Annotated in this window: 48 protein-coding genes, 1 tRNA gene and 2 pseudogenes (2 of these 51 only partly in view); 20 read left to right on the forward strand and 31 right to left on the reverse strand. The window is 55.4% G+C overall.

Annotated features, from left to right (window positions below):
* From SGR01S_RS18135 to SGR01S_RS18150, 5 genes and pseudogenes are all read right to left on the reverse strand, one after another.
* On the reverse strand, positions 1 to 1,019 hold the 5' portion of the coding sequence (locus SGR01S_RS18135) for an HlyD family secretion protein (RefSeq protein WP_061808195.1). Its footprint begins 118 nt before the window's first position; only the first 1,019 of its 1,137 coding nucleotides appear in the window; it begins with the start codon at positions 1,017 to 1,019; the stop codon falls past the left edge of the window.
* Between the two features lie 5 nt (positions 1,020 to 1,024).
* The gene (locus tag SGR01S_RS18140) at positions 1,025 to 1,348 is read right to left on the reverse strand and encodes a DUF3302 domain-containing protein (RefSeq protein ID WP_037426114.1); all 324 of its coding nucleotides are present in this window, start codon (positions 1,346 to 1,348) and stop codon (positions 1,025 to 1,027) included.
* 237 nt (positions 1,349 to 1,585) lie between these two features.
* Positions 1,586 to 1,822 (reverse strand): annotated as a pseudogene (locus tag SGR01S_RS18145) (DUF4942 domain-containing protein); the annotation flags it as partial.
* 112 nt (positions 1,823 to 1,934) lie between these two features.
* Positions 1,935 to 2,024 (reverse strand): annotated as a pseudogene (locus SGR01S_RS24665) (type IV toxin-antitoxin system YeeU family antitoxin); the annotation flags it as partial.
* Between the two features lie 72 nt (positions 2,025 to 2,096).
* On the reverse strand, positions 2,097 to 3,530 hold the full coding sequence (locus SGR01S_RS18150; protein ID WP_061808197.1) for an aminotransferase-like domain-containing protein: 1,434 nt from the start codon (positions 3,528 to 3,530) through the stop codon (positions 2,097 to 2,099).
* A 315-nt stretch (positions 3,531 to 3,845) separates the two neighbouring features.
* Here SGR01S_RS18150 and SGR01S_RS18155 point away from each other — a divergent pair, with 315 nt between their 5' ends.
* Complete coding sequence (locus SGR01S_RS18155; RefSeq protein WP_061808198.1) at positions 3,846 to 4,580, forward strand: transporter substrate-binding domain-containing protein; 735 nt, start codon at positions 3,846 to 3,848, stop codon at positions 4,578 to 4,580.
* A gap of 194 nt (positions 4,581 to 4,774) precedes the next feature.
* Here SGR01S_RS18155 and SGR01S_RS24260 read toward each other — a convergent pair.
* The 3 genes from SGR01S_RS24260 to SGR01S_RS18170 form a co-directional block, all read right to left on the reverse strand.
* Positions 4,775 to 4,869, reverse strand: a tRNA-Sec gene (locus tag SGR01S_RS24260).
* A gap of 101 nt (positions 4,870 to 4,970) precedes the next feature.
* Entirely contained in the window at positions 4,971 to 6,317 is a 1,347-nt protein-coding gene (locus tag SGR01S_RS18165; protein WP_061808200.1) for an esterase-like activity of phytase family protein, read from the reverse strand.
* Between the two features lie 76 nt (positions 6,318 to 6,393).
* Positions 6,394 to 7,593 (reverse strand): CynX/NimT family MFS transporter, encoded by a 1,200-nt coding sequence (locus SGR01S_RS18170; RefSeq protein WP_061808201.1) that lies wholly within the window; start codon positions 7,591 to 7,593, stop codon positions 6,394 to 6,396.
* A gap of 126 nt (positions 7,594 to 7,719) precedes the next feature.
* Here SGR01S_RS18170 and SGR01S_RS18175 point away from each other — a divergent pair, with 126 nt between their 5' ends.
* Positions 7,720 to 8,574 carry a LysR family transcriptional regulator gene (locus tag SGR01S_RS18175; protein ID WP_061808202.1) on the forward strand — a complete coding sequence of 285 codons (855 nt, stop codon included), beginning with the start codon at positions 7,720 to 7,722 and terminating at the stop codon, positions 8,572 to 8,574.
* 33 nt (positions 8,575 to 8,607) lie between these two features.
* On the opposite strand, the gene xylR is transcribed toward SGR01S_RS18175, so the two are convergent.
* From xylR to xylF, 4 genes are all read right to left on the reverse strand, one after another.
* A complete protein-coding gene (gene xylR, locus SGR01S_RS18180) occupies positions 8,608 to 9,786 on the reverse strand; it encodes a D-xylose utilization transcriptional activator XylR (RefSeq protein WP_061808203.1) in 1,179 nt (392 codons plus the stop codon).
* A gap of 194 nt (positions 9,787 to 9,980) precedes the next feature.
* Complete coding sequence (xylH, locus tag SGR01S_RS18185; protein ID WP_061808204.1) at positions 9,981 to 11,165, reverse strand: xylose ABC transporter permease XylH; 1,185 nt, start codon at positions 11,163 to 11,165, stop codon at positions 9,981 to 9,983.
* Positions 11,143 to 12,684, reverse strand: coding sequence for a xylose ABC transporter ATP-binding protein (locus SGR01S_RS18190; protein WP_061808205.1), 1,542 nt, complete (start codon positions 12,682 to 12,684; stop codon positions 11,143 to 11,145). The genes xylH and SGR01S_RS18190 overlap by 23 nt, the downstream gene beginning before the upstream one ends.
* A gap of 28 nt (positions 12,685 to 12,712) precedes the next feature.
* A complete protein-coding gene (xylF, locus tag SGR01S_RS18195) occupies positions 12,713 to 13,708 on the reverse strand; it encodes a D-xylose ABC transporter substrate-binding protein (RefSeq protein WP_061808206.1) in 996 nt (331 codons plus the stop codon).
* A gap of 366 nt (positions 13,709 to 14,074) precedes the next feature.
* On the opposite strand from xylF, the gene xylA reads away from it, so the two are divergent.
* From xylA to SGR01S_RS18220, 5 genes are all read left to right on the forward strand, one after another.
* Entirely contained in the window at positions 14,075 to 15,394 is a 1,320-nt protein-coding gene (xylA, locus tag SGR01S_RS18200; RefSeq protein WP_017891188.1) for a xylose isomerase, read from the forward strand.
* 43 nt (positions 15,395 to 15,437) lie between these two features.
* A complete protein-coding gene (gene xylB, locus SGR01S_RS18205; protein ID WP_061808207.1) occupies positions 15,438 to 16,889 on the forward strand; it encodes a xylulokinase in 1,452 nt (483 codons plus the stop codon).
* A gap of 268 nt (positions 16,890 to 17,157) precedes the next feature.
* On the forward strand, positions 17,158 to 18,552 hold the full coding sequence (locus SGR01S_RS18210; protein WP_061808208.1) for an amidohydrolase family protein: 1,395 nt from the start codon (positions 17,158 to 17,160) through the stop codon (positions 18,550 to 18,552).
* 100 nt (positions 18,553 to 18,652) lie between these two features.
* On the forward strand, positions 18,653 to 19,204 hold the full coding sequence (locus SGR01S_RS18215; RefSeq protein ID WP_061808209.1) for a cysteine hydrolase family protein: 552 nt from the start codon (positions 18,653 to 18,655) through the stop codon (positions 19,202 to 19,204).
* Between the two features lie 2 nt (positions 19,205 to 19,206).
* Positions 19,207 to 20,130, forward strand: a complete 924-nt coding sequence (locus SGR01S_RS18220; protein ID WP_037426992.1) for a GlxA family transcriptional regulator — start codon at positions 19,207 to 19,209, stop codon at positions 20,128 to 20,130.
* On the opposite strand, the gene SGR01S_RS18225 is transcribed toward SGR01S_RS18220, so the two are convergent.
* The gene (locus SGR01S_RS18225) at positions 20,125 to 21,117 is read right to left on the reverse strand and encodes an acyltransferase (protein WP_061808210.1); all 993 of its coding nucleotides are present in this window, start codon (positions 21,115 to 21,117) and stop codon (positions 20,125 to 20,127) included. The genes SGR01S_RS18220 and SGR01S_RS18225 overlap by 6 nt on opposite strands.
* A 219-nt stretch (positions 21,118 to 21,336) precedes the next feature.
* Between SGR01S_RS18225 and SGR01S_RS18230 the strand changes: the two genes are divergently transcribed.
* A complete protein-coding gene (locus tag SGR01S_RS18230; protein WP_061808211.1) occupies positions 21,337 to 22,584 on the forward strand; it encodes an MFS transporter in 1,248 nt (415 codons plus the stop codon).
* A 23-nt stretch (positions 22,585 to 22,607) separates the two neighbouring features.
* On the opposite strand, the gene selB is transcribed toward SGR01S_RS18230, so the two are convergent.
* The 8 genes from selB to fdnG form a co-directional block, all read right to left on the reverse strand.
* The gene (gene selB / locus SGR01S_RS18235; protein WP_061808212.1) at positions 22,608 to 24,449 is read right to left on the reverse strand and encodes a selenocysteine-specific translation elongation factor; all 1,842 of its coding nucleotides are present in this window, start codon (positions 24,447 to 24,449) and stop codon (positions 22,608 to 22,610) included.
* Positions 24,446 to 25,837 (reverse strand): L-seryl-tRNA(Sec) selenium transferase, encoded by a 1,392-nt coding sequence (gene selA, locus SGR01S_RS18240; RefSeq protein ID WP_061808213.1) that lies wholly within the window; start codon positions 25,835 to 25,837, stop codon positions 24,446 to 24,448. The genes selB and selA overlap by 4 nt, the downstream gene beginning before the upstream one ends.
* Before the next feature lie 68 nt (positions 25,838 to 25,905).
* Positions 25,906 to 26,511, reverse strand: a complete 606-nt coding sequence (locus SGR01S_RS18245; protein ID WP_061808214.1) for a glutathione S-transferase — start codon at positions 26,509 to 26,511, stop codon at positions 25,906 to 25,908.
* Positions 26,512 to 26,545: 34 nt separating this feature from the next.
* Positions 26,546 to 27,193: a DcrB-related protein gene (locus SGR01S_RS18250; RefSeq protein ID WP_037421092.1), complete on the reverse strand. Its 648-nt coding sequence runs from the start codon at positions 27,191 to 27,193 to the stop codon at positions 26,546 to 26,548.
* A gap of 139 nt (positions 27,194 to 27,332) precedes the next feature.
* Entirely contained in the window at positions 27,333 to 28,262 is a 930-nt protein-coding gene (fdhE, locus tag SGR01S_RS18255; protein ID WP_061808215.1) for a formate dehydrogenase accessory protein FdhE, read from the reverse strand.
* Positions 28,262 to 28,897, reverse strand: coding sequence for a formate dehydrogenase cytochrome b556 subunit (gene fdoI / locus SGR01S_RS18260; protein ID WP_012004559.1), 636 nt, complete (start codon positions 28,895 to 28,897; stop codon positions 28,262 to 28,264). The genes fdhE and fdoI overlap by 1 nt, the downstream gene beginning before the upstream one ends.
* Positions 28,894 to 29,793, reverse strand: a complete 900-nt coding sequence (fdxH, locus tag SGR01S_RS18265) for a formate dehydrogenase subunit beta (RefSeq protein WP_037421096.1) — start codon at positions 29,791 to 29,793, stop codon at positions 28,894 to 28,896. The genes fdoI and fdxH overlap by 4 nt, the downstream gene beginning before the upstream one ends.
* A 12-nt stretch (positions 29,794 to 29,805) precedes the next feature.
* Positions 29,806 to 32,853, reverse strand: coding sequence for a formate dehydrogenase-N subunit alpha (gene fdnG, locus SGR01S_RS18270; RefSeq protein WP_130382808.1), 3,048 nt, complete (start codon positions 32,851 to 32,853; stop codon positions 29,806 to 29,808).
* Between the two features lie 222 nt (positions 32,854 to 33,075).
* Between fdnG and fdhD the strand changes: the two genes are divergently transcribed.
* From fdhD to SGR01S_RS18290, 3 genes are all read left to right on the forward strand, one after another.
* On the forward strand, positions 33,076 to 33,894 hold the full coding sequence (gene fdhD / locus SGR01S_RS18280; protein WP_370452804.1) for a formate dehydrogenase accessory sulfurtransferase FdhD: 819 nt from the start codon (positions 33,076 to 33,078) through the stop codon (positions 33,892 to 33,894).
* Positions 33,895 to 34,021: 127 nt separating this feature from the next.
* Positions 34,022 to 34,642 carry a superoxide dismutase [Mn] gene (gene sodA, locus SGR01S_RS18285; RefSeq protein WP_037421110.1) on the forward strand — a complete coding sequence of 207 codons (621 nt, stop codon included), beginning with the start codon at positions 34,022 to 34,024 and terminating at the stop codon, positions 34,640 to 34,642.
* 124 nt (positions 34,643 to 34,766) lie between these two features.
* On the forward strand, positions 34,767 to 36,692 hold the full coding sequence (locus SGR01S_RS18290; RefSeq protein WP_061808217.1) for a methyl-accepting chemotaxis protein: 1,926 nt from the start codon (positions 34,767 to 34,769) through the stop codon (positions 36,690 to 36,692).
* A 34-nt stretch (positions 36,693 to 36,726) separates the two neighbouring features.
* Here SGR01S_RS18290 and SGR01S_RS18295 read toward each other — a convergent pair whose 3' ends face one another.
* Positions 36,727 to 37,341 carry a histidine phosphatase family protein gene (locus SGR01S_RS18295; protein WP_061808218.1) on the reverse strand — a complete coding sequence of 205 codons (615 nt, stop codon included), beginning with the start codon at positions 37,339 to 37,341 and terminating at the stop codon, positions 36,727 to 36,729.
* A 130-nt stretch (positions 37,342 to 37,471) separates the two neighbouring features.
* On the opposite strand from SGR01S_RS18295, the gene yiiM reads away from it, so the two are divergent.
* Both yiiM and SGR01S_RS18305 read left to right on the forward strand, forming a co-directional pair.
* A complete protein-coding gene (gene yiiM, locus SGR01S_RS18300; RefSeq protein WP_061808219.1) occupies positions 37,472 to 38,143 on the forward strand; it encodes a 6-hydroxyaminopurine reductase in 672 nt (223 codons plus the stop codon).
* A 113-nt stretch (positions 38,144 to 38,256) separates the two neighbouring features.
* Positions 38,257 to 39,036, forward strand: coding sequence for a class I SAM-dependent methyltransferase (locus tag SGR01S_RS18305; protein WP_061808220.1), 780 nt, complete (start codon positions 38,257 to 38,259; stop codon positions 39,034 to 39,036).
* A 145-nt stretch (positions 39,037 to 39,181) separates the two neighbouring features.
* Here SGR01S_RS18305 and SGR01S_RS18310 read toward each other — a convergent pair whose 3' ends face one another.
* Together SGR01S_RS18310 and SGR01S_RS18315 are read right to left on the reverse strand one after the other, a co-directional pair.
* Positions 39,182 to 39,544: a YibL family ribosome-associated protein gene (locus SGR01S_RS18310; RefSeq protein ID WP_037421118.1), complete on the reverse strand. Its 363-nt coding sequence runs from the start codon at positions 39,542 to 39,544 to the stop codon at positions 39,182 to 39,184.
* Positions 39,545 to 39,616: 72 nt separating this feature from the next.
* Positions 39,617 to 41,083 carry an aminotransferase-like domain-containing protein gene (locus tag SGR01S_RS18315; RefSeq protein WP_061808221.1) on the reverse strand — a complete coding sequence of 489 codons (1,467 nt, stop codon included), beginning with the start codon at positions 41,081 to 41,083 and terminating at the stop codon, positions 39,617 to 39,619.
* 139 nt (positions 41,084 to 41,222) lie between these two features.
* Here SGR01S_RS18315 and SGR01S_RS18320 point away from each other — a divergent pair, with 139 nt between their 5' ends.
* Positions 41,223 to 41,831: a LysE family translocator gene (locus tag SGR01S_RS18320; protein WP_061808222.1), complete on the forward strand. Its 609-nt coding sequence runs from the start codon at positions 41,223 to 41,225 to the stop codon at positions 41,829 to 41,831.
* Here SGR01S_RS18320 and SGR01S_RS18325 read toward each other — a convergent pair.
* From SGR01S_RS18325 to glyQ, 6 genes are all read right to left on the reverse strand, one after another.
* A complete protein-coding gene (locus tag SGR01S_RS18325; RefSeq protein WP_037421127.1) occupies positions 41,828 to 42,379 on the reverse strand; it encodes an MltR family transcriptional regulator in 552 nt (183 codons plus the stop codon). The genes SGR01S_RS18320 and SGR01S_RS18325 overlap by 4 nt on opposite strands.
* A 180-nt stretch (positions 42,380 to 42,559) precedes the next feature.
* A complete protein-coding gene (locus tag SGR01S_RS18330; RefSeq protein ID WP_037421130.1) occupies positions 42,560 to 43,714 on the reverse strand; it encodes a mannitol-1-phosphate 5-dehydrogenase in 1,155 nt (384 codons plus the stop codon).
* Between the two features lie 61 nt (positions 43,715 to 43,775).
* Positions 43,776 to 45,692, reverse strand: coding sequence for a PTS mannitol transporter subunit IICBA (locus SGR01S_RS18335; protein ID WP_061808223.1), 1,917 nt, complete (start codon positions 45,690 to 45,692; stop codon positions 43,776 to 43,778).
* Between the two features lie 548 nt (positions 45,693 to 46,240).
* The gene (locus tag SGR01S_RS18340) at positions 46,241 to 46,960 is read right to left on the reverse strand and encodes a DUF3053 domain-containing protein (protein WP_037421136.1); all 720 of its coding nucleotides are present in this window, start codon (positions 46,958 to 46,960) and stop codon (positions 46,241 to 46,243) included.
* Between the two features lie 273 nt (positions 46,961 to 47,233).
* Entirely contained in the window at positions 47,234 to 49,303 is a 2,070-nt protein-coding gene (gene glyS, locus SGR01S_RS18345; RefSeq protein ID WP_037421139.1) for a glycine--tRNA ligase subunit beta, read from the reverse strand.
* Positions 49,304 to 49,312: 9 nt separating this feature from the next.
* Positions 49,313 to 50,227: a glycine--tRNA ligase subunit alpha gene (gene glyQ, locus SGR01S_RS18350; protein WP_037421295.1), complete on the reverse strand. Its 915-nt coding sequence runs from the start codon at positions 50,225 to 50,227 to the stop codon at positions 49,313 to 49,315.
* A 261-nt stretch (positions 50,228 to 50,488) separates the two neighbouring features.
* Here glyQ and SGR01S_RS18355 point away from each other — a divergent pair, with 261 nt between their 5' ends.
* On the forward strand, positions 50,489 to 51,832 hold the full coding sequence (locus SGR01S_RS18355) for an MFS transporter (protein WP_061808224.1): 1,344 nt from the start codon (positions 50,489 to 50,491) through the stop codon (positions 51,830 to 51,832).
* Between the two features lie 4 nt (positions 51,833 to 51,836).
* Here the strand turns inward: SGR01S_RS18355 and SGR01S_RS18360 are convergent, their stop codons facing one another.
* Positions 51,837 to 53,828, reverse strand: coding sequence for an autotransporter outer membrane beta-barrel domain-containing protein (locus tag SGR01S_RS18360; RefSeq protein ID WP_061808225.1), 1,992 nt, complete (start codon positions 53,826 to 53,828; stop codon positions 51,837 to 51,839).
* 197 nt (positions 53,829 to 54,025) lie between these two features.
* Here SGR01S_RS18360 and SGR01S_RS18365 point away from each other — a divergent pair, with 197 nt between their 5' ends.
* From SGR01S_RS18365 to SGR01S_RS18385, 5 genes are all read left to right on the forward strand, one after another.
* A complete protein-coding gene (locus SGR01S_RS18365; RefSeq protein WP_061808226.1) occupies positions 54,026 to 54,592 on the forward strand; it encodes a DNA-3-methyladenine glycosylase I in 567 nt (188 codons plus the stop codon).
* Positions 54,565 to 55,023 carry an N-acetyltransferase gene (locus SGR01S_RS18370; protein ID WP_061808227.1) on the forward strand — a complete coding sequence of 153 codons (459 nt, stop codon included), beginning with the start codon at positions 54,565 to 54,567 and terminating at the stop codon, positions 55,021 to 55,023. Before SGR01S_RS18365 ends, SGR01S_RS18370 begins: the two co-directional genes overlap by 28 nt.
* A 268-nt stretch (positions 55,024 to 55,291) precedes the next feature.
* Positions 55,292 to 55,954, forward strand: coding sequence for an OmpA family lipoprotein (locus tag SGR01S_RS18375; protein WP_037421151.1), 663 nt, complete (start codon positions 55,292 to 55,294; stop codon positions 55,952 to 55,954).
* 128 nt (positions 55,955 to 56,082) lie between these two features.
* Positions 56,083 to 57,117: a LacI family DNA-binding transcriptional regulator gene (locus SGR01S_RS18380; protein WP_082797640.1), complete on the forward strand. Its 1,035-nt coding sequence runs from the start codon at positions 56,083 to 56,085 to the stop codon at positions 57,115 to 57,117.
* A gap of 187 nt (positions 57,118 to 57,304) precedes the next feature.
* Positions 57,305 to 57,671, forward strand: the start of a protein-coding gene (locus SGR01S_RS18385) for a sugar phosphate isomerase/epimerase family protein (protein WP_061808228.1). Its footprint extends 386 nt past the window's final position; the window shows 367 of its 753 coding nt (coding positions 1-367); the start codon lies at positions 57,305 to 57,307; the stop codon falls past the right edge of the window.

Here is a 57,671-nt window from a genome sequence, read left to right on the forward strand (position 1 = left end):
GGCAACTCATCGATTTCACTGTTGGGTGCCAGCTCAATCACCGCCAGTACACCGTCACTGCCAGTGGCCATACTCAGCGATTGTAGCGTCCCCTGAGCCTGGTATGATCCACCGGGGACTACCGGAAGAATTCTAATCAATTTACCGGGGAATACCTGGCCGGGAAATGCATCGAACACCACCTCGGCCTCGTCGCCTGCCTTAAGACGCAGCAAGGAATTTTGGCGGAACTGAGCAATGATTTGCCGTTTTTGCTCAGGAATAAATACCATCACCGGCCGCAGCGGAATAGCCGCTGCGTAAGTACCTGGGCGGATGAGCACCTGGGTTATATACCCGTTGCTCGGAGCGCGAATCACCGTTTGATCAAGATTATATTTGGCCTCCGCCAACTGTGCTCTGAGGCTGACAATTTGAGATTGCTCCCCGTTCACCACACTGTCTAACTGGCTTTTTATTTGTGCTTGTTCAGCCACCGACCCCTTTACTAGCGCATCTTGCGCCAGATAGTTCTGCCGGGCGTTATCAATATCGCTTTCAGAGAAAGGGTTTACCTTTGCCTGACTGCCTTTAATATAGCGTTGGTAGTCTTTATATAATCTATCGCGTTCGGCACTGACCCGAGACGTATTGGCAATGGCTTCATCAAGCTGACCTTTTAAAACCTGGGTGTTATTAATCGCGGTGACCAAATCTGCCTGCAGTCGATTGACGCGAGCATGATACCGCACAGGGTCCAATTTAAATAGCACCTCACCTTTCTTTATTAATACATTTTGTTTATCGGTTACTTCGCTAACTATGCCAGTCACCTGAGGCGTAATAGGGATAGAAACAACCGCTTTCTGTGCCAGAGCAGTATATGGATGGTTATAATTCATTAATAGAATTAACGCACCAATTAAAAATACACCCCCTAAAGCTGCTGTGGGCACAGTCCATTTATTTACCGGTATTTTAAAAATTTTAAATATAGACCAGGCAAAAGCGACATACGTCAAGATAATGAGCAGATCCATGGTGGCTACTCCGCAGGAGGCGTTTTAATATCAACTAACTTCAACTCTAGCTCCGCCACACGTTGCTGCAACTGTGCGAGCGATGCCTCCTGATTTTGCATACCCCAACCACGCTCTGGGCGGTATAAAGTAGCCCATATCCATAAAAACGGCCAGATCACATGCAGAGTGAATAAACTCACCCAGCCTGCGACATGGATCGCATCGGCATGCGGATGGTTACGTGCCTTGGCAATAAGATAGGGAATATCATGCAGGATAATAATCCCATAAAAAATAATGAGAAAAACCAGAATAAGTACACCCAACGCGAAGTAATTAAGAAACATAACTGCCTCTCATTTGCGGAGCCCGTGCTCATTGGTAAAGATAGTCGCGTTTTTAGCTCTTTGTGCTAAAACTGGGTAAGTTTATTTAATAGGAAATTTATTATCAGGTGTTTACTGACGTGGCAGTCGTTCTGCATTGGTTTATTGTGGCGTATGGAATTTACGAAAACGGCATCACAGAAGTCACATTTGATATTTAACAAATTGATTTTATACTAATATTTTGTGTTGGATAAATTAGTAACCTCCATAAGCATCCCAAATGGTTTTTCTTGCAGGTACCGCTCCCAGAAAATTCTTCGCTACGATATCGTTCATCTTTTCTACCAATTCCAACCGTTTGAACGTGATATGCCCACGACCTTTCTGGAAATAGCGGATAGAGAATGAATCCACCTCAAATACCTGTTGATGTGGGTTATCTCGAATGGAGTCCATAAACCGGGAGGGAACGTCATGTCGTTCAGCGTCAGGCCATGGTCCTGTTCCAGCAGGCTGGAAGTAGCATTTACCGATAGTTACCGGGGGTCCACATCGATTCCATCTGGCTGATAAATTGTGGGAATACTTCTTTCAGTTTAAGTCATTCTCCGTCACTGAACTTGCCCTGGATATCAACACGGTCAGCCAGATAATGCAGCAGGTTTCCCTCCTGTACCAAACGAGTGCAAGACACGGAGTCACACTTCGATTTTCAGCCGCCTGGTTGCTTAGTTCCTGTAGCTTATATTGGTGAAGCGTAAACAAATCAGCGCATGAGTAGCGCTTGTGTCAGTTGACCCAAACGGTGCACACCTTCTTCGATTTGCTTGTTCCAGGCATGACCGGCGCTCAGGCGCAGGCAGTTGCGAAAGCGCCGGCTGGCCGAGAACACGTCGCCGGGCGCGAAACAGATTCTATGTTCCAGAGCTTCATCGAACAGCGCGCGCGAATCGAAGTGCTTCGGCAATTCGAGCCAGAGTACGAATCCGCCTTCTGGCTGGCTCATCCGCGTTTCTGCAGGGAAGCTGGCCTCGACCGCCCCGGCCATGCGCGCCAAGTTATCCTGGAACAGCTTGCGCAAGCCGCGCAAGTGCCGGTCGTAGGCGCCGCTGGCCAGGAATTCTGCCACCGCAACCTGCGGCAGCACGGTTCCGCAGAGGCTGAAGGCGAGCTTAAGATCCATCACCTGTTTCTTGTAGGCACTTGTCGCCACCCAACCCACACGGTATCCGGGGGCGAGGCTCTTGGAGAAGGAACTGCAATAGATTGTATGTACACCACCATCCAGCGCGATGAACGGTGTTGGGCGCTCTCGCCCAAAATAGATGTCGCCATAGACGTCGTCTTCGATCAGCGGCACATTGTGTCGGGCCAACACAGCAAGAAGTGCTCGCTTGTCGGCTTCGGCCATGGACGAACCGAGGGGATTGTTGAAACTTGACGACAGCACACAAGCCGCGACCGGCTGGGTCGCCAGCAGATAGGCGAGCGCATCGACGCTGATGCCGCGTACAGGATCGACCGGCAGCTCGACAGCCTTGAGACCCAACATTTCCAGCGTGTGCAGCAAGCCCATGTAGGTGGGCGATTCGACAGCAATGGTGTCGCCGGGTCGGGACACGGCCGACAACGCGAGTGCCAATGCCTCAGTACAACCATTCGTGAGAACCACGTCGTCGGGCGACAGCGCGTGCCCGTAGCGTACTGCCCGCTTGGCGATTTCGCAGCGCAGGCTCAATTCGCCCTGCGGAGCACCATAGACGTTTAGGCGTGCACCGTCACGGCGTGCCACACGTGCGAGCGCGAGATCGAGGCCCTTGGACTGCAGCAGCATCGCATCGGGCACCGCGCAGCCGAAAGGCAGGAGTTCGCTCCTGGACGCATGCTCCAGAAGCACCGAAACCGCCCCGCTGATCGACACAGTAGAGGCCTTTGCACGTCGGCGCGAGGTGGTAGGCAGCGCGAGCGCGCCGCGACGCTGCGGGGCCACGTAGAAGCCCGACTGTGGCCGCGCGACGAGCATACCCCGGTCTTCCAGCAGTCGGTACGTTTGCAGGATAGTCGAGATGCTGACATGGTGCTGCTTGCTCATGGAACGCACCGACGGCAAGCGAGCCCCCGGCACGAACGCGCCGTTGCCAATCATATTGGCAATGAGATCAGCCAACTGTTCATAGAGGTAGGAAACGGGTGTGTCCACGGGGAGCCATCATCAGAAAGTTGCATCCATTGTCACTGCCACGGCTTGTTATTGCAATTAAATTGTGCTGGTACAAATACTGATAATTGTGTCTGTACCGGTTCAGCTGTACTCACTAAGATGACTGAATTCCGACGAAAATAAGGATGCCATGCCCTTGCTCCCAAACCTCTCAGGGAAGCCTCCTTCACGCCTTTGACGCGGACGCTTCTCTTACAATGAGATCATCACACTGATGGATGTGAAGCACCCAACCTTGTCCGCCGTGAAGGGTGACGTCACTGAATGAATCCAATCCACTACAGGAGAAACACCATGAAAGTACGTATTGCCTACGTCGAAGAGCCGCCGTTCTATTGGACAGGCGACGACCAGGCTGTCGTCGGTGCCGATGTCGAACTGGCCGAAGTGGTACTGCGCGCCATCGGTGTCACCTCCATCGAATATCAGTTGACCACGTTCGCGGAACTGCTTCCCGGCGTGAGTGAAGGCCGCTGGGACATGAATGTGCCCATCTTCGTCACCGAGGAACGTACCCAGCAGGTGGCCTTCAGCCGACCTGTTTGGGCACTCGGAGATGGCTTCGTAGTACAACAGGGTAATCCGAAACTGCTGACGAGCTACGAAGCCGTGGCGGCGCGCGGCGATGCGCGTCTGGGCCTCATTCCTGGGCAGGTGCAGGTTGATTCAGCCAAAGCTGCGGGCGTAGAAGATGGCCAGATCATCCTGTTCAAAGATCAGTCAGAAGTTATTGCCGCCTTGCAGGCAGGAACGATAGACGCTTTCGCCGCCACGGCGCTTGGCAACAGCGCTATCGCGGGTGCCCATGCGGGGCTGGAATCTGTCGCACACGCAATGGACAAGAACGGTAAGACACCCGTCGGTGCATTCTCTTTCAGCAAGACTAACCAGCGTTTATTGCAAGCAGTCAATAAACAGCTTCGCGTGTATCTCGGCTCGGCGGACCACCGTGCCCGCGTGGCGAAGTACGGTATCACTGCCACAGAGATCGACGGCGTGGTGGCCCATGAGGTAGCGCAATCGCAATAACGAGGAGAGTGCACAGTCAAAGAGGGGAGCGCCATTACATCGTCCGGCTTTTGTTGAATTCATCCTCCAGGAGATTTCCGTCGGTGATTAACCTGATCCCCAAAAAGGGCTTGATGCCGTTTACCTTCAGGCGACAATGGTGGGGTTATTTACCTTGTTTTATCAGGTACTACAGGGGGTCGGTAGAGGCTGATTGGCGGAAGATCACAGGAGTCGAACCTGCCCAGGACCGCTGGCGGCCCCAACCGGATTTGAAGTCCGGCCGCCCCACCGGGGACGAGGATCTTCCTTCGGGAACAGGAAGCAAGGGGCTGATTATAGCGCAGTTTACCCTTAGCGCTAAGAGGGAAATAGCGGTAGCCTCCGGCAATATGCCGGAGGCAGGCAGGGTTAAGGCTTCAACAGTTCTTTCACGTCCAGCAGGATAAACTCGTTGTCATCCGCCACATTTGGCTGGCGGCTGGAGGAGAACGGGAAGTTATTATCGTTGCCGACGATGATATGACTGCCATCCACCACGTCCACATTTTCAATGGTGAAGAACGGGAAAGTCAGCACGCCGTTATTCAGCGGTTTGCGCGCCAGTTTATTTGGGTCCTGAATGTTCATCAGATCAATATAAGCCAATTTATCGACCGGTTTGCCGACGTTATTGTCAGAAAAAGCGATTTTGTACACTCGCTTGAACTTCGCCACCTGACTGAAGCAGTTGTCTGTGGGGGCGCCAGCAGCGCAGGCTTTGTCCGCCGTGCCTTCGTTATTATCGCGCTCGATCACCAAACCATGGGTGGCGTCGATCATGTTGAAATCACCAATCGCGTTCTGGTTATCTTCCAACACATATTGCCAACTGCGACCGGTCCAGGTCTGTTGTTTCACGTCAAACTCCAGCACCCGCAGGTAGCGTTTGCCATCGATGTTCTCGAATTTTTCACCGTCCCACAGCGCGCCTTCCAGCAACGGGTACAACTTGCTGCCGTCCGGTGAGGCCGCCATGCCTTCAAAACCTTTAGAACGCGCCACCTGGAAGTTCTGTTTGCCATCCGGTGCACCCGGCAAGGTCAGCGTCGGGTTATCCGGCGACTTCACCACCTTGCCGTCGACCTTGGTATCGAACACCGCCAATACCTTACCGTTCAGATCGGCCTTAATCAGGTAGGGGCCGAACTCGTCGCCGATCCACAGGGCATTGTCAGCAAACTGGAAGCTTTCCGGGTCAAAATCGCTACCGGTCAGGTAACGCTTATCGGTGCTCTCATTGATGATATGGAAGGGGACATTTTTGTCCGGATCGTGCAGGAATACCGTTTCCAACGGGGTCACCGTGCCGTTGCTGAAGTCAATTTCATAGTGATTGAGGTACAGCATGGCATCCGGCGAATTGGCTTTACTGCCGAAGCCGTTGTCGGTTAGTACCCAGTAGGTGCCGTCAGGCATATGTTTGATGCCGGAATGCCCCTGTAGCGGCTGGCCACTGATCGGCAGACCAATACCGGTCATGCGATCGGCGGATTTGCCCGCCACGCTACCCAGTTCAGTCACACGTTTGCCACTGGTGTATTTACCACTTTGCTGCAAATCGTTAGGGGCATCCTGCGGTGCGGCAACGTTGGATTTAACGGCTAATAGCGCGTGCCCGGCCAAGGTTGCTGGCACCGGTTGAGCGTCTGCCCATAGATTACTGCTCAGCGCCATACAGCCAGCCAATAGCGCCAGACGGGTTTTGGTGATGTGCATGTCATGGTTCCCTTTTTGTTGTTATTGCCCAGAGGTAAAAGCAACGTCACTATAGGGAGCCGCAATGACAGTAATATTATTCGGCGAACGCCCGCCGGTAGCTGTGCGGATGGAAGCACCAGGTGATCGCAATCAATACCACCACCAGCAACGCATGGATTTGCCAATCCAGTACAAAACCGCCGCTGTAATCACGCAGCACCCCGGAAATATAAGGCGTAGCACCCGCCAGCAGGAAGCCAATGCCCTGCATAAAGGCCACCAACCGCCCCGCGGCCGCCGGGTGTGGGATATGATCGAGCGCCAATACCAGACACAACGGGAAGGCGCCGCCCAGCCCCAAACCGGACAGTAGCACCCAGACCCACGGCAACGTCTGCGGTAAATAAATCAGGCCAACGAAGCCGATCAACTGCATGGCTAATGCCAGTAATAACAATGGGCGGCGATCCGCCGAGCGCGCCAGCGCCGGCAACAACAAAGCCCCCACCACCTGCCCAAAGGTCATCAATGCCAACAAAGATCCGCTGGCTTGCGGCTGCCAGCCAAGCTGCATGTAATAGGGCGGTAGCCAGGCGATCAGGCTGGTATAGCCGCCATTGATCAAACCAAAATAAGCGCCGAGCAACCAGGCACGACGGCTGAACCACAGGCTCGGCCCGGAGGAGGTTCCGGACGGTGTCAGACGCGCAAGGCCACGGCTGACCGGCCACCAGGCGATTAACGCCACCAGTGCAGGTACGGCCCACCAGGCCAATGCACTGTGCCAGTCATGGCCGACACTCATCAGCCAGGGAGTGATCGCCGCCCCCAAGCCACCACCGCCCATCAGGGCCGCCGACCACAGCCCGGCCACCAATGCCATCTGTTTGAGAAAGTGATGTTTGATAATGCCGGGCATCACCGCCTGGATCACCCCAATCCCCAGCCCACCCAATACCGCGCTCAGCAGCAATTGCGTGCTGCCCGGTGCCAGTTCCCTCCAGGCAGCACCCACACCAATCGCCAGTAAGCTCAACACTACGCTGGTACGCTCGTCGAACAGGCGGTTGATCGCCCCGCCAGCCAGCGCCATCAACCCCATCATCAATACTGGCAAGGTGGTCAGCAGTGCTGCCCCGCCAAAACTCAGGCCGGTGGCCTGTCGCAACGTCGGCAACAACGGGCCGATCGAGGTCAGCAACGGTCGCATATTCAAACCAATGAGCACCAGTGCCCACAGCAGGGGGTTGAACCAACGGCGTAAAAGGGGGGGAACTGCAAAATGATTTAACACGGTCTATTCCTGAACTTCCGGGATGAAGAGTGCGGGGTCACAGAGTCACCGCCACAACGTTGCCTTACTCTAGGCTCCACCGTTAGTATTGGGAAATTAAATAATAAAATAGCTAACAGTGGGAAAATGAATCGCTACCCGATGTTTAATCCGCAGTTACTGCTCAGCTTTGTCGCAGTGTGTGACAGCAACAGTTTTACCCGCGCCGCAGAACGGGTGTTTTTGTCGCAGTCCACTGTTAGTCAACAGGTACGCCGGCTGGAGGAGATGCTGGGCAAGCCACTGTTTGAACGCTCGTCTCATCAGGTACTCCTCACCGAAGAAGGGGTGAAACTGTTGAGCTATGCGCGGCGGATCATCGCACTGAATGAAGAAGCGCACGACGCCTTAACCGGTATTTGGCGTGACGGCGTACTGCGGTTGGGGATGCCGGAGGATTTTGCCGCCCCCACCACCGAACTGCTGGCGGAGTTCAGCCGGGCGCATCCGCATCTGCGGCTGGACGTCACCAGCGGCCTAAGCGCTGACCTGCACAACGCCTACGCTCGTGAAGAGCTGGACCTGATTTTGGTTAAACAGCGCCGTAACCAACCACCGCGCGCAGCCAGGCCGGAACCGCTACTGTGGCTGGATAGCCTGGCCTTCCCGGCTATCGAACAATCACCTGTGCCGTTGGCAGTGTTCCCGCTCAATGGGTTATACCGCGATGATCTGTGCCAGGCGCTGGATAACCTCGGCAAGCGGTGGCGTATCGGCTACAGCAGCGCCAGTCTGGCCGCACTCACCGCCGCATCTGCCGCCGGGCTGGGCGTAACGCTGTTACCGGCCGGTTGTCGTTTGCCAAGCCATCGGGTACTGGGCAGCGCCGAAGGGTTACCGCCAATCGACAACATTGAGCTAGCGCTGTATTACCGCGACGGCGCCCCCGCCGCAACGCCCGCGCTGGCCGAACGGCTGAAGGCGTTTTGTGGGTTGGTATAAAAAAACAGTGTAGCCGTCACTGCGGCACCCAGTCTAATACCCGACCTCGCCGTAGCGTTCGCGATAGTCTTTGGGTGTCATGTCATAGCCTTTCTTGAATACCGAATAAAAATATTGCAGCGATGGGTAGCCACACATCTGTGAAATCTCGTTGATGGTCAACGAGGTAGCCGTCAACAGGTTGCGGGCGCGATCCAGCTTTTCCTGATGGATCACATGGTGAATAGTTTCGCCGGTCTCATCCCTGAAGCGTTTTTCCAGGTTGGAGCGCGACAGGCCGATCGCATCCAACACCTGCTCGACCTTGATGCCCTTGCAGGCGTGATGGCGGATGTAATGCATCGCCTGAATCACAGCCGGATCGCGCAGCGAGCGGAAATCGGTAGAACGGCGTTCAATCACCTTCACCGGCGGTACCAGAATGCGCTGCAGCGGCAGTTCACGGCGATCGAGCAGTTGGTGCAGCAGCTTGGCGGCGCGATACCCCATCTGGCGGGTGCCCTGCGCCACCGAAGACAGCGCCACCCGCGACAGGTAACGCGTCAGTTCTTCATTGTCGATGCCGATCACGCACAGCTTTTCCGGCACCGCGATGTCCAGATGTTCGCACACCTGCAGCAAATGGCGCGCCCGCGCATCGGTCACCGCGATGATGCCGGTCTGCTGCGGCAGGGTCTGTACCCAGTCCGCCAACCGGTTCTGCGCGTATTGCCAGTTATCCGGCGCGGTGGCCATGCCCTGATACACCACGCCCTGATACTGCTCCAGCGCGACCCGCTGGCGGAAAGCATGCTCACGCTCCTGCGCCCAGCGTTTACCGCCTTCACTGGGCAAACCGTAGAAGGCAAAACGATTAATACCTTTTTCTTTCAGGTGGCTAAATGCCGCCTCCACCAGCGCCTGATTGTCGGTGGCAATGTAGTGCACCGGCGGATAGTCCTCGTCACGGTGATAAGAACCGCCCACCCCGACAATCGGCACCCGGACGTTATGCAGCAGTTGCTCGATGGCACCATCGTCGAAATCGGCGATCACCCCATCGCCCAGCCAGTCCTTGATGTTGTCGATACGGCAGCGAAAATCCTCTTCGATAAAGATGTCCCAGTCACATTGCGAAGCCTGTAAATACTCGCCTACGCCCTCGACCACCTGACGGTCGTACACTTTATTGGCGTTGAACAGCAAGGTAATGCGAAAGCGCTTTTCGAACATGGGCATCCCCGGTAACCCCCCGTGACTGTGGGGGGCGAATAAATTCGCCCCGATTAAAGCGGGCGCAGCATGCAGCGCCCCTACAATGTCTGGGATAGGCGAGTGAGTCGCCTGGCTGCTACCTGAAAGCTACAGGTATTAACTGCGAGAGCAGCAGGCATCACCTCATAACTGTGAGCTCAGACGCTATTCTTTTATGCCCGGCGCTTGGTGGCGGAGTCCATCCATACCGCCAGCAGCAAAATGGCGCCCTTGACGATGTACTGCCAGAAAGTCGGCACGTCCAGCATGCTCATGCCGTTATCCAGCGACGCCATAATGAATGCGCCCATCACCGCGCCGGCCACGCTACCGATCCCCCCGGCCAGGCTGGTGCCGCCAATCACGCAGGCGGCGATGGCGTCCAGCTCGGCAATATTGCCCGCCGAAGGCGAACCGGCCCCCAGACGCGAACTGAGGATCAACCCGGCAATCGCTACCATCAGGCCGTTGATGGCGAACACCGCCAGCTTGGTGCGCTCGACGTTAACGCCCGACAGCCGCGCGGCGTCAATATTGCCGCCGATGGCGTAGATCCGACGGCCAAAAGCGGTGCGGGTGGCCATAAATATCCCCGCCAACATCAGTGCGGTGAGGATCAGCACCGGCGTCGGTACCCCGCGGTAATCATTGAGCAAATAGATGGCGCCAAGCACCAGCAGCGCCAAAATGCTTTGTCGGGTGACATCACCGCCGGCTGTCGCCACCGGCAAACCCAGTTGGGCACGCCGACTGCGCCGCCACCACTGCCAGGCGACAAACAGCATCAACCCAACGGCACCGATGCCAAAACCCAGGCCGTTCGGCAAATAGCTCTGGCCAATTTGCGACATCGCCCCGCTGGTCGGCGCGACTGTGGTGCCATTGGTGATGCCGATCAGGATGCCGCGAAAGGCCAGCATCCCGGCCAGGGTGACGATAAACGACGGAACCTTACGATAAGCAACCCACCAACCGTTCCAGGCCCCTAACAGCAGGCCGGCCAGCAGCGTCACCACGATGGTCAGCGGCAATGGCCAACCCAGCCAGACGTCAAAAATCGCCGCTGCCCCACCCAGCAGGCCCATCATTGAACCGACCGACAGATCGATTTCTGCCGAAACAATCACGAACACCATACCGACCGCCAAAATGCCGGTGATCGCCGTTTGGCGCAGCAGGTTGGAAATATTACGCGCGCTGAGATAGGCCCCTTCGGTGGTAAAGGTAAAGAACAGCATAATGACGACTATCGCCGCCAACATCACAAACACCTGCAAATTGATGGATTTTAGTTTCACTATGGGTTTTTTCTCCACCATTGCCGGCACGATCTCTTCAGACTGCGTGTTTTTCGACATCTGTTTCACTCCTCAATGCGGCTTCCATCACCTGTTCCTGGGTCAGACCCTGGTTGACCAACGAAGCCTTGATACGCCCCTGGTGCATCACCAATACCCGATCGCTTAATCCCAATACTTCTGGCAGCTCCGAAGACACCACGATCACCGAAATACCCTGCTGCACCAGCTGATTGATTAACTTATAGATTTCGTGTTTGGCACCGATATCGATACCGCGCGTCGGCTCATCCAGAATGAGAATTTTCGGTTTCAGCAGCAGGCACTTGGCAAGTATGGCCTTCTGCTGGTTACCGCCACTCAGCCGAGCTATCGCCAAGTCGGGCGAGGAAGTCTTCACTTTTAACTGCGCCAGCGATTGGCGAATGGTCGCCTGTTCCCGGGCATCATCAATCACCGTCAGCACGCCGCTAAAATCGCTCAGCGCCGCCAACGTCATGTTGGCCCCTACCCCCATCACCGGCACGATGCCATCACGCTTGCGATCTTCCGGCACCATGGCAATGCCATATCGCATCGCCTGGCGGCAATTGTTGATGACGGCCGGCTGGCCATTGAGGCTAATACTCCCCTGCCAGCGGCCAGGGTAGACGCCGAACAGGCACTGCATGGTTTCGGTGCGCCCGGAGCCGACCAGCCCGGCGACACCGAGGATTTCGCCGCGCCGCAGGCTGAATGAGACATCGTCCACCCGACGAACGTGACGGTTCACCGGGTGCCAGGCGGTGAGATTGTCCACCTGCAGGATCACCTCGCCGATATCATGTTGTTCCTGCGGATAGAGCTCGGTTAATTCGCGCCCAACCATCATGGCGATAATGTCGTCCTCGCTCATTTCCGCTGCCTGGCGCGTACCTATATGCTTGCCATCGCGGATCACGCAGATCAGATCCGAGATCGCCTTCACCTCATTCAACTTGTGCGAAATGTAAATGCAGGCGATGCCGTGATCGCGTAGATCCTCGATGATCGCCAGCAGCGTAGCGGTTTCACTTTCGGTCAGCGACGCCGTCGGCTCATCGAGCACCAGCAGCCGCACCTGCTTGTTCAGCGCCTTGGCGATCTCCACCAGCTGTTGCTGCCCCAGGCCCAGTTCGCCGATGGGGGTATTGGGATCCACCTCCAGCTTGACCTGCGCCAGCATTCGTCGGCAGCGCAGATACATGGCGTCATAATCCATTACGCCGTATCGACGCCACTCATTGCCGAGAAACATGTTTTCCAGCACCGTCATCTGCTTCACCAGCGCCAGCTCCTGATGAATGATGGCGATGCCTTTCTGCTCGGTATCGCGAATATTTTTCGCCGCTAATAAATCATCAGAGAAATAAATATCGCCCTGATAACTGCCGTGCGGATATATACCGCACAGCACTTTCATCAGGGTGGATTTTCCCGAACCGTTTTCACCACACAGCGATAATACCTGGCCTGCCTCTAACTTCAGGCTGACATTATCTACCGCCTTGACCACACCAAACTGCATGGTGATATTTTTCATTTCTAATAGGCTGGGCATTATTCCCCCGTATTACCGGTTAGCGGAATTAATTAATCTCGGATTTTTTGTGGAAACCGTCGGCAACAATGGTGCTGTCGATATTCGATTTATCGACCGGAATAGGGGTTAATAACCAGGACGGCACGTCTTTGCTGCCGTTATTTAATGTGGCATTGGCCTTCGGCTGTTCACCCTTGCCCAGTTGCACCGCGATGCCCGCCGCCTCGTCAGCCAGCTTGCTGATCGGCTTATACACCGTCATGGTCTGGGTACCGGCGACAATACGCTTCACCGCAGCCAAATCGGCATCCTGACCGGAAATAGCCACCTTGCCCGCCAGGCCCTGCGCGGCCAGCGCCTGGATCGCGCCGCCGGCGGTGGCATCGTTGGACGCCACTACCGCGTCAATCTTGTTATTGTTGGCGGTCAGCGCATTTTCCATGATTTTTAATGCGTTTTCCGGCAACCATCCGTCGACCCACTGATCGCCCACCACCTTGATTTTCCCACCGTCAATCAGCGGTTGCAGCACCTTCATCTGCCCCTGGCGGAACAGCTTGGCGTTGTTATCCACCGGCGAGCCGCCCATCAGGAAATAATTGCCCTGTGGTACCCGTTGCACCAGGCTTTGCGCCTGCAGCTCACCGACTTTTTCATTATCAAAGGAGATGTAAAAATCGATATCGGCGTTATTGATCATGCGATCGTAAGCCAGCACCTTAATGCCTTCCCGTTTGGCTTCGCTGATGACATTGCTCAATACCTTGCCGTTGTAGGGAATAATCACCAGCACGTCGACGCCACGGTTGATCATGTTTTCAATCTGCGCCATCTGGGTTTCTTCATTGCCATTGGCCGACTGAACAAACACATCCGCCCCCAGCGATTTGGCTTTGCTGACGAAGATGTCGCGGTCCTTTTGCCAGCGCTCCAGGCGCAGATCGTCGATAGCCATGCCGATTTTGACTTCTTTGCTGAATGCCGGTTGGCTGGCCAGCGCCAGCAGCGCGCAGACCGAAAGGAACACAGGTTTGAATTTCATCTTATATACCTTTGTTATTTAACGGGTAGGGGTAATAATTGAAACGGGCCGGTTACCCAGCTTAGAGCGGATTGTTATCGGTTATTTAATATTCAGCAATTACTGATTTTTACCGGCCAATTATGATTTTTGGTTTAATGTTGTTTTTATGATGGCGGTCATGCTTTCACGCTGAAAAGCAGCAGGTCGACAAATAAAAATGAATTAAGCCTTAAATAAACTGCGGGTAATAACCGATTATGAGATCTGTCGCACATTTAATAATTCTGTGAATTTAACTGTGAAATAACGTAATTGAGCAGCCTGTCGCAAACTCCGAAGATAAAGCCATCCCGTAAACCGGGCATTGCTACCCAGGAGTCGATAATGCAATCTTATTTTGATCAGCTTGAGCAAGTGCGCTACGAAGGTCCCACCAGTAATAATCCGCTGGCCTTTCATCATTACAACCCGGATGAACTGGTGCTCGGCAAGCGCATGGCGGAACACCTGCGCTTTGCCGCCTGCTACTGGCACACCTTCTGCTGGAACGGTGCGGACATGTTCGGCGTCGGCTCGTTCGATCGCCCCTGGCAGCAGCCGGGCGACGCACTGACGTTAGCAAAACGTAAAGCCGACGTGGCGTTCGAGTTTTTCCACAAGCTGAACGTCCCCTATTATTGCTTCCATGACGTCGATGTCTCGCCGGAAGGCGCCTCACTGAAAGAGTATCTGCACAACTTCGCAGTCATGACTGACGTGCTGGAGGAAAAGCAGCACAGTAGCGGCGTGAAATTGCTGTGGGGCACCGCCAACTGCTTTACCCATCCGCGTTACGGTGCCGGTGCGGCCACCAATCCGGATCCGGAAGTCTTCAGTTGGGCGGCCACCCAGGTGTTCACCGCCATGAATGCTACCCAGCGTCTGGGCGGTGAAAACTACGTGCTGTGGGGCGGCCGTGAAGGCTATGAAACCTTACTGAACACCGATCTGCGCCAGGAACGTGAGCAAATTGGTCGCTTTATGCAGATGGTGGTGGAGCACAAGCACAAAACCGGTTTCCAGGGCACCTTGCTAATCGAGCCCAAACCCCAGGAGCCGACCAAGCATCAATACGATTACGACGTCGCCACCGTTTACGGCTTCCTCAAGCAGTTCGGTCTGGAAAAAGAGATCAAGGTGAATATCGAGGCCAACCACGCCACGCTGGCAGGCCATTCGTTCCACCATGAGATCGCCACCGCCATTGCACTCGGCATCTTTGGTTCCGTCGATGCCAACCGGGGTGACCCCCAGTTGGGCTGGGATACCGACCAGTTCCCGATCAGCGTGGAAGAGAACGCCCTGGTGATGTTCGAAATTCTCAAGGCCGGGGGCTTTACCACTGGCGGGCTTAACTTCGATGCCAAGGTGCGCCGTCAAAGCACCGACAAATACGACCTGTTCTATGGCCATATTGGGGCTATGGATACCATGGCACTGGCGCTGAAGGTCGCGGCAAAAATGGTGACCGACGGCCAGTTGCATCAGCAGGTGTCAAAACGCTATGCCGGCTGGAATGGTGAATTGGGCCAGCAAATTTTGCAGGGCAAACTGTCGCTCGAGGCGCTGGCACAGTACGCTGAAGGACATGCACTGGCACCACAGCACGTCAGCGGCCGCCAGGAACAGCTCGAAAACCTGATGAACCGCTATTTGTTCGGCTAACTGACCCCGCGCGGCACTCGCCGCGCCTTTAAGGATCTTTTTCATGTATATCGGCATCGACCTCGGCACGTCCGGCGTAAAAGTCATCTTGCTCAGTGAGCAGGGCCAATTGCTCGCCAGCCACGGTGAGTCGCTGCCCATCTCCCGCCCGCATCCCTTATGGTCAGAGCAGGCCCCGCAGGGCTGGTGGCACGCCACCGATCGCGCCATGCTGGCGCTGGGCAAGCAGCACAGCCTGCAACAGGTGAAGGCCATCGGTCTCAGCGGCCAGATGCACGGCGCCACCCTGTTGGACGCACGGCAACAGGTGCTACGCCCGGCCATTTTGTGGAATGACGGCAGAAGCGGCGCGCAATGCCAGGCGCTGGAACAGGCGGTGCCGCAATCGCGGCAAATCACCGGCAACCTGATGATGCCGGGCTTCACCGCCCCTAAACTGCTGTGGGTGCAACAACACGAACCCAAGGTGTTTGATCGCATTGATAAGGTGTTGTTACCCAAAGATTACCTACGCTGGTGCATCACCGGCGATTTCGCCAGCGACATGTCGGACGCTGCCGGCACCGGCTGGCTGAACGTGGCGCAGCGCGACTGGAGCGACGAGATGTTGGCCGCCTGCGGCCTGAACCGCAGCCAGATGCCGCAACTGTTCGAGGGTAATCAGGTCACAGGGCAAACCCATACCGAACTGGCCCGGCGCTGGGGCATGTCCCCGGTGCCTGTCGTGGCCGGTGGCGGCGATAATGCCGCCGGGGCGATCGGTGTGGGGCTATATCAGGCCGGGCAGGCAATGCTGTCGCTCGGTACCTCGGGGGTTTATTTTGCCGTCAGCGACGGCTTTCTCAGCAACCCGGCCAGCGCAGTGCACAGCTTCTGCCATGCGCTGCCCGACACCTGGCACCTGATGTCGGTGACGCTAAGCGCCGCATCCTGTCTGGACTGGGTTTGCAAACTGACTAACGTCGAAGACGTTGCCACCCTGCTTCGCAATGTCGAACAGGCACCACCGGCGGTGGCCCCGCTGTGGTTTCTGCCCTACCTGTCCGGCGAACGGACGCCACATAACAATCCAAACGCCAAGGGGGCATTCTGGGGCCTCACCCACCAACATGGGCCGAACGATCTGGCTCGTGCGGTGCTGGAAGGCGTCTGTTTCGCCCTGGCGGACGGTATGGATGTACTGCATGCCAGTGGTCTACAACCTTCTGGCATCACCCTGATTGGCGGCGGCGCGCGTAGCCCGTTCTGGCGGCAAATGCTGGCGGATATCAGCGGCCAACGGCTGGAATACCGCACCGGCGGCGACGTCGGCCCTGCGCTGGGGGCCGCACGGCTGGCCCAGATCGCACTGAACCCGCAACGTTCACTCGGTGAACTGCTGCCAGAGTTGCCGCTGGAGCAGGTACATACCCCTGATGCCGAGCGCCACCAGCAGTACGCTGAACAACGCAGTACCTTCCGCGAACTCTATACTCGCTTGTTGCCGCTGATGTAATACCCTGCATACTTGAAGCTGCATCTTTGTTGGCTGCCATTACTCGCCCCAGTCACATAGTGGACTATGCTCCTGGGAACTCGCGCAGTTGCCGCCGCGATGCAGCTCCAATTATCTTGGGTATAATGCCGGAAGGCACTAGCTCTGCCCCTTATTATTGCCAAATCGAATAGTCTCCAGTGGCAAATGTCACTGCCAACCCGTCTGCTCCTCTCCTAAATTGGTGGCTGTCTTTTGACGCACCTCACCTCTGGATAAGGAACTGAACGTGGAAAAAAACCAACAACAAAGCCGCAGAGCTTTCCTCAGCCAAACCGGCAAAATCACCACCGCCTGTGCGGTAATCGGCCTGACAGGGGGCGTGGCACAAGCCGCCACACCAACGAGCAGCACATGTATACCAGAGACCACACCTATGACCCTGACCGACAGCCACTATTGGCTGAGCGACGTTCGGCTGGAAGAGGGTTTTGAGTACGATGGCGACACCGTCATCGGCACCCGCACCGCGCACTATCAGCTTGAAATCAAAGACGGAAAAATTGCAGCTATCCACCCGAAGGATGCGTCGGCACCCGCTGGCGTACCGTGCTATCAGGCACAGGGCCAATTGCTGTTACCGGCATTTCGCGATATGCATATCCATCTGGATAAGACCTTTTACAGCGGCCCATGGCAGGCACCGCGCCCGCGCCAGGGCAAAACCATCATGGATATGATTGCGCTGGAACAAACATTGATCCCCAAATTGCTGCCCACTTCGCAACAGCGCGCAGAAAATTTGATTGCCCTGTTGCAATCCAAAGGCAGCACCGTGGCGCGCAGCCACTGCAACATCGATCCGGTTAGCGGGCTAAAAAGTTTGGAACACCTGCAACGGGCACTGGAAAAGCACCAGGCAGATTTCAGCTGTGAAATCGTCGCCTTCCCGCAGCACGGGCTTTTGCATTCCAAAGTCGATGGACTGATGCGTGAAGCCATGCAGATGGGGGTGCAATACGTTGGCGGGCTGGATCCGACCAATGTCGACGGGGCGATGGAACAGTCGCTGGATGCCATGTTCCAGATTGCGCTCGACACCGGTAAAGGCGTCGATATTCACCTGCATGAAACCAGTCCAGCCGGGGTGGCAGCCATCAACTACATGATCGCCACCGTAGAAAAAAATCCATCTCTGCGCGGTAAAGTCACCATCAGCCATGCCTTCGCTCTGACAGTGCTGAATCCGAACGAATTAGAAGAAACCGCCACCCGACTGGCTGCGCAGCAAATCACTATCGCCTCAACGGTACCGATTGGTGGGCTGATGATGCCACTGCCGCAGCTCAGTGAAAAAGGAGTATTTGTGATGACCGGAACCGACAGCGTGATCGACCATTGGTCACCTTTTGGTACTGGCGATATTCTGGAAAAAGCCAACCTTTACGCCCAACTCTACCGGGGTTCCGACGAATTCCATCTGTCACGCGCCATGGCGATTTCCACTGGCGGTGTGCTGCCGCTGAATGACAAAGGTCAACGGGTGTGGCCCAAAGCCGGGGACAACGCAGAGTTCGTGCTGATTGACGCCAGTTGCTCCGCCGAAGCCGTGGCCCGTCTGCCGACACGCCGCACCACCTTCCATCAAGGGCGATTGGTGGCAGGTCAGGTTGGCAAAGCCTGATGCTGGTCCGCTGATGCCACTATGATGGCCGTTTTTGGCCTTCTGCTCTACAGGATAACGGCGCAGTATGGCGTTATACCTAATTGGCGGAGGGCCGAAAATGTCACATAGCGCGTTATTGATCATTGATGTTCAACAATCATTCCAGCACCGTCCATTCTGGCAAGAGGACGATCTTCCCGCTTTCCAACAGGCGCTAACGCGGCTGATAGACGGTTGTCATCAGCAAGGTGTAGCGCTGGTTGATGTATTCCACGTGTCGCCACAAGGGCCATTTTCTTTGGCGTCCGGCTGGGTGAAGCGCTTGCCGTTCCTCGACCATCAGGCCGATATCACCGTACACAAACACGTGCACAACGCATTGACCGAGTCCGGCCTGGACGCCTGGCTGCGCCAACGGGATATTGATCATTTAATTATCTCCGGTATCCGCACCGAACAATGCTGCGAAACCACCACCCGAGTAGCGTCCGATCTTGGCTATCGAGTGACTTTCGTTACCGAAGCCACAATGACTTTTCCAATGCAACATCCCAACGGTGAGGTCTTTACCACCGAACAGCTCAAGCGGCATACTGAGACCGTGCTGGTCGACCGCTTCGCCCAGCTCGCCAGTGTGGATGAGGTGCTGGCGCAACTCTCACAGGAGTAATCATGCTGCAGGCCGTCTACTTTCTGATGCTGCCCAACGTGTTGTCACTGGACGTTAGCGGCCCGGCAGAAACCCTGCGTCTCGCCGGGCAGTTCAGCCTGCGCTACATAAGCCCACTACCGCAGATAACCTGTTCTATTGGCATGACGCTGAGTCAGTTGCAACCATTGCCCGAACGGCTGGAAGACAACGCTATTTTGGTCATCCCGGGTGTCAGCACATCACCCGGTGACGTTAACCATCAAGCCACCGAACAGGCTCGGCGGTGGCTTGCAACACTGCAACCTGACTTGCAACAGCAACGTATCACGCTGGTCTGTGTCTGTTCCGGGGCACTACTAGCAGCACAGGCGGGTTTACTCGACAACCACCAATGCACCACTCACCACGACGTGATCGAACGCCTGCGTCAGCAGGCACCTACCGCATTAGTAAAAGAAAACCGCATCTTTGTTGAAGATCGCAGCATATACACCAGCGCTGGCATTACCGCGGGGATCGATCTGGCGCTGCACCTGATTAACCGCCAGTGCGGTGCCACACGGGCGATGGAAATCGCTCGCGAGATGGTGGTCTATTTTCGCCGTTCTGGCGACGATCCACAGCTTTCACCCTGGCTACGCTACCGCAACCATTTGCACCCGGCGGTGCACCGCGCACAAGACGTGATGGCCGCCGAACCGGAGGCCGAATGGTCAGTGCCACAAGTCGCGGAAAAAGCTCACGTTAGCAGCCGCCATCTGGCGCGCTTATTCCGCAGCCATGTCGGCATCAGCGTGCGCGAATATCATGAGCAACTGCGGCTGGCGGTGGCGCAACAGCGCCTGCAACAAGGCTATGGGCTTGAGAAAGCGGCGTTGGCCGCGGGGTTTTCCTCTGGTCGCCAACTGCGCCGCGCCCAGCAGCGCAGCTCGATGTCGTTATGACACCAGTCGTCGGCTGTCGATTCTCTGCAACCCCATCGACAACAACAGGCTGAGCGCCAACGCCACACCGAATACCCAGAAGATATCTAATAACGGATAGGAGGTCAGTTCCAGATGCCGGCTGCGCATAAAGTTGACGATAAAGGCGTGAAAACCGTATATCGCCAGCGAATGTCGGGAAAAAACGCTCAACCAGCCAATCGGCTCCGGCAAACAGTTTTTAAACCAGATCAACATCGATACTGCCGCAATAAACACCAACGGACCGCAGTAGATGTAGTAGGTATCGGCGAAGTTGCCGTTGATAGACATCTGGTTTTTAGTGCCATGAATGATCAACACCACACTCAGCACAAACCCCAATGCCGCCAACCCACTAACACCACGGCCCTGAGTGTTCATCATGCCAATGGCTCGACCGGCCAACGCATACAGCAAGTAATAAAAAGTATCGCCGTAGATATACAAATTAACCGGCAGTAAGTGAGTATTACCTAGCGTCAGCGAATGGGTATTGGGGTTGGCGATAACAGCCAGGATCACCAGCACGCCGGCCAGATAGCGACGTGATACCGGTTTGACGTTGATCAGCGGTGATAGCAAATAAATCACTGCAATCGCATAGAAGAACCACAGGTGGTAAAACACCGGTTTCAACAGTATGCCGCGCAGCGACGGCCAGAAGCCGATTTTAGTAAACGCAGCAATATAGATCAGTGCTATCGCGCTGTAGAACAAGATGCAGCAACCAATGCGGATGAAATGCTTTTTCCCGGCACTTTTCTCACCAAAAAACAGATAGCCGGAAATCATGAAAAACAGCGGCACCGAGACGCGCGACATCGAATTCAGCACGTTGGCAATATCCCAGTTATGCTCACCCACCGTCACACCACTGGTGACGTAATAGGTGGTCGCGTGGATCATCACCACCATCATGCACGCCACCGCACGCAAGTTATCTATCCAGCCAATTTTATTACTCAAAAGGTCGCCCGCAGTGTTGTCATCTTCGTCTGTTAAAAAGAGGTTAACTAGCGAAAGTGCGAGTGGCAACCCTGGCGGGCAATATCAGAATGTGCTGAAACAACACCTTATTATTGCTAAGGTGAACAATTGGCGGCAAAATAGCCGCCACAACTCGCTCAGATTGCGCTTCCCGCCCTGACAGTTCCTTATTTTCTCTTTACTTTCAGTACGATAAATATGAAAACAACATTACCACCTGCGGCTCGCTTGGGTCGACAGGCGCTTTTATTCCCTCTTTGTCTGGTGCTGTTCGAATTCGCCACCTATATCGCCAACGATATGATCCAGCCTGGCATGCTGGCGGTGGTGGCGGATTTCAACGCCGGTGAAGAGTGGGTGCCAACCTCAATGACCGCCTATCTGGCTGGCGGTATTTTCCTGCAATGGCTGCTGGGGCCATTGTCGGATCGCCGTGGTCGTCGCCCAGTGATGCTGGCTGGCGTGGCGTTCTTTATCGTCGCCTGTTTGGCCATTCTGCTAGTGACTAACATCGAGCAGTTTATCTTTATGCGTTTCTTGCAGGGAATTGGCTTGTGCTTTATCGGGGCTGTCGGTTACGCCACGATACAGGAGTCATTTGAAGAATCAGTGTGCATAAAAATTACTGCATTGATGGCCAACGTGGCGTTGATTGCCCCGCTGCTCGGGCCGCTGGCCGGTGCAGCGCTGATCCACGTCGCACCGTGGCAAAGCATGTTCGTATTGTTCGCCGCATTAGCCGCTTTTGCTTTTTACGGTTTGTGGAAGGCGATGCCGGAAACGGCCTCGTTGCAGGGTGAAAAACTCTCGGCGGCCAATCTGTGGCGTGATTATCGCCAGGTGCTAACCAACCGTCGTTTTGTCTGTGGGGCGCTGGCTATCGGTTTCGCCAGCCTGCCGCTACTGGCCTGGATTGCCCAATCGCCCGTGATCCTGATCAGCGGCGAGTCGCTGTCGACGCTGGATTACGGTCTTCTGCAAATCCCGGTATTTGGCGCGTTGATCCTCGGCAACCTGACACTGGCACGTATGACCGGTAAGAACAGTGTACAACGTTTGATCAAAATCGGTGCGGCACCCATGATGCTGGGGCTGTTGGTCGCAGCACTGGCCACGCTATTCTCTAGCCACGCTTATCTGTGGATGACCGCAGGTTTGAGCCTGTACGCTTACGGTATTGGGCTGGCTAACGCGGGGTTGTACCGCCTGACGCTGTTTTCCAGCAACGTCAGTAAAGGTACCGTCTCCGCCACCATGGGTATGTTGAGCATGATGGTGTTTACCGTCGGCATCGAACTGGCGAAAGTGGCCTACGTGTGGGGCGGCAGTGGGTTGTTCAATCTGTTCAACCTGGTGAGCGGACTGTGTTGGCTGGCACTGGTAGCGCTGTTCCTCAGCAAACGCCGCAGTGGCGACGCCACCCCGACGCCTAACGCTGCGCTGTAATCCAAGCGGGGCAGCGGCCCCGCTTACCCACCAAATAGGCCGCCGTCTCGCAGCAGATGCTGGTTTCCCTTGCGGCGGGTGAAACCGCTGCGATCAAAGAATTCCAATACCTGAATCGCCAGCTTGCGGCCAACACCGAGCCGATCGCGGAAATCCGCCGCGTTCGCGCTGCCCTGCGCCGCATCAAGCTCACGGATCAGCGCAGCGAACTGTTCGATACGTTGGCTGAGGTAGTAACGATCTACCACCACTGCCGTGACATGGCCCAACTGGGCCGCTTTACGCAGCGTCGCCCGCACCCGCGCCTCGCCCTCACCCAATTCAGCCGCCAGATCACGCACCCACCAAGCCTCGTCACCGAACAGTGGCTCGATACGTACCCACAGAGCTAGTTCTTCCGCATTGAACGACAAGCCGTGTTCCGGCAGGTGCAGCCAGCCACGCGTGTTGTTTAATAACCCATCGGCCAGCAACCGATCGATCATCATAAACACCAGAGGTTCAGAAAGCTGTGGCAAGGCCATACGCCGCAACCGTGCACGCCCAAGACCGAGTTGATCGGCATGCTGCTGGTGATACTCAGCCAATAGTTGCAACAGCTTTTGTTGGCCCTGCAGCACATTCTCTTGCGCCAGTGCCATATCGCCGGCAATCAGCAATTCATGGTCTGCCAACATCGCTGCCAGCTCGCTGTCGGTGAGTTGTCGCGCCCAGGCAAAAGCAGCCAGATCCAGTGCCCCATTGGGCAGATGCAGTGCCAACGCCTGCCGGTCATCGCCTGCCTGCGCCAGTGCAACCAGCCAAGCCAGATACTCAGGCTGGCGCTTACCGCGCTTTGGCGTGGTCAAACTCAGAACCCGTGCGCCGCCCAAGGTGTGGCGAGCACCAATATCCCGCAGAACCAGCCGATCGTTTTCGGCCAACCATAGCGGGCGATCAAGAATGAGCTCAGCCAGTTCTTCATTCAACAGCGAAATCCGCCCGGTGATATGGCTGGCAGCATGATGCAGATGCAGTGGCTGCCAGTGCTTTATCGGCTGGTCAGCATCCAGCCGGACCAGAATGCGCTCGGCGGCAACCCGTGGCTTTTTCGCCAGCAGCCAGTCACCCCGTGCTACCTGTTCTTTACTGACGTCACCGCTGATATTCAGCGCAATACGCTGCCCGGCTTGTGCCTGCTCAACCTGTTGGTTCTGGGCGTGCAGACCACGTACCCGTACTGGAGAATCTACGCCAGTCAGCCACAACTGGTCACCCACAGCTACCTTTCCACCCAGCGCAGTACCCGTCACCACCAGACCTGCGCCTTTCACACTGAACGCACGATCCACCGCCAGGCGGAAACGGCGCGTCAACGCATGTTCGTCAGGCTGTAATGCCAACAAATGCTCACGCAACACGTCGATGCCCTGAGCCTGTTGCGCAGCGGTAACGAACACGGGCGTTTGATACCAACCCTGCTGCGCCAGTTCGTCGCCAATCTGCAACCGCACCTCGTCAACACGCACGTCATCTACCCGGTCGGCTTTGGTCAGTACCACTGTCAATGCCGGGCGGCCACTCAAACGCAGGATAGCCAGATGCTCCCGGGTCTGTGCCATGATGCCGTCGTCGCAGGCCACTACCAGCAACGCATGGTCAATGCCGCCAACGCCTGCCAGCATATTGGCGAGGAATTTTTCATGGCCAGGCACATCAATAAAACCTAATACCCGGCCATCAGGCTGCGGCCAGTAGGCATAGCCCAGATCGATGGTCATGCCACGGCGTTTTTCTTCCGGCAGGCGATCCGCATTGATCCCGGAGATCGCCTGGAGCAGGGTCGTTTTGCCATGATCGACATGACCTGCGGTGGCAATAATCATGCGCTCAATGCCTCAATCAGCGTATCTTCCTGTTCCAGACAGCGCAGATCGAGCCATAGCCTGCCATCATTAATTCGGCCAATCACCGGTTGCGGCAAACGACGCCAACGCTCAGCCAATGCCTCCAGGGTCGCGCCACGACCGTCGAGCGGCTCAAAGGTCAACGCATAACTCGGTAGCCGATCCACCGGCAACGAACCGCTGCCAATCTGCGACCAACAGGGTTCGGCTCGCAGGCAGAAATGCTCACTGAACTGCGGTTTGAGAACCTGTAACAGACGTACTGCCGCGTCTTCCATTGCCTGTTGTGGGCGAGTTAATAAACGCAGCGTCGGCAGATGATCCGCCAGCAGTTCGGGTTGCTGATAGAGGCGCAAGGTGGCCTCCAGCGCAGCCAACGTCAGCTTGCCAACGCGCAGTGCGCGCTTCAGTGGGTGCTGTTGCAACCGGTCAATCAGCGCCTTTTTACCGACGATGATGCCGGCCTGCGGGCCGCCCAGCAATTTGTCACCAGAGAATGTCACCAGATCCACCCCGGCCACCAGCAGCCGCTGTGGCATAGGCTCGGCCGGCAGGCCGTACTGCGCCATATCAATCAGCGAGCCACTGCCCAGATCGGTCGCCGTTGGCAGGCCATGTTCTGCGCCAAGCTGCGCCAGTTCAGCTTCATCAACTGCAGCGGTAAATCCTTGAATACTGTAGTTGCTGGTATGCACCTTCATCAGCAGGCCAGTTTGCTCGTTAATCGCATTGCGGTAGTCTTTCAGATGAGTACGGTTGGTGGTGCCCACCTCGACCAATTGGCAGCCCGCCTGGCGCATCACGTCGGGTATACGGAAAGCCCCGCCAATCTCTACCAGTTCACCACGCGACACGACCACCTGCTTACCCGGTGCGACCGCCGCTAACATCAGCAACACCGCTGCCGCATTGTTATTGACGATGCAGGCATCTTCCGCACCAGTCAGTTGGCACAGCAAATCTGCGACAGCACGGTCACGATGCCCCCGGCCGGCGCCATCAAGATCGTATTCCAACGTCACCGCCGATCCCATTGAACGCGTCACCGCCTCAATAGCCGGTTGCGCCAGTAAGGCACGACCAAGGTTAGTGTGCAGCACGGTGCCGCTCAGATTGAAAACTGGCGCCAATGCCGAACGCTGCTGTTGCATCAACGCAGTGCAGAGCGCCTGCGGCCAGTCACCACACCAGTCAGGTAACTTCTGATGTTGTTTTATCGTCTCACGCGCCTGCCATTGCAGTTGGCGCAGCAACTCGCTTATCAGCGTTTGACCATGCTGCGCCACTAACGGCTCGATCGCAGGGTCACGCAGTAGGCGGTCAATGGCGGGTAATTGGCTGTAAAGATGCTGGGATTCAGTGCTCATGGTCGCTCGGTTTAAGTGTTATGGTCTCGGCATAAAGCAGAACCCCGCCGCAGCGGGGTGAGAGAAGATCAGGGGGGCATCGTGCGGGCAAAACTTTCGCGGGCAAACAAGCGTTCGGCCAGTTTGATCAACGCAGGGCGCTCGACGCACCAATTGGGCATGATACGACGGAAATTGAGATAACCCAGCGCGCAACCGGTCGCAATATCCGCCAGTGTCAGCGTTTCGGTGTTCAACAGCTTTTTTTCCTGCGCCAGTTTTTCCAGCGCGTCCAGCCCGTGCGTCAGCTTGGCACGCTGGCGCAGGATCCAATTTTCATCCTGTTTATCCGACACCCGCTTGCTCTCGCGGTACAGCGTGGCAGCGGCCTCGGTCACGCCATCCGCCAAGGCTTCCACCTGACGTATGTGCAGCGCCGACAGGCGATCGGCAGGTAAAAATGACGGAGCAGCGGGCAGGGTTTCAAGGTATTCGGCGATCACGCGCGAGTCGTAAAATACCGCACCGTCGTCGGCCACCAACACCGGTACCTTGGCGAGCGGATTTAGCTCTACCACCCGGCTGCCCGGCTCATAGGGCGGATCGTTAACAAATTCGAACGCGATCCCCTTTTCCAGCAGCATCACGGAAATCTTGCGGACAAAAGGGCTGGTGTAACTGCCAATAAGCTTCATCAGTCTTCCCCTCGGCTTGCAAACCACAGCGTTGTTATTTCACCGCCAGCGAGTCGATAATCCGCTGAACCAGCGCTTGATGCGCCTCCGGCGTTTTAGCCGGTGACAACATTTGCAACGTCACCACCCGCTTATTGAACACCGTTAGCACGATGGTGGACACCACCTTCTGCCCGTTGACGCTCTGTTCGGTATCCACCCGATGGAATTTCTGTTTGCCAACGGTGAACGTCTCTTCTTTGGTGGTCTGGATATTTTGATAGCGATCCCCGAGCTCGGTGATAATGCTCTGTGTGAGCTCTTTCAGCATTTTATCGCTGGTATTGAGCTTCATGTCATCAGGCGGGATCACTTCGGAAGATACCGTACTCTGGCGCGATTTACCGTCGAGGAAGCGTTGAATAGTCGACTTGTTGTCGTTAATGATGCCGCTGTTCTTGGTCTGATCGCTAAAACCCGGCGGCAGTTCAAAGGTAATATTGCCCTTCTGCAGCAAGACTTTCAGCCCGGGAGCCGGTGCAGGTGGGGTTTCCACTACCGGTGGTGGCGGTGCCGGTTGCGTGACGGTCGGTTTGGTATCCGGCTTTGGTACTGCCGGTTTGGTATCGTCCTTGTTGTCACAGGCCGTCAGCCCGATAGCGACAACAGCAACCGCAGTGAATTTCGCAATGGTCTTCAACATCGTCCGTCCCTTTCCTTTCGCTTCGCGCGTCATTGCGTAAACGTAGCAAGTCACCCCGGCGAATGCCAGAAGCCCAGTCTGAAATTAATCATCCGATAAATGATAAGGGCCGAATATATTCAGCCCATAAAGCCAGATATTACGAACCTGGGAACAGGAATGGGTTGATGCTGCTGCGGGCAAAACCTTCGTCTTCCATTTTGGCATCAAGCACCAGCGTGGCCAAATCATCCGCCACCGCCTCAACTTGCGGGTCTTTTTCCTGATACAAAATTTTCAGGTAGGTACCGCAGTCACCGCAGCTCTCCGCCTTCACTGCAGCCAGTTCGCTGTCCAACGACCAGTAGTTGAGATCGCGGGTCTGTTCGCAGTTACTGCATTTTATCCGCACCACATGCCACTCGCTTTCACACAAGTTACAGTGCAAATAGCGTAGACCGCTGACGGTGCCAATATGCACGACACTGGCTACCGGGATGCTACCGCACACTGGACAGAATTGGCGATGCTCACCATATTCAGCCCGTGCTTTACCCGGGATCTGGCTGGCCATCTGCGCCCAATAGAGGGATAACGCGGCCCAGATAAACGGCGCCTTCTCACTGCCAATCTTGCCGAAATCCTGATTAAGCAACGCCTGAGCCATCAGTTCCAACTCATGTGCCGATGCCTTTTCCAGATTATCCAGCACGGCCAGAATATGCTCTGGTGCTTCAGGACGCAGCTCTGCGATCAGCGAGCTCAACAGCTTGTGCCAATGCTCACTACGTGGGTAAACGCTCAGGTCCAATGGTGGCTTGCCACTAGCAGCCCCTTGCTGCAACGCGTCGGTAAGATCAAGCTGTAGCGGGTTGTCGTGTAAGGCGTGATGCTGTGCTTCGGCCAGTTGTGCAGCGAAGTTCAGATAGTCGCCCAGCGGGTTGTCGGTCGCCAACTTGCGAAGACGCTCGGCACGGCGGCTATATAGGCTTTTCAGATTCGCGAAAAGTAACGGCGGGATGGTTTCCGCCGTTGTGGACTTCTCGCGCTGTGCCCCTAGTTGCTCTTTAGGAACAATGCGGATACTCATCAGGGTTTGTCTTCCTGTTGTTTCTCGCGGACCTCTCGGTACCAGCGCGGGTGATGTTTTTTAGCCCAGGCCGCCGGCACCCAGCCTTCCACCATGGCAGTAATGGTGCCTTTTACCCAAAGCGCGGCGTAAATGTGCACCATAATCACGATGATAAGACCAACAGCCGCCAGTGAATGCACCAACAGCGCAATACGGATCAGCGGTATCGGGAATGATGGCGCAAAGTACGGCCGCCAGATCACCACACCGCTGGCCAGCAGCAGCACCAGACTAATGATTGCCGCCCAGAATACGCACTTCTGACCGAAATTATAACGTCCGGTGTCACCCACTTCCTCGTTCATGACGATTTTTTGGATGTTTTTGGCCCAGACGATGTCTTCGCGATTGATCAGATTATGCTTCCAGTAACGCAAGAACATCAGCAGGAAGGCCGCAAACATAATCACCCCGACAAAGGGGTGCAGAATACGCGCCAACTGCGGCGTGCCGAGAATGTTCATCAACCAATTGAAGGAGGGGAAGAAGAACCCCAGCCCGCTGATGGCGGCGAACACAAAGCAGAACGCCACTATCCAATGGTTGATTCGCTCCGGCGCGCTATAACGCTGAATACGCTTTTCCTTCTTCATTTGCGCGTCTCCTCATCGTGCGGCTCATCGTCTTCGTCCTCGTCGACGCGGTTAGGACCGACACCGACATAGTGGAATACGCTGGCTGCAAAGGTAGCGGCAAAGCCGATGGCCGCCAGGGGCTTCCACACGCCTTTCCAGAACGTGATCGCCGGGCTGATCGTCGGGTTATCCGGCAAACCGTGATAAAGCTGCGGTTTGTCGGCATGGTGCAGCACATACATCACATGGGTGCCGCCCACGCCCGCCGGATCGTACAGACCGGCGTTCTGATAACCACGAGAGTTCAGCTCGCTGACGCGTTCGGCGGCTACCTCCTTCATGGCGTCCTTGGTACCGAAATGGATGGCACCGGTTGGACAGGTCTTCACACAGGCTGGTTCCTGGCCGACATCAACGCGATCGACGCACAGGGTACATTTGTATACCCGGTTGTCGTCCTTGTTCATGCGCGGCACATCGAACGGGCAACCAGCGATACAGTAACCACAGCCGATACAGTGCTCGGACTGGAAGTCGACAATGCCGTTGGCGTACTGGATGATCGCCCCTTCCGACGGGCATGCCTTCAGGCAGCCCGGATCGGCACAGTGCATGCAGCCGTCTTTGCGGATCAGCCACTCCAGCTTGCCGTTTTCCTCCACTTCGGAGAAGCGCATCACCGTCCACGACTTGGCGGTCAGATCGGCAGGGTTATCGTACACCCCGACGTTGTGACCGATTTCATCGCGGATGTCGTTCCATTCAGAACACGCCACCTGACAGGCCTTACAGCCGATACAGGTGGTGACATCGATCAGTTTAGCCACTTCTTCCTGGTGGTCACGGGCGCGGGGCGCCGGCGTGAAGCCATTGGTGGCGGATTTACGAATGATGTCTTGAGATTGCATTGCCATAATTCGTCTCCGTTACACCTTTTCCACGTTAACCAGGAACGCCTTGAACTCTGGCGTCTGCGTATTAGCATCACCGACAAACGGCGTCAGCGTGTTAGCGATAAAGCCTTTCTTCGCTACCCCTTCGTAACCCCAGTGGATCGGGATACCGATGGTGTCCACATCCTGACCGTGCACCTGCAAGGTACGAATACGTTTGGTTACGACAGCCTTGGCCTTGATAAAGCCGCGGTTGGAACTGACCTTCACCGTATCGCCATGCTGAATGCCTTTTTTCGCCGCCAGCGACTCGCCAATTTCCACAAACTGCTCCGGCTGCGCGATAGCGTTTAGCACCGCATGCTTGGTCCAGTAGTGGAAGTGCTCGGTCAACCGGTACGTGGTACCAACATACGGGAACTTGTCGGAGGTCCCCATCGCCGCCAGATCGTCCTTGAACACCCTTGCCGCCGGGTTGGAAACCACGTTAGGGTGCAGCGGGTTAGTCCCGAGCGGCGTTTCAAACGGCTCGTAGTGTTCCGGGAATGGACCTTCGGCCATTTTATCGACGGCAAACAAGCGGCCCATGCCTTCCGGCTGCATGATGAATGGCCCGACGTCACTGCCTGGTGCAGCGGCGCTGTAGTCTGGGATATCTACCCCGCCCCACTTGGCACCGTCCCACTCCAGCAACTGACGTTTTGGATCCCAAGGTTTGCCTTGCGGATCAGCCGAAGCACGGTTGTACAGAATGCGGCGATTGAGCGGCCAAGCCCAGGCCCAGCCCAGCGTATTGCCAAGGCCGGATGGATCGGCATTGTCGCGGCGTGCCATTTGGTTACCGGCTTGCGTCCAGCTACCGGCGAAGATCCAACAGCCGCTGGCAGTAGTACCGTCGTCACGCAGATGCGCAAAGGTACTGAGTTGTTCACCCTTTTTCGCCAACACTTTACCGTCAGCGTCGAGGATATCTGCCAATGCCTTGCCGTTGCTTTCCATCGCCACTTCTTCCGAAGCAGGATCTTCCGGTGTCAGGTAATCCCAGGTCATGTTCAGTACCTGCTCCGGTACTGCACCACCTTCACGCGCATACATCTCACGCAGACGGATAAAGATGCCCGCCAGGATTTCCCCGTCGTGCTTCGCCTCGCCTGGGGCATCAGCACCTTTCCAGTGCCATTGCAGCCAGCGCCCGGAGTTCACGATCGAACCGTTTTCTTCGGCGAAGCAGCTAGACGGCAGACGGAATACCTCGGTTTGAATCTTCGACGGATCGACGTCGTTGAATTCACCGTGGTTCTGCCAGAAGTTGGACGTTTCGGTATTGAGTGGATCGATGGTCACCAGGAACTTCAGTTTTGACAGCGAGGCCACCACCTTGTTCTTGTTCGGGAACGACGCCACAGGGTTGAAGCCCTGGCAGAAGTAACCGTTGACCTTGCCTTGCGACATCAGCTCGAAGTACTGCAATACATCGTAGCCTTTGTCCCACTTCGGCAACCAGTCAAAGCCCCAGCTGTTGTCCTTCTGCGCCTTATCACCGTAGAAGCTCTTCATCATACTGACGAAGAATTTCGGGTAGTTGCTCCAATAGTTCACCTGGCCCGGCAACACCGCTTTCGGCGTGTTCGCTTTCAGGTAAGTATCGAGATCAGTCTGTTTTTCCGAAGGCAATGTCATATAGCCTGGCAGGCTCTGCGACAGCAGACCCAGATCGGTCAGCCCCTGGATATTGGAGTGGCCACGTAGCGCGTTAACGCCACCGCCTGCCATACCCATGTTGCCGAGCAACAGCTGGATCATTGCCATAGTGCGAATGTTCTGCGCGCCGACCGAGTGCTGAGTCCAGCCCAAAGCGTACAGGAACGACGCGGTTTTATCCGCCACGCAGGTTTCAGCAATGTATTCGCACACCTTGATGAAATCTTCGGTAGGCGTACCGCAGATATTGTTCACTACCTCCGGCGTATAACGGCTGACGTGCTGTTTCAGCATGTTCCACACGCAACGCGGATCCTGCAGCGTCAGATCACGCTTGGCAAAGCCGTTCTCATCAAGCTGGTAGTTCCAGGTGGTTTTGTCGTACTTGCGGTTTTCTGCATCGTAACCGCTGAACAGGCCGTCTTCGAAGGTAAAGTCTTCTCGCACCAGCAAACTGGCGTTGGTGTAGGCATGAACGTATTCGCGGTTAATTTTGTCGTTGGTCATCAGGTACAGCAAGACGCCCGACAGGAAGGCAATGTCGGTCCCTGAACGGATCGGCGTGTAAAAATCCGCCACCGATGCGGTACGGGTAAAGCGCGGATCGATCACGATCAGCTTGGCTTTATTATGAATTTTGGCTTCCATCGCCCAGCGGAATCCCACCGGATGCGCTTCCGCCGCATTACCGCCCATGACGACAATCAGATTCGCGTTCTTGATATCAACCCAGTGGTTGGTCATCGCACCGCGACCAAATGTTGGAGCAAGACTTGCTACCGTTGGTCCGTGTCAGACACGTGCTTGGTTGTCTACGGCAAGCATGCCGAGAGCGCGACTAAATTTTTGGGTCAAATACCCGGTTTCGTTACTGGAAGCGGAGGCACACAACATGCCGGTGCTGAGCCAGCGGTTGACGGTCACGCCCTGTTCGTTGGTTTTAACGAAATTGGCGTCACGGTCTTCTTTCATCAGCTTGGCGATGCGCGTGAAGGCGTCGTCCCAAGTGAGGCGTTGCCATTTGTCAGAGCCTGGCGCACGGTATTCTGGATACTGGAGACGGCTTGCACTGTGGATAAAGTCGACCAGACCCGCGCCTTTCGGGCAAAGCGCGCCGCGGTTGACCGGGTGATCCGGGTCGCCTTCAATGTGGAAAATGCTTTCTTTGGCGTTTTTGGCGCCATCACCAAGGCTGTACATCAACAGCCCACAGCCGACGGAACAATACGTACAGGTATTACGGGTTTCACGGGCACGCAGCAATTTGTACTGCCGGGTTTCCGCTAACGCCACTTCTGGGGCAAAACCCAGTGCAGCCACCGTCGTTCCTGCCATACCGCCAGCGCAGATCTTAAAGAACTGCCTTCTGCTGACCTGCATGGGGGTCTCCTTTCACTCGCGATTGTCACATTGTTTCAAATGGCGCTTTCCCCCTTGAAGCGGGAAGCGCTAAAATTACTGTTGTTTTTACCCCATGAATTTTAAGTTACGACATGAAATCCGTAGGGTATATGTTGGTTCGGCCAGCGGCCGCCATGACGCAAAGATATTACCACAACGTACATGGGGTTGTTACAAACAGGTGCCAGTTAAGTGAACACTATAGACCCAGAGCAACACATCAATGAGACTCAACTCACAGGGGTGACCCAGTCCCAGGTGTATCAACGTGGGCAACTCACCACCGCACAGCAGGACTGGCTGGCGGAAGAGGTCCCGGTCGCGCTGGTCTATAACGGCATTTCTCACGTGGTGATGATGTGCACACCCAAAGATCTGGAGGCATTCGCCCTGGGTTTTTCCCTGTCCGAAGGCATCATTGAGTCATCGCGCGATATCTACAGTATAGAGATTAACCAAACCTGTAACGGTTTGGAGGTGCAAATAGAGCTGTCCAGCCGTCGCTTTGCCGGGTTGAAAGAGCGTCGCCGGGCTATGGCAGGCCGCACTGGCTGTGGCGTGTGTGGCATCGAACAGTTAGCGGATATTTTTCGCCCACTGCCTGCGCTGCCGTTTACCCAAAGCTTTTCCCTCACCCATCTTGATTCTGCATTGAAACAACTGCGAGAAGTGCAGTCAGTTGGGCAACTGACTGGTTGCACCCATGCCGCCGCCTGGTTGTCGCCACAAGGGGAATTACTCGGCGGATGTGAAGACGTGGGCCGTCATGTCGCTCTGGACAAGCTGCTCGGTGTACGTGCCAAAGAGGGCTGGCAACAAGGTGCTGTATTAACCTCCAGCCGCGCCAGCTATGAAATGGTGCAAAAGGCTGCCATGTGTGGCGTGGAGATTTTGTTCGTGGTTTCTGCGGCAACCTCACTGGCGGTGGAGATCGCCGAACGCAGCAACCTGACGCTGGTCGGCTTCAGCAAACCCGGCCGTGCCACGGTGTTTACCCACCCGCAGCGCATTGTGGATTAGCCTAAAACCACACGATAAGTAGGGCATTGATAATCATTTTCAATATCATTTAAATAACTATAATGATCCGACTGCTTACGCGGTGCTCACATAATGCGCCGCCCATATACCCTTGGAGATGATGATTATGAGTTATTCACTGCCATCCCTGCCGTACGCCTACGACGCACTAGAACCGCATTTCGACAAGCAGACGATGGAAATCCATCACACCAAACACCACCAGACTTACGTTAACAACGCCAACACCGTGCTGGAAGCTTATCCAGAACTGGCCCAATACAGCGTTGAGGAACTGATCCAGGATCTGGATAAAGTGCCTGCTGACAAACGCACCTTCATGCGTAACAACGCTGGCGGCCACGCTAACCACAGCCTGTTCTGGAAAGGCCTGAAAATCGGCACCACTCTGGGTGGCGATCTGAAAGCTGCTATCGAACGTGATTTCGGCAGCGTTGAGAAATTCCAGGAAGAGTTCGAGAAAGCCGCAGCGACCCGCTTCGGTTCAGGTTGGGCTTGGCTGGTGCTGAAAGGCGATAAACTGGCTGTAGTGTCTACTGCTAACCAAGATAGCCCGCTGATGGGCGAAGCCGTTGCCGGCGCTTCAGGCTTCCCAATCGTGGGCCTGGACGTGTGGGAACACGCTTACTACCTGAAATATCAAAACAAACGTCCAGACTACATCAAAGCATTCTGGAACGTGGTTAACTGGGATGAAGCCGCTGCACGCTTCGCTGCGAAGAAGTAATTCGCCCCCAGCAATAAAGATACCCGCTTAGTGCGGGTATTTTTTTGACCAAAATTCGCTAAAGTTTGACCGCTCTTTGCCGATGGTTTGTTCAATTGACGTTCGCCCGGAAAGGAAAAACATTATGGCGGCATTGCAAACATTGGCAGGAAAGTTCGTTCATCTCACCGTCGGAAAAAAGCTCGGACTCGGATTTGGTCTCATGCTGTTGCTGACCGCGATCATCGCCGGTACCGGCGCCCAGTACCTCAGTATCATTGAATCGCGGGCCTATCGCATTGATTTCAGCAATCGCCTGAACGACGAAATTAATCAGGCCAAATATAACCGTGCGCTATTTGGGCAAACTTACAAACCGGAATACCTGAACAATAACCGCACCAGCATCGAAAACGCGGTAAAGCTGATCAACCAGGGTCAGAACCTGAATTGGGATCCTCAGAGCAAAAAAGACCTTCAACGCTTGGTCGTGCTGATCAGCCAATACCAGCAGCAGCAAAATGCTTTCGAAAAGGCGGTGGCGGCGAAAGATGCCGTGCGTCAAAGCTGGAACATGTCGGAGGTGCAGGACAACCTGAACCAAGTGGAACGCCAACTCACCAATGGTGACCTGCAACTGGCCTTTATTCAGTTGAACCAGAAACTGACGCTGGTGCGCTACGGTGCACGCGGCTTGTTACTTAGCCTGAGCGCTGAATCCGAAGCACCGCTGGTCGCGGCAATTGACGACGCACGTAGCGCGGCTAATGCACTGAGTCGACGGCTCAGCGACGCCCAACGTCCTCTGCTGCAACCCTTGCTGACCGCCCTCGACGACTATAAAAACCGTATTGAAGCCTACCTACCGGCCTATCAACAGGAACAGTTAATCAGCCAACGCCTGGGCAACAGTGCGCAGGAAGTCGGTACACTGGTCAACGCCTTTTTACAGGATGAATTGACGCAAACCCATAACGACATCAATTCTGCACAAGTGCAAATGGGCGTTACCACACTGATTGCCATCATCGTCGGTTTGCTGGTTGCCTGGCGTATCACCTTGCAAATCACCCGGCCGCTGCAAAGTACGCTCGCATTGGCGGAACGTATCGCCAGTGGCGATCTGCGACAGGCACAGACCAGCACCCGTCGTGATGAACTGGGCCAATTGCTGAACGCAGTCGCAGCCATGAGCCAAAACCTGCGCGATATGATTGAGAAAATTCAGATGGGGGTCAGCCAGGTGTCCACTGCCGCCGCAGAGATCGCCGCGGGTAACACCGATTTGTCCTCACGTACTGAACAACAAGCCGCCGCAGTGGAAGAAACGGCCGCCAGCATGGAGCAACTGACCGCGACGGTGAAACAAAACGCTGAAAACGCCCACCACGCCAATCAGCTGGCCACCGATGCTTCACAGACGGCCCAGCAAGGTGGCAAGTTAGTAGAAAACGTAGTTAGCACGATGCGCGATATTTCCAGCAGTTCGCAGCGAATCGCTGAAATTACCACCCTAATCAACGGCATTGCTTTCCAGACCAATATCTTGGCACTCAACGCAGCGGTAGAAGCAGCACGCGCCGGTGAGCAAGGTCGTGGCTTCTCGGTAGTGGCCAGCGAAGTCCGTAATCTGGCACAGCGCAGCGCCCAAGCGGCGAAAGAGATCGAAGGGTTGATTGCCGAGTCGGTTAACCGGGTGCAGACCGGCACCACACTGGTGGAGAACACCGGCAACACCATGGAGCAGATTGTCCTGTCGGTTACCCATGTGCGTGACATTATGGCGGAAATCGCCGCCGCCTCCGACGAGCAGACCCGCGGCATAGCCCAAATCGGTCAGGCGATTGTCGAAATGGATCACACCACCCAGCAGAACGCCGCACTGGTGGAAGAATCCGCCGCCGCCGCCGACTCGCTGGAGGAACAGGCAGAAATGCTGTTGCAGAGCGTCTCGGTATTCCGCCTGGCAGAGCAGCAGGCGCCTGCTGCCGTGAAAACCGCAACGCCGAAAGCTTCATCCCGCAAACCGGTCACCCATACCGACACACAAGACAACTGGACGACGTTCTAATGCAAAAAGGCGAGGAATGGGAACATTCTTCGCCTTATCTCAAAGTGAGTAGATGTGTGGCTATCCCCCAGTTCACAAGCACAAAACCACATTCATTCACATCAACAATGGTATAGCTGCCGTTCTGATGGCTGTATTTTCTGAGATCGTCCGGTGATGCCTCACCTTTCAGTGTCCATATCAACGCCTGTAGCGCTCGCCCATGAGTGACGAGACAAAACGTTTTATTATGATGATCGGCACTAAGGCTTAGTAGATAGGAAACCATACGGCGGGCAACCTCACGTGTACTTTCTCCTTCAGGCTCCCATTCACCTAACTCACCGGAAAAAAATCGCTGGGTCGCATCAGGATAATCACGCAGCGCCTGAGCATATGATAATCCCTCCAATCTACCAAAGCTCTGCTCCTGCAGGCGTTCATCTGTCTGGCAAGGGCAATTGAACTGCGCCGCCAATGATTGTGCCGTCATACGGGCGCGTCCGGAAGGCGAGCTGATCACCAACGAAACCGGCATCGTTTGCAACGCGGAACAAAGCGCGGTGATTTGGCGATAACCCTTCGGGGTCAACGGGCTATCCATCCTCCCCTGAATAATCCCTTCGCTATTCCACTGTGACTCCGCATGCCTCAGTACAATAAAACGCATAGTGACTCCTTGTACGGCAAAAGATAACTATAGGCTGACAAACGCCATTTTTCAGTTCCGCTGAAAGCCTGTGGTTTGCCCCATCAACTCAGGCTATTCTGGTCCTTCGACGCGAGACATGGAGGCGTATATGCATCATCCTGAGGTTTATATCGGCACTATCCAACCCTATGAAGGCGGGCGGCCTAGCGGCATCGCCAAGCGCTTGGTGGACGGTGCAGTCAAGCTGACCCCGCTCGGCCTGGAAGGCGATGAACAAGCGGAGAAAAGTTATCACGGCGGGCCAGACCGCGCGCTGTGTCACTATCCACGTGAACATTATGACCATTGGCGTGAACAGTTTCCGGCACAGGCCGAACAGTTCAGCGCGCCTGCTTTTGGCGAGAATATTTCTACCCTGGGGCTGACCGAACACAACGTGTTTATGGGTGACATCTTTCGCTGGGGTGAAGCACTGATCCAGGTCACCCAGCCACGCTCCCCTTGTTTCAAGCTCAACTACCATTTTGATATCGATGACATCTCAGTGCTGATGCAGCAAAGCGGTCGATGTGGCTGGCTGTACCGCGTGGTGTCTGCCGGTAAAGTCAGCGGCGATCATCCGCTGGAACGGGTAATGCGCAACAGTGATGTTTCGGTCGCCGAGGCCATTAGCATCGCCTGGCATATGCCGTTTGATGAAGAACAATATCGCCGCCTGCTGGCCGTCGCCGGGCTATCTGCCAGTTGGAGCAAAACCATGCTCACGCGCGTCACCGAAGGCCGTATCGAAAACTTTAATCGCCGTTTGTTGGGCCGCTAAATAAGCTGGCTGGGAATAAAACATGGCGCGGCATGCTGCGCCAAACATTTTCAGCCACCTATACTGTTCAGCGTCGGTCGTTCCGACAACCTCTTTCAGGCAGGAGCAAAGCTATGAACACCTCGTCTCATTCGATCCACCATGCTGCGGCAGAAGGCTACCAGGCCAACGCCGATCGTTACGTTAAGGGCCGACCTGATTATCCACCGGAGATCGCCGTCTGGCTGCGCGATACCATCGGCCTTCATGCGGGTATGACAGTGATCGATCTCGGGGCCGGCACCGGTAAGTTCACCCCGCGCTTACTGGAAACGGGTGCGCAGGTAATCGCCGTTGAACCCGTGGCGCAGATGCTGGAAAAGCTCTCAGCAGCGCTGCCGCAAGTGAAAACATTAGCGGGTACAGCCGAGTCGATCCCCCTGCCGGATGAGTCGGTTGACGCAGTGGTCTGCGCACAATCTTTCCACTGGTTCGCCACACCACAGGCTTTGGCCGAGATCCAACGAATCCTTAAGCCCGGCGGCAAACTTGGTCTGGTGTGGAACATGCGTGATGCACGCGTCAGTTGGGTACGTAAACTGAACCAAATTGTCGATCGTCACGAAGGTGACGCGCCGCGTTTCTACACCGGTGAATGGCGTAAGCTTTTCCCGTCTAAAGGATTAGAAGCGTTGCAAGAACAGGTATTTATGCTTGCCCACCAAGGCGCGATAGAAGATGTGATTTATAACCGGGTGCGCTCCACCAGCTTTATTGCCGCTTTACCGCAGCAACAACAAGAACAGGTGATCGATCAGATTCGGCAATTGGTGGCTGAAGAAGGGGAATTGCAGGGCAAAGAAACGGTAACTGTGCCCTATCAGACCAAGGCGTATTTCACCACCAAGCGATAAAAGCCAGACACCCACCTACCCAAAATCATTGAAACTGCATCAAGGCTACTCGCAGTGACCCTGAAGGGATAAGGCCCACGGATGGGCCAAAGATACGCTCGCAGCTAGCACGGATGCAGCGTCGAGTATGACGGATATTGGCTGATCAGAATGCTTTTCTGGCGTAACCGGTAACTACTTTCAGGCCCATTTCACGACCCAGAGCAGTCATCGGGTGCACCACGATCAGACCGCGCACGTTTTTCTTCAACGTACCCATATCAGCCTGTTCTTTCTTGGTGATCTCACGGCTGAATGGCAATTGGCTCAGCTTCTGCGCTTCTGCGCTCAGCTTCTCAACACGAACGCCTTTCAAGCGTTCGATTTCCGCTGCCAGTTTCTCTTTTTCTTTGGTGTGCTGAGCAATCAGATCAAGATTACCCTGTTGGATCACCAGGGTGTCTTTGTGGTTCAGTGCGTCCAGCAGGTCGCTAAGGCGCTTAATCTCTGCCTTTTCTATCTCTTTCATGGTATCTGGCCTGTTGTGCCTGTACGGCACGCTAATCAATGATGCCCACATTGTAGCAAAATGTGCGCGTGGTTACCCGTCTTGCGCAATGCCCGGCGGCAGGCCGCTCATCTCGCATGCTTTAGCCCCAACACGCGCCAATGCCTGGCTGTAGCGCGCATTAAATGGGTAGCAGCAGGAGAGCCGCAGCGCATTGCGATAGCGGCCACTCGGGGAATACAACGTGCCCGGCGTCAGGCAGATCTGCTCCTCCAGCAGCTGGTGGAACAGTGCCACACTGTCTACCCCAACCGGTAACTCCACCCAGAACACAAAGCCACCCGCCGGCTGTGTCGCGCGCGTGCCGCGTGGAAAGTGACGCGCAATTAGCGCTCGCGCCTCATCCACCTGGGCTGCATAGCGTTTACGCAGATTGCGCAGGTGATGATCGTAGCCCCCTGTTTCCAGGAACATCGCCAAGGTTTCCGACAGCAGCTGCGACTCAGACATTGATGATACGGCCTTCAGCTTGCGCAATGCGTCGTTGAAACGCCCACCGCTAATCCAGCCAATACGGAAGTCCGGTGCCAACGTTTTGGTGAAACTGGAGCAGAACAGTACCCAACCGTCACGATCAAAAGACTTCACTGCTGGGGACAATGCGCCGCCAAATTGAATCTCTGCATACAGCCCATCTTCAATCAATGGCACCTGATGATCGTTCATCAGCCGTGCCAGGCGTTTTTTTGCCGCCAACGGCATGGTACAGCCTAACGGGTTTTGCACCGTCGGCATGGCGATTACCGCGTTCAGTCGTTTCTCATTGAGCAACAACTCCAGCGCATCCAGCGACAGACCATGCTGTGGATCGGTAGGGATTTCCAGCGCTTTCAATCCCAGGCTGGCCAATAGCGGCAGCAGATAAAAATACGTCGGTGATTCCAGGCCAATACAATCCCCCGGCTTAGTGGTCACACGCAACGCCAGTTGCAGTGCCTCCATGCAGCCGTGAGTCAGCGTGATATCGCTGGGTTCAAGCATCATGCCCAGCATCATCGAACGACGGGTAATTTGCTGACGCAGCCGCAGGCTACCCGGGGGCAGTGCGTACTGGCCGATCAGGTTCGGCTGACGACGCAGTTGCGACGACAGCATCCGTCCCAACTTACCACCCGGATAAAAATCAGATGTTTGTGGGCAGGCCAGCGAAAGGTTGGTGAACGCGGGATTCTGTTGTGCAGAAAACACGGTGTCGATCAGCGCCAATACATCATCTGCCGGTGGCTCTACTCGGTTACTGGTCGGCGAGGCCGCTTTCAGTGCCGGCAATGTATTGCGAACATAAAAGCCAGACTGTGGCCGCGCTTCAATTAACCCGCGATCTTCCAGCGTGCGGTAGGCCGCGACCACGGTATTGATACTGACGCTATGGGTTTGCGCACAGCGCCGCACCGACGGTAAACGGCTGCCAGGCAGTAACGTGCCACGGCGTATGGCTTCAGCTAAGGTATCCGCCAGTTGCTGGTAACGCGTTTCCGGCATTTCATCGAGCAGGGTCACAGTTTGTCTCCAGGTAATGGGTACAGTTTACAGTTGATACAACTGTATCCATGACAATAGCTGGTTTCTGGTCCTGTCACCATCTGCCTGTAGGTTTTATGCTGGTTCCCTTGCTCCCCAGCCTTTTAAGGAACCCGTTATGCTGGACTCCGCTTTTATCAGTTATGTTACCGTCATGTCGATCACCCCAGGCCCCAACAACCTGTTGCTGGCATCTTCCGGGGTCAACTTTGGCCTGCGTCGTACCCTGCCGATGGTATTCGGCATTAGCGTTGGCTGTGCAGTGCAGCTGGCCCTGACGACAACCTTACTGGCGTTGATTCTGAGTTGGGCCAGCATGATTCGTTTTCCGCTGGCGGTCATCGGCTGTACTTATCTACTCTGGCTGTCATGGAAATTATTCAAAGCCGCGTCACCAGACGGCAAACAACAGGCTCAGCCAATGCGCTTAATCAACGGCGCCCTGTTCCAGGCGGTAAATCCCAAGGCCTGGCTGATGGCGATTAACGTCGCTATCCTGTTCACCCCACGCGAAGGTGCCAGCCTTGCCCACACGCTGATGATCATTGCCGGTTTCACCGCATTGAACATTCCTTGCGTACTGGTGTGGGCGATATTGGGCGATCGGCTGCGTGATGCGCTGCGCGTGACCTGGAAACTGCGGTTGTTCAATGGCGTAATGGCGGGCTTGATGGCAGCCACGGCACTGTGGCTGTTATTCGACGAGTGGCGCGCGGCCTTTGCTTAACTGCGACCGAGTGGGGAAAGCCGTGAGGGTTGTTTAGCACCAATACCGGCAATCAAATCGGTCACCGACAGCACCATAGTTGAGCGCAACACCTGCTGGTATCGCTGACGCTGCATGGCGATCAGCGACTCTTCCGCTTCGCCGGGTTGCAGGAATGTCGGTACCGGCGGCAGCGCAGCCACACAGTGCAGTTCACCGAACGGCCCGAGGATCTCGTCATCGACAAAACGGTATTCTGAGCCGTCGTGGTTTAGCTCTTCACGCATCGCCATCAGCAATTCGGCGTCTTCATATTCATGGCGTGAGATCACTCCCAGTCCATACATCAGCTTCAGACGTACCGACAGTTCACCCAGCGGCCCTGCACCGGACAATAGCGGTTCGACGGCATACTTCACCGCATAGTCGTCCTTACGGAACACCTGTACCACCAGCACGTTAAGCGCTTCTGCCAACAGCTCTACTGCTGCGATCAGAAAACTGCGTACCGTCTTGCCAGCGTTCAGCCTTTCCAGAACCTTATTTTCAAATGCCTGTGCTTCTTCCATCGTCGCTTTTCGAAAGGCGTAGGGGGAGTGTTTCAGTGCTGTATCGGTCACTAACTTATTACCAATAGGCGTGATTGTCGCAGCCAGTTTATGGGCGGACAGCGCACAGAACCCGGAACGTACACGTAGTATGCGAGGAGTTCGAGCACTGCCCAACCACCAAATGGCAAGTAAAATAGCCTATTGATGCTGCATGGCGTTATACACAGCAACGGCTTGTTCTACAACCTCACTTTCCGCCGGCAGACCGGAAATTTGCGCCAGCGCTGCTTTTGGCCCCAATTTGGCCAACAGTTCTACCAGCTCTTTGGCCTGCGGATCCTGCTCACTGCGGTAACTCATGGCGGCAGCGATACCCTGGATCAGATTAGCGTGCGGCAGACCGTACTCCAGCGTGCCAAGCAACGGCTTAATCAGCCGATCACCGGCGCTCAATTTACGCAGCGGCTGACGGCCCACCCGTTCAACGTCGTCGTGCAGGTACGGGTTCTCAAAACGGCTGAGGATTTTGTCGATATAAGCGGCATGCTTGGCGGCGTCAAAACCGTAGCGCTTGATCAACACTGCACCGCTCTCCTCCATCGCGCCTTTCACCACGCGGCGGATCGCCGGGTCCAGAATGGCATCGCGGATGGTCAGCAGGCCAGCCTGTTGCCCAAGATAAGCGGTAATCGCATGGCCAGTATTGAGCGTGAACAATTTGCGCTCAACAAATGCCATCAGGTTATCTGTCAGTTCCATGCCGGCAATCGCCGGTGGCTGCCCCTTAAACTGGGTTTGATCAACAATCCACTCGCTGAAGGTCTCAACAGTGACTTCCAGCGGATCGCTGCTGCCCGCTTCCGCTGGCGGTACAATGCGGTCAACCGCCGAATCAACGAAGCCAACATGCTGTTCAACCCACGCCTGATCGTCCTGCGGCAGAACATCGAACACATGCTGTTTTAACTGGCTGGTGCCCCGCACCATGTTCTCGCAGGCGATGATGTTCAGCGGTTGGCTGTTGCCCTGCTGATGACGTTTGGTCAGCCCTTTAGCGATAGTCCCGGCAATTTTAGCCAGAATTTGCGGCCCCACTGCGGTAGTCACAATATCCGCTTCGGCGATCAGCGCAACCGCCTCGTCACTGCCGCTGTTCACTGCACTGACATTGTTGACCTGTTCGACCCGGGCCTGTTCGCCGACCACGTGGACCTGATAGCTTTTGCGGCTGTTCAGCAGGTCCAGCACCGTCTGGTTAACGTCGGCAAAGGTCAGTTCGGCGTGCGCATCCGCCAACAACTTGCCGATAAAACCACGCCCTATATTTCCCGCACCGAAATGTAATGCTTTCATAGTCCTACCTTTCTAATGTCGAAGGGTGCAGCAAGCTGCACCCCTTAAAATGATTCTGTTATCAGGCTTTCTTGCCGCCCAGTAGATCCAGCACTTCCTGCACGCTGGTGGTATTTGCCAGCCGTTCGATGACGCCGTCGTCATCCAGTGCATTGGTCAGGCTGGTAATCACCTGGATGTGTTCGTTATTGCGTGCGGCGATGCCGATAACCAACCGCGCAACCTCATCCTCTTCATCACCGAAACGCACGCCCTGCGGGTATTGGCAGAACACCACGCCGGTGCGCAGTACCCGGTCTTTGGCTTCGATGGTGCCGTGCGGTACGGCGATCGACTCGCCCAGGTAAGTAGAGGTGAGTTTTTCGCGTTCCAGCATCGCAGGGACGTATTCCGGCTCAACATAGCCGCCTTTGACCAACTGCTCACCGGCAAAGCGGATTGCCTGCTCTTTGTCGCTGGCGTGCAGGTTAAGGAACACGTTGTTCTCACTGAGTCTGAACAGGTTTTGCTCGGACGCTTCAAAGCTATCGTCCAGCGTGCTGATGACTTTCTGTTGGTTATCAGTGGTTTTGTTAGCGGCCACCAGCCGCTCAGTCAGATCGCTGTACAGCTTGCTGTCGAGGAAGTTGGTCAGCGAGATATGCTGTGCCTGTGGCGCATGACGCATCGCACGCTCAGTCAGATCACGGTGAGTAATCACCAGATCGACATCATCCGGCAGGCTATTGATGGCACTGTTGGTCACCGAAATGTTTTTCAACCCAGCGTCCGCCACCTTCTTGCGCAGCACCCCAGCACCCATCGCACTGGACCCCATACCTGCATCGCAAGCGACGATGATTTTACGCACTGTCGTCAGGTCACCATCTACCGCTGCGTGAGCCGCTGTACCACCTTTGGACTGAGATTTCATTTCCTGCATACGGCGAGTCGCTTCTTCCAGATCATCCTCTTCTTTCACTTTTGAGGTTTTCAGCAGGAAGGCGGAGACCACGAAGGACACCGCGAAGGCTGCGCACACTGCCGCAATGTTGGCGAAGTAAGCACCTTTTGGTGTCATCGCCAGTACCGCCAGGATGGAACCCGGTGAGGCTGGGGACACCAGACCGCCGTTCAGCATGGTGAGGGTGAACACACCGGTCATACCGCCCAGGATCACCGCCAGCAGCAGGCGTGGATTCATCAGCACGTACGGGAAGTAGATTTCGTGGATACCGCCCAGGAAATGGATGATCGCCGCACCACCAGCAGACTGCTTGGCGCTACCACGGCCAAAGAACATGTAGGCCATCAGCACGCCCATACCCGGGCCTGGGTTGGCTTCAATCAGGAAGAAGACAGATTTGCCGGCCTCGGTCGCCTGCTGGATGCCCAGTGGCGAGAAGATGCCGTGGTTGATAGCGTTGTTCAGGAACAGGATTTTCGCTGGTTCGACGAAGATAGACGCCAGTGGCAGCAGGTTGTTCACCACCATCACATGCACGCCTGCTGCCAATAGTTTCGACAGCACTTCGACCAGTGGGCCTATGCCCAGGAAGGCCAGAATCGCCAGCAGCATGCCGATAATGCCAGCAGAGAAGTTGTTCACCAGCATCTCAAAACCGCTTTTGATCTTACCGTCTACCCAGCGGTCAAAATGCTTTATCGCCCAGCCACCCAACGGACCCGCGATCATCGCGCCGAGGAACATCGGCATGTCAGCCCCGACGATCACGCCCATGGTGGTGATCGCACCGACCACCCCACCGCGATCGCCCCCTACCAACCGGCCACCGGTGAAACCGATAAGCAACGGCAGCAGATAGGTGATCATTGGGCCAACCAGCTTGGCTAAGGTTTCGTTAGGCAGCCAACCTGTAGGAATGAATAACGCAGTGATGATACCCCAGGCGATAAATGCGCCAATGTTGGGCATCACCATGTTGCTTAAGAAGCGGCCAAAGTTTTGAACTTTGACTTTGATGTCTGGTGAAAACATAAAACACACCCCTATTGTTACGCGCTGACAATAGAGCGCGTGATTATTGTTGTTACGATCCAGCCGTGTTGATGCTGTATGCGAAATGGACTCTATCACGCTGTTTTTACCGCGCGAACTTCACGGATTTTTTGTGATCATAATCACACTAACAACCCCACCAATAGGCCATTTATAGTGACTTTGATCACATTTATTCAGTGTAAAAAAACCACAAAAGAGACAAAACTCGCTTAAATCCAACAAAAACGTGATTTAAATCACATTTAATTGATGCGTGTTTGTTTTTAAATTGTGATGCAAATCACAATTTATTTGTCGGTGATGACCGAATCCTGTTCTAAGGGCTTTCTTCCCTGTGAGCATTCATCCTGTCGGGAAATCGCTGTGCGATGAATGAAAGAAAACTACATGTCGAAAAAACGATGATTAATTGAAGTGTAGTACAGAAGCGTCGCACAAGAAGTGAGCAAGCTATTGGAAAGACTGGAAGGGGACGGTCGGAACAGAAAGGCAGAAGCCAAACATCGGCTTCTGCCTTTACACTATTACTGGGTCACGCTTGAGACGGTTTTCTGCGCATTCAGTAAATCCTGCTGCTTAGCCACCAGATTCGACATCATGGTGTTGTACTGCGTTGCCTGCTGGGAAGTACGGAACTGCACGCCGTTATTGTTGAAGCTCACCTGATTACCTTGGGTACGCAGGAAATCCCCGACCTGGACCAGATCCTGGACGAAACTGGCGGTGGTCGGGATAACTGGCATCAGCGCATTGGCCGGCCCGGTGACAATCTTGTCATAAGCCTGGTTATACACGGCTTTCAGATCGTCGGGTTGCTTCAGTGCTGCCCGTGCGGTATCCGCTTGTGACTTCGCCGACTGAATCTGCTGCCCCAGCAGGTTCAGCGCCCCAACGGACTGTTGCAGCGTATCACGTTTGCTCATGTAGTCCTGCGCGGTGCGGATCTGGTTAATCTGATCCAACGCCGGTGTCAGGCTGGCATCCAATGACTTGGACAATTGCTGGGAAAAACCGACCAAAATGGCGTAATCCCCGGCATAGTTACCGAATTTCTGTTTTTGATCTTCGCTCAGCGTCGGGATTTTCGCGCCGCTGCGCATCACCGTATTCTGTAAGTAATCAATAAACGCCTTGCGTTGTTCCGGCTCTTTATCGCCGCAAGCAGTCAGCTGCATGACCACCAACAATGCCAATACCGGGGCCAACCAACGCGCGAAACTCCTGCTCTGGATCCCTACCGCCATGTGACATAACTCCTGTTATAAACCTGCTTTTTCATCGGACTCCGTCCCTTTTGCTGCACTCCTTGCGCCTATAAGAATAGATCAACTGAGTGCGATCCGATACGCGATTCACCGTTCAGGGGCTATTCTTTGGCAATAGAGGGTAACAGCAGCGATTGAAACCAAGCCTTTCCCCACTTCGACGAACTATTAGCAGTACCGAAGGAGAAAACGGAGGGCGTGCCGACCGCAATAAAAAAGGCGCCCTAAGGCGCCTTTTCACAACAGAACGGTTTACTGCAGTACGGAAATATCCGCCACCTGCAGGAACAACTCACGCAGCTTGCTCAGCAACGTCAGACGGTTCACACGCACCGCTTCGTCTTCTGCCATCACCATCACGTTATCGAAGAAGGCATCAACCGGCTCACGCAGATCGGCCAGCTCTACCAACGCATCTTGATAGTTGCCTGCAGCGAAATACGGCTCCAGCTTATCGCGCAACACCACCAGATGGGTTGCCAGTTGGATTTCAGCCGCTTCTTTCAATACCGAGGCGTGTACGCGGTCATTCAGCGTATCAGTCGACTTAGCCAGGATGTTAGAAACACGTTTGTTAGCCGCAGCCAGCGCTGCCGCGGCTTCCAACGTACGGAAGTGCGTCACCGCTTTCACACGTGCATCAAAGTCAGCCGGTTTGGTCGGACGACGAGCCAACACCGCCTGGATGGTGTCGACCGCATGGCCTTCTTCCTGGTACCAAGCGCGGAAACGACCCAGCATGAACTCAACAACTTCGTCGACAACCTTGGTGTTGGTCAGCTTGCTGCCGTACAGGCGCACAGCCTCTTCGGTCAGCGTCTGCAGATCCAGCGACAGATTCTTCTCAACGATAATACGCAGCACACCCAATGCGGCACGACGCAGCGCAAACGGGTCTTTATCACCTTTCGGATGTTGCCCAATACCGAAAATACCGGCCAGGGTGTCCATCTTATCGGCGATCGCCAGCGAACAAGCCACCAGCGATTCCGGCAGTGCATCACCGGCAAAGCGCGGCTGGTACTGCTCGTTCAGCGCAACGGCAACGTCTTCCGCTTCGCCGTCATGGCGCGCGTAGTGCATACCCATCACGCCCTGGGTATCGGTGAATTCGAAGACCATGTTGGTCATCAAATCACACTTCGACAGCAGGCCCGCGCGGGTAGCGTGGTTGACGTCAGCACCAATCTGGCCGGCAACCCAGCCCGCCAACGCCTGAATACGGTCAGTCTTGTCACGCAGGGTCCCCAGTTGCTGTTGGAACAGCACGGTTTCCAGACGCGGCAGATTGTCTTCCAGACGTTTTTTGCGGTCGGTGTTGAAGAAGAATTCGGCATCGGCCAAACGCGGACGCACAACCTTCTCGTTACCGGAGATGATTTGCTGCGGATCTTTGGATTCGATATTGGCCACGAAGATAAAGTTCGGCATCAGTTTGCCCGCGGCGTCATACACCGGGAAATACTTCTGATCGCCCTTCATGGTGTACACCAGCGCTTCTGCCGGTACCGCCAGGAATTTCTCTTCGAATTTGGCAGTCAGCACCACCGGCCATTCCACCAACGAGGCCACTTCTTCCAGCAGGCTTTCGCTCAGATCGGCTTTACCACCAATTTTCGCCGCCGCCAGTTCAGCGTCACGCTTGATCAGCGCTTTGCGCGTGTCGTAATCGGCGATAACCTTGCCACGCTCCTGCAGGATCTGCGGGTATTGATCGGCGTTGTCGATAGTGAATTCAGCTTCACCCATGAAGCGATGACCACGAATCGTGCGAGCAGAATCAATGCCCAGCACGGTACCTGGTATCAGTTCTGCACCCAGCAGCATCGTCACGGTGTGCACTGGACGCACGAACTGCACGTCGGAATCACCCCAGCGCATCAGTTTCGGGATAGGTAGCTTGGCCAGCGAAGTGCTAACCATGCCCGCCAGCAGCGCTTGTGCGGACTGGCCTTTAACATGGGCGCGATACAGCAACCATTCACCTTTGTCGGTCGCCAGGCGCTCGGCCTGATCGACGGTGATGCCACAACCGCGTGCCCAACCTTCGGCTGCTTTGCTTGGTTTGCCTTCAGCGTCAAACGCCTGAGCAATCGCCGGACCGCGTTTTTCGACTTCGCGATCGGCCTGTGCAGCGCTCAAATTAGCCACTTTCAACGCCAGACGGCGCGGAGCGGCAAACCAGCTCACTTCGCCGTGCTCGAGATTGGCGTTATCGAGCTCGGCGGTAAAATTCGCGGCAAAAGCTTCTGCCAGTGAACGAAGAGCCTTCGGCGGCAGCTCTTCCGTGCCGATTTCCACCAGGAAAGTCTGTTGAGTCATGGCTGCCTCTTAGTTCTTGTTCTTTTTGCACATTGGGAAGCCCAGCGCTTCGCGGGAAGCGTAGTAGGCCTCAGCAACGGCTTTGGTCAGCGTGCGGATACGCAGAATATAACGCTGACGCTCAGTCACTGAGATCGCCTTGCGCGCATCCAACAGGTTGAAAGTGTGACCAGCCTTCAGAATACGTTCGTAAGCCGGCAACGGCAGTGGTTTTTCCAGCGCCAGTAGCGACTGGGCTTCTTTCTCGTACTGCTCAAAGCAGGAGAACAGGAAGTCCACGTCGGCGTATTCGAAGTTGTAGGTAGACTGCTCCACTTCGTTCTGATGGAACACGTCGCCATAGGTGGTGACACCCAACGGACCGTCGCTCCACACCAGATCGTAGACGCTGTCCACGCCCTGGATGTACATCGCCAGACGTTCCAGGCCGTAAGTGATCTCGCCGGTGACGGGCTTGCACTCCATGCCGCCGACCTGCTGGAAGTAAGTGAACTGCGTCACTTCCATGCCGTTCAGCCACACTTCCCAACCCAGCCCCCAGGCGCCAAGCGTCGGGTTTTCCCAGTTGTCTTCAACGAAGCGGATGTCGTGAATGGTCGGATCCAGACCCAGCTCTTTCAACGAGCCCAGGTACAGTTCCTGAATGTTGTCCGGCGATGGCTTAATCACCACCTGGAACTGGTAATAGTGTTGCAGGCGGTTCGGGTTTTCACCGTAGCGGCCGTCGGTCGGACGGCGGGACGGCTGCACATAGGCGGTGGCCATCGGCTCCGGCCCCAGTGCGCGCAGGCACGTCATCGGGTGTGAGGTACCCGCGCCAACTTCCATGTCCAGTGGTTGAACAATGGTGCAGCCTTGGCGCGCCCAATAGTCCTGCAGTGTCAGGATCAGGCCCTGAAAGGTCTTGGTATCAAACTTTTGCATGTTGAATTCGCACGCGATACAAGTGGATTTAAATGGGATGCGCCAGTATACCCGTTGACCGTAAGATATACAGCCTGAATCCAGTAACAAGTGCGAATCATCAAAGAAGCGCGCTCTTTTCACGCACTGAAATGGGGCAAATGCGCTCACACAGCGCCTGTTAATGCCCGACAGACCGTTATCCCCCCTTCTCCCAGTAGCCACAGAGGCTGGCATCAACCTTGCTAGTGTCCTGATATCCACATTTCAGGAGGTTCGCTGATGACTAACGCCTTAACCGACAGCCGCTATCGCTACCGTATTTTCGCCATGGTGTTCTTTATTGCGCTGATCAACTACGTCGATCGCGGCGCCCTGTCCTTTGCTGCCAATGATATCTCCCATGAATTCAACTTCAATAAAGCGCAACTGGGTGCCGTGCTGGGATATTTCGGGTTCGGCTATTTGTTTGGCTCATTGTGTGGGGGTTTTCTGGCCGATCGCATTGGCACCAAAAAAGTCTGGCTGATCGCCGGAGCCCTGTGGTCGCTGCTGGAGATCGCTACTGCCTGGGCTGGCGAATTGGGAGTGGCGCTGTTCGGGGGTTCGGCAATCATGGGTTTCGCCGCACTGCGTATCATGTTCGGCTTTGCCGAAGGCCCGGCCTATGCACTGATGAACAAAACCATCGCTAACTGGGCTCCACGCAAAGAACGGGGATTTTCTCTGGGCATCGGCCTACTGAGTACGCAAGTGGGTTCACTGCTGACAGCACCGCTAGCGGTGGGACTGCTGCTGCTAACCGATGACTGGCGCAGCATGTTTATTCTGCTGGGCCTGTTCTCGTTAATCGCCATTTTGCTGTTCGCCCGTTTCTTCGCCGACACGCCGCAGGAGCATCCTGAAGTTAACGCCGCCGAACTGGCGGCTATCCGTGCCGATCAGGAGGCCGATGACAATCAACCGCGTCTGCCATGGTGGGTTTTCTTTACCAACCGTACGCTGGTGTTTAACGCCCTGGGCTACTTCTCTTTCCTCTACGTCACCTTTGTGCTGGTCACTTGGGGGCCCAAATACCTTCAGGATACCTTTAACTACGATCTGCACTCTCTGTGGTATGTGGCAATGATTCCGTGGAGTGGTGCGTGTTTCACCGTGCTGCTCGGTGGTCGTATCGCCGATGCATTACTACGTCGCTTTGGTAACCTGCGGCTGGCGCGCAATCTGTTTGCTGCGATAACACTGCTGTTAACCGCCACCTGCTTCCTGCTCATCCCTTTTATGAGCACGCCAACCGAAATCATCCTGTTGATGACTTTAGGCAATGCGCTGAATGCACTGGTGAATAACGTGTATTGGTCGGTGGTGATCGACGTTACGCCAAAGGCTTCAGTAGGGGCTTACAGCGGCATGACGCTGGCGATTGCCAATATTGCCTCGATCACCGCGCCTATGTTGAGCGGTTGGTTGGCGCAACACCACGGCTATGGCGCGATGTTCTTCGCCACTGCCGTGGTGTCTTTTTGCAGCATGCTGTGCATGACGCTACTGCAGCCAGAAAGAAAGATAGGGGCCGACAGCACGCAACCAAACCATGGCAGCACGCAGCAACCCGCCAGATTATAACAACTCAGAATCGCGCACTGACACCGACGTTATACATAAACTGTTCGCCACTACTCAGCCCACCGGTCTGCGAAACGGTGGCGAACGCCGCGACTTGATCGGTCAGTGGCATATTCGCCCCCACCGTCACATCCACCCAATTTTTATCCTGGTTGGCACTGTCGCGGGTAAATGAAGTCTGCGTGGATTTTAGTCCACCGCCAGCCCGATAAACATCATCACCAAACTGATGTTGGTAACTCACTTCCGCATATGGGTTAAACAGGCCAAATTTGGTGTCCAGTCGCCAACCCAATGCGCCGATCTGCGAATGGTAAGTTTGGTCATTAAATCTCATCGCCGTGCTGTCGCTGCCGTCCTCGCTATAGCCGGAGACATTACTGTAATCCCAGGCAAACTGCGCCATCGGTCCCGTAGTCAGGTAAGAGGTGATTGGGAAGTCGTAACCGGTAGTCACACGAGCTCCCCACTGTTTACCGTCTGTGCTGCCGGTTTCAGTACGGGTCAGCGATCCAAGCTGCATACTACGGCGAATATCATCGTAATCCATCGTCGCATAGTGCAAATCAGCATTCACCCAACCGTGCTCAAACACGCTGAGAGAAGTAAAAGCAGAAAACAGCAGACCACGCGCTTTGTATTCATAGCGACTGGATGGTTGTTGATCATCATTGGAGCCAGAGATCAATGCACCGATCAGCCAGGCATCCGTCAGTTGGTAATCCACCCCGATCGTCAAATTATGGGTAGTGGCGTTGCCATCACCTGCCGCAAGATTGGAAGAGTAATCATAGTGTTGTCCGGCATAACCACCGAACACGCCCAAAGCCCCTTGCGGGTTATTATCGTTACTGCGCAACTGCTGGAAACGGCTGTCGAGGGTAGCGCGGCTGTCACGCGCCATGGCCGCTGTCGCCTGATTCAGCGCCACAACCTGCGCCGGGCCGTCCAGCACTGCCTGAATGTAATCGGCGATCAGTTGATGTGCCTGCGGGCTGGGGTGGAAATGGTCAGCGAACAAGTAGGACTGGCTACTGTCGAAACCAGGCATTGTCGAACTGCACACCGCAGAAGAGACACCCGGCGGGCAGGCCATGCCTGCGGTATTGGTGAAACCAAACTGCGCTGGGTTGGCAATCGCCTCACTAAACAGTTTATTCACGTCGACCCGAACGATATTACCGCTGCCCTGCGCCAGCAGACGATCTTCGCTCTGGTTATAAAAATCGGTAAGTTGCCCAGCCTGGGCACTCAGGCTGTCAAAAGCGGCAATCAACTGCGCGGCAATGGCCTGCTGTACCTGCGGGATTGCGCTGCCTTGTGCCGCTGCGGCAGTCAGGGCTTGGTGAATGGCCTGAGTCCGCGAGGCATTATCTGGCGTGGCCAATGAATTGAGCGTGGCATAAGCAGCCTGTACCGCAGCGTTTTGCACTGGGGTCAGCGCCTGCTGGATAATCAGCTCCATCAACTGCGGCGTAGAGCCAATATTCGGCACCGTCGGTACGATCACCGTGCCGGCGCCGGCATTCAACAGCGAGTGAACCTGCGCAGCCGCCGCAGCAGCACTGTTATAGGCTACCCCCGTCGCGGTTGTCGGGTTTAACGCCGCCGCCGCCAGATCGTTGCCGCCAATCCAGTGAATATACAGACCATCACCATCAGCCCGGCCATTGACCCGGTTGAGGTAGCTCTGTACCTGATCCTGAGTATTGTCTGCCGGATTGAGTGCCGGTACCGCGACACCACCACCCGCAGCGTAGTTATAACCGCCATCGTCTGAGGCCACTAACGCAGCACCAATTCGCTGTGCCAGCACTTCGTCATATAACTGATGCTTATTACTGTCGTAGGTAAAACGGCCATTGTTACCCGTGTCGCTCAGGCTGTCGCCAAAAACATAGAGCTGGTCATAGGCCTGCGCCGGGGTCGTCATACTGCATAATATCGCCACTGCAAGCACCGCTGGACGGGGCATGCACATTATTTTTAGAGGCATGAATAGACTCCTGAGAGCCAGCAAATGAAGGAAAATACGTTTTTATCATTGGCCTTTTTAATTGCCGGCCATTTAGTAAATATTGCTGGCTTTTTCGTCACGTCAAGCCGACTGATGATAAAACAATCATGGGCTTGCCAAGTTCACCACTTCGGGCGATGATTACTGTAGATAAATACAGCATAAGGACAGTCAGTATGGCCAGCGAACGTTGCGGTTGGGTGACGGCAGATCCGTTATACCTCGAGTATCACGACAAGGAATGGGGCGCACCAACCACCGATGCGCATGAACTGTTTGAAATGCTGTGCCTGGAAGGGCAACAGGCTGGCCTGTCCTGGATCACCGTGCTTAAAAAACGTGAGAATTACCGGCGGGCTTTCCACAATTTTGATCCGCAGCGGATAGCCGCCATGGACGAACAAGAAGTGGAAGCGCTGATGCAAAACAGCGGTATTATCCGCCACCGAGGTAAGCTCGAAGCCATCATCGCTAACGCCCGGGCCTACCTGGCAATGGAAGCGGCCGGTGAGGATTTTGTCACCTTTATCTGGGCATTTGTCGACGGCGAACCCCTGCTCAATAGCTGGCAAGAACTGGCCCAAGTGCCGGCGAAAACCGACCGGTCAGACGCCTTGTCCAAGGCGCTGAAAAAACGTGGCTTCAAATTTATCGGCTCCACCACCTGCTACGCCTTTATGCAAGCCAGCGGGCTGGTGAACGATCACCTGACAGGATGCCTCTGCTACCCAAAGCCGCAGTGATCCACCCTTGCCGTCCGGCCGATCTCGAACGGCTTATGGCCCTGTGGCTACCCAGCACTATCGCCGCCCATCCGTTCGTAAAAGAAAGCTATTGGCGGGAAAGCGAAACACTGGTGCGAGAAAACTATCTGCCACGAGCACATAGCTGGGCATATTGGCATGCGGGAGAGATCGCCGGGTTTATCAGTGTGCTGGATCAACGCTTCATTGGGGCGTTATTTGTTGAGCAAGCATTTCACGGCCATGGCGTCGCTCAGGCACTCATGGCGCACGTACAACAGCGCTATCCCCAGCTAAGCCTGGAAGTGTATCAGCAAAATCTGCGCGCCTGCGCGTTCTACCACAAGCAAGGTTTCCAGGTCACACAACGCCTGTTTAATGAAGAAACTCAAGCCTATACGTTGATCATGAACTGGGCATCCACAGTTTAAATTTTGTCACTTTTGGCTAAAAATGGCGCACTCCGCACCGAAGTGCGCTCAATTCAGAATCCGCTGCATGGTATTCCCCTGCTTTTTCCCGGATAACTGGCGCAGCCCGCTTGCTACTTATAATTTGTCACGTTTTTTTCCGGAACTGCTGGAGAGGATACGCGTCATAGTAGCGCCGCAGCTCGGTATACCGGGTTGCCAACGGCTTTTTTAGCGTCCCCCAGATTGGACTGACGCACACAGATTCTGATGCCAAAAAGGAAAAAATATGAATAAACGCATTGCGATTATTGCCGGCGCGGTGAGCATTGCGCTCACGCTGTCAGCCTGTACCACTAACCCGTACACCGGGGAATCTGAAGCCGGTAAATCCGGTATTGGCGCAGGGATCGGCGCGGCATTGGGCGCAGGCGTAGGCATGCTGTCCTCGTCGAAGAAAGATCGCGGCAAAGGTGCATTGATCGGCGCTGCGGCCGGTGCAGCATTGGGTGGCGGCGCAGGTTATTACATGGACGTGCAGGAAGCCAAACTGCGCGACAAAATGAAAGGCACCGGCGTTAGCGTTACCCGTCAGGGCGACAATATCGTGCTGAACATGCCGAACAATGTCACCTTCGACAGCAGCAGTGCCACCTTGAAACCGGCGGGCGCCAACACCCTGACCGGCGTGGCCATGGTGTTGAAGGAATACCCGAAAACGGCAGTTAACATCATCGGTTATACCGACAGCACCGGCTCCCGCGCCCTGAATATGACCCTGTCGCAACAACGTGCAGACGGCGTTGGTAGTGCGCTGATCACTCAGGGTGTGGCGGCAAACCGTATCCGTACTTCAGGTGCCGGTCCGGACAACCCGATCGCCTCCAACAGCACAGCAGAAGGCAAGGCGCAAAACCGCCGCGTTGAAATCACGCTCAGCCCACTGCAGTAATCTCGTGCGGGGTGTTATGCCCCGCCGTTTCTTATCCCCCGCAATCCTGACTGTCTCCCATTGAACATTCCCGGCTCCGTATCGGGTGTGTTAGTCTCCTTGGCAATTAACCACAGGGGAGATCGGCTGTGAGCAGTGTTAAGGCAATACGCGCCTCGGGGCGAGCCACCATTAGCGATGTGGCGAAAACCGCCAAGACAGGTAAAACCAGCGTGTCGCGCTATCTCAATGGTGAGCAGCACCTGCTTTCTGACGATCTCAAACAGCGTATTGAACAAGCAATCCACCAGCTCGACTATCGACCAAGCCAGATGGCACGCAGCCTGAAGGGCGGTCAAACCCGGCTGATTGGACTCATCATTGCTGATATCACCAATCCTTATTCGGTAGACGTGATGCGAGGCATCGAAGCGGCCTGCCGCCAGCACGGTTTTACCCTGTTAGTGTGTAACACCAACAATGAGGTCAATCAGGAACAGCACTACCTGCAACTGCTCAGCAGCTACCGGGTGGAGGGCATTGTGGTGAATGCCGTCGGCATGCGCGAAGAGGCCCTGTCGACACTGCAACAATCCATGCTGCCTATGGTGCTGATCGACCGCAAAATTCATGACTTCGCCTGTGACGTCGTAGGCCTCAATAACCACGAAGCGGCAACGATCGCCACGGAGCACCTTCTACAACAAGGGTTCGAAGCCATCCTGTTCCTCAGCGAACCGATCGGCACGGTGAACACCCGGCTGGAGCGGCTGCACGCTTTTAATCAAACCATGGCACAACATGCCGGATTATTGGCTGAACAGGCTGAAACGCCGCTTAACGACCTGAAGCAACTGGAAGACGTGCTCAGCAATTTTAATACTCGCCATCGCGGCATGCGCAAAGCGGTGATCTCCGCCAACGGCGCCCTGACCCTGCAGGTGGCACGTGCTATGCGTCGCCTGGGTATCCAGTGGGGTAGCGATATCGGCCTGTTGGGCTTTGACGAGTTGGAATGGGCCGAGTTGGCCGGTGTCGGCATCACCACCCTGAAACAACCCACCTATCAAATGGGCCATGCTGCGCTGGAACAACTGGTGCAACGCATTCAAGGCCTGGATACGCCAATCAGCGAACAAATGTTCCCCGGTGAGCTGATCGTACGCGGTTCCACCACCCGATAATCTCCCTTCTTTCCCGCAGGGGGGCACAGCCCATGGCGGCCCCCTGCACAGCTCGACTCAGACTATTTTTTACTCAGGTTCGTGATTGCGATCATATTTTTACACTCTGTCGCTTTCGCATGGAACCGGTACCATTTAACGTGTGGTTAACAGTATCGGTGGGACTAACACCACCTCAGGAGCAAAAATGACCAGAGAAATTATCATAGTGACCGGCGCCTACGGCACCGATACCGTTCAGCAGCTCGGTGGCCAGGCCGCTTTACTGCCGATCATCGCCGGTGCAGGTGCCGACGGCGTAGAAATTCGCCGCGAACTGTTTTCTGCTCAGGATCTACAGGCCCTGCCGGCTCTGGCTCAGGCCATTGGACAACAGCAACTGTTTGCCGTTTACTCCGCACCTGAAGCCCTGTTTACCCCACAGCACACTCTGAACCCAAACCTGGCGGCTCTGCTGGCGGAAGCCCAGACGTTGAATGCGCGCCAGTTAAAATTATCCTTGGGTCATTACCAACCGGGCTTCGATTTTACCGAATTGAAAGTGGCACTGGAGC

Origin of the sequence: Serratia grimesii NBRC 13537 (assembly GCF_001590905.1) — a bacterium.
Taxonomy (GTDB): Bacteria; Pseudomonadota; Gammaproteobacteria; order Enterobacterales; family Enterobacteriaceae; genus Serratia; species Serratia grimesii.

Bases quoted from the DNA above. Each gene is read 5' to 3' on its own strand.
- SGR01S_RS18250 (WP_037421092.1), bottom strand. From the start codon at position 27,193: ATGTTGAAGACCATTGCGAAATTCACTGCGGTTGCTGTTGTCGCTATC.
- SGR01S_RS18175 (WP_061808202.1), top strand. From the start codon at position 7,720: ATGAATCGCTACCCGATGTTTAATCCGCAGTTACTGCTCAGCTTTGTC.
- SGR01S_RS18305 (WP_061808220.1), top strand. From the start codon at position 38,257: ATGAACACCTCGTCTCATTCGATCCACCATGCTGCGGCAGAAGGCTAC.
- xylR (WP_061808203.1), bottom strand. From the start codon at position 9,786: ATGTTCGAAAAGCGCTTTCGCATTACCTTGCTGTTCAACGCCAATAAA.
- SGR01S_RS18325 (WP_037421127.1), bottom strand. From the start codon at position 42,379: ATGGAAGAAGCACAGGCATTTGAAAATAAGGTTCTGGAAAGGCTGAAC.
- SGR01S_RS18355 (WP_061808224.1), top strand. From the start codon at position 50,489: ATGACTAACGCCTTAACCGACAGCCGCTATCGCTACCGTATTTTCGCC.
- SGR01S_RS18375 (WP_037421151.1), top strand. From the start codon at position 55,292: ATGAATAAACGCATTGCGATTATTGCCGGCGCGGTGAGCATTGCGCTC.
- glyQ (WP_037421295.1), bottom strand. From the start codon at position 50,227: ATGCAAAAGTTTGATACCAAGACCTTTCAGGGCCTGATCCTGACACTG.
- SGR01S_RS18165 (WP_061808200.1), bottom strand. From the start codon at position 6,317: ATGCACATCACCAAAACCCGTCTGGCGCTATTGGCTGGCTGTATGGCG.
- fdhE (WP_061808215.1), bottom strand. From the start codon at position 28,262: ATGAGTATCCGCATTGTTCCTAAAGAGCAACTAGGGGCACAGCGCGAG.
- yiiM (WP_061808219.1), top strand. From the start codon at position 37,472: ATGCATCATCCTGAGGTTTATATCGGCACTATCCAACCCTATGAAGGC.
- SGR01S_RS18320 (WP_061808222.1), top strand. From the start codon at position 41,223: ATGCTGGACTCCGCTTTTATCAGTTATGTTACCGTCATGTCGATCACC.
- SGR01S_RS18370 (WP_061808227.1), top strand. From the start codon at position 54,565: ATGCCTCTGCTACCCAAAGCCGCAGTGATCCACCCTTGCCGTCCGGCC.
- SGR01S_RS18340 (WP_037421136.1), bottom strand. From the start codon at position 46,960: ATGGCGGTAGGGATCCAGAGCAGGAGTTTCGCGCGTTGGTTGGCCCCG.
- fdoI (WP_012004559.1), bottom strand. From the start codon at position 28,897: ATGAAGAAGGAAAAGCGTATTCAGCGTTATAGCGCGCCGGAGCGAATC.
- SGR01S_RS18330 (WP_037421130.1), bottom strand. From the start codon at position 43,714: ATGAAAGCATTACATTTCGGTGCGGGAAATATAGGGCGTGGTTTTATC.
- SGR01S_RS18220 (WP_037426992.1), top strand. From the start codon at position 19,207: ATGCTGCAGGCCGTCTACTTTCTGATGCTGCCCAACGTGTTGTCACTG.
- SGR01S_RS18365 (WP_061808226.1), top strand. From the start codon at position 54,026: ATGGCCAGCGAACGTTGCGGTTGGGTGACGGCAGATCCGTTATACCTC.
- SGR01S_RS18360 (WP_061808225.1), bottom strand. From the start codon at position 53,828: ATGCCTCTAAAAATAATGTGCATGCCCCGTCCAGCGGTGCTTGCAGTG.
- SGR01S_RS18290 (WP_061808217.1), top strand. From the start codon at position 34,767: ATGGCGGCATTGCAAACATTGGCAGGAAAGTTCGTTCATCTCACCGTC.
- sodA (WP_037421110.1), top strand. From the start codon at position 34,022: ATGAGTTATTCACTGCCATCCCTGCCGTACGCCTACGACGCACTAGAA.
- selB (WP_061808212.1), bottom strand. From the start codon at position 24,449: ATGATTATTGCCACCGCAGGTCATGTCGATCATGGCAAAACGACCCTG.
- xylB (WP_061808207.1), top strand. From the start codon at position 15,438: ATGTATATCGGCATCGACCTCGGCACGTCCGGCGTAAAAGTCATCTTG.
- SGR01S_RS18310 (WP_037421118.1), bottom strand. From the start codon at position 39,544: ATGAAAGAGATAGAAAAGGCAGAGATTAAGCGCCTTAGCGACCTGCTG.
- SGR01S_RS18215 (WP_061808209.1), top strand. From the start codon at position 18,653: ATGTCACATAGCGCGTTATTGATCATTGATGTTCAACAATCATTCCAG.
- xylA (WP_017891188.1), top strand. From the start codon at position 14,075: ATGCAATCTTATTTTGATCAGCTTGAGCAAGTGCGCTACGAAGGTCCC.
- SGR01S_RS18155 (WP_061808198.1), top strand. From the start codon at position 3,846: ATGAAAGTACGTATTGCCTACGTCGAAGAGCCGCCGTTCTATTGGACA.
- xylF (WP_061808206.1), bottom strand. From the start codon at position 13,708: ATGAAATTCAAACCTGTGTTCCTTTCGGTCTGCGCGCTGCTGGCGCTG.
- fdxH (WP_037421096.1), bottom strand. From the start codon at position 29,793: ATGGCAATGCAATCTCAAGACATCATTCGTAAATCCGCCACCAATGGC.
- SGR01S_RS18140 (WP_037426114.1), bottom strand. From the start codon at position 1,348: ATGTTTCTTAATTACTTCGCGTTGGGTGTACTTATTCTGGTTTTTCTC.
- glyS (WP_037421139.1), bottom strand. From the start codon at position 49,303: ATGACTCAACAGACTTTCCTGGTGGAAATCGGCACGGAAGAGCTGCCG.
- SGR01S_RS18190 (WP_061808205.1), bottom strand. From the start codon at position 12,684: ATGCCCAGCCTATTAGAAATGAAAAATATCACCATGCAGTTTGGTGTG.
- SGR01S_RS18335 (WP_061808223.1), bottom strand. From the start codon at position 45,692: ATGTTTTCACCAGACATCAAAGTCAAAGTTCAAAACTTTGGCCGCTTC.
- SGR01S_RS18245 (WP_061808214.1), bottom strand. From the start codon at position 26,511: ATGAAGCTTATTGGCAGTTACACCAGCCCTTTTGTCCGCAAGATTTCC.
- selA (WP_061808213.1), bottom strand. From the start codon at position 25,837: ATGAGCACTGAATCCCAGCATCTTTACAGCCAATTACCCGCCATTGAC.
- SGR01S_RS18295 (WP_061808218.1), bottom strand. From the start codon at position 37,341: ATGCGTTTTATTGTACTGAGGCATGCGGAGTCACAGTGGAATAGCGAA.
- SGR01S_RS18230 (WP_061808211.1), top strand. From the start codon at position 21,337: ATGAAAACAACATTACCACCTGCGGCTCGCTTGGGTCGACAGGCGCTT.
- xylH (WP_061808204.1), bottom strand. From the start codon at position 11,165: ATGTCGAAAAACACGCAGTCTGAAGAGATCGTGCCGGCAATGGTGGAG.